56 protein-coding genes (1 of these 56 running past the window's edge) are annotated in these 57,671 nt (G+C 44.9%); 51 read left to right on the top strand and 5 right to left on the bottom strand.

What is annotated here, in order from left to right; all coding sequences use genetic code 11:
• Positions 1-539: the 5' end (the start) of a cardiolipin synthase gene (cls, locus tag CE058_RS17170; RefSeq protein ID WP_048009451.1), read on the bottom strand. Its footprint begins 664 nt before the window's first position; only the first 539 of its 1,203 coding nucleotides appear in the window; the start codon lies at positions 537-539; its stop codon lies beyond the left edge, outside the window.
• Positions 540-796: 257 nt separating this feature from the next.
• On the opposite strand from cls, the gene CE058_RS17165 reads away from it, so the two are divergent.
• The 11 genes from CE058_RS17165 (at position 797) to CE058_RS17120 (ending at position 15,244) form a co-directional block, all read left to right on the top strand.
• On the top strand, positions 797-2,908 hold the full coding sequence (locus tag CE058_RS17165; protein ID WP_048009450.1) for a (Fe-S)-binding protein: 2,112 nt from the start codon (positions 797-799) through the stop codon (positions 2,906-2,908).
• A 320-nt stretch (positions 2,909-3,228) separates the two neighbouring features.
• A complete protein-coding gene (locus CE058_RS17160; RefSeq protein ID WP_048009449.1) occupies positions 3,229-4,416 on the top strand; it encodes an acetyl-CoA C-acetyltransferase in 1,188 nt (395 codons plus the stop codon).
• 6 nt (positions 4,417-4,422) lie between these two features.
• The gene (locus CE058_RS17155) at positions 4,423-4,680 is read left to right on the top strand and encodes a hypothetical protein (protein WP_163144300.1); all 258 of its coding nucleotides are present in this window, start codon (positions 4,423-4,425) and stop codon (positions 4,678-4,680) included.
• A gap of 38 nt (positions 4,681-4,718) precedes the next feature.
• Complete coding sequence (locus CE058_RS17150) at positions 4,719-5,570, top strand: 3-hydroxybutyryl-CoA dehydrogenase (protein ID WP_048009447.1); 852 nt, start codon at positions 4,719-4,721, stop codon at positions 5,568-5,570.
• Between the two features lie 48 nt (positions 5,571-5,618).
• Complete coding sequence (locus CE058_RS17145) at positions 5,619-6,749, top strand: acyl-CoA dehydrogenase (RefSeq protein ID WP_048009446.1); 1,131 nt, start codon at positions 5,619-5,621, stop codon at positions 6,747-6,749.
• 53 nt (positions 6,750-6,802) lie between these two features.
• Positions 6,803-7,942, top strand: coding sequence for an acyl-CoA dehydrogenase (locus CE058_RS17140; protein ID WP_048009445.1), 1,140 nt, complete (start codon positions 6,803-6,805; stop codon positions 7,940-7,942).
• A 322-nt stretch (positions 7,943-8,264) separates the two neighbouring features.
• Positions 8,265-8,909: a TetR/AcrR family transcriptional regulator gene (locus CE058_RS17135; RefSeq protein ID WP_035328010.1), complete on the top strand. Its 645-nt coding sequence runs from the start codon at positions 8,265-8,267 to the stop codon at positions 8,907-8,909.
• A 49-nt stretch (positions 8,910-8,958) separates the two neighbouring features.
• Entirely contained in the window at positions 8,959-12,225 is a 3,267-nt protein-coding gene (gene icmF, locus CE058_RS17130; protein WP_163144298.1) for a fused isobutyryl-CoA mutase/GTPase IcmF, read from the top strand.
• Between the two features lie 136 nt (positions 12,226-12,361).
• On the top strand, positions 12,362-12,538 hold the full coding sequence (locus CE058_RS24825; RefSeq protein WP_197087643.1) for a hypothetical protein: 177 nt from the start codon (positions 12,362-12,364) through the stop codon (positions 12,536-12,538).
• 242 nt (positions 12,539-12,780) lie between these two features.
• Positions 12,781-13,362 carry a DNA-directed RNA polymerase subunit delta gene (rpoE, locus tag CE058_RS17125; RefSeq protein WP_048009443.1) on the top strand — a complete coding sequence of 194 codons (582 nt, stop codon included), beginning with the start codon at positions 12,781-12,783 and terminating at the stop codon, positions 13,360-13,362.
• 274 nt (positions 13,363-13,636) lie between these two features.
• Entirely contained in the window at positions 13,637-15,244 is a 1,608-nt protein-coding gene (locus CE058_RS17120; protein WP_048009442.1) for a CTP synthase, read from the top strand.
• A gap of 125 nt (positions 15,245-15,369) precedes the next feature.
• Here the strand turns inward: CE058_RS17120 and CE058_RS17115 are convergent, their stop codons facing one another.
• Entirely contained in the window at positions 15,370-15,891 is a 522-nt protein-coding gene (locus CE058_RS17115; RefSeq protein ID WP_048009441.1) for a DUF2529 domain-containing protein, read from the bottom strand.
• A 211-nt stretch (positions 15,892-16,102) separates the two neighbouring features.
• Between CE058_RS17115 and CE058_RS17110 the strand changes: the two genes are divergently transcribed.
• The 9 genes from CE058_RS17110 to CE058_RS17070 all read left to right on the top strand — a co-directional run bounded on the left by CE058_RS17110 (position 16,103) and on the right by CE058_RS17070 (position 25,422).
• Positions 16,103-16,477: a response regulator gene (locus tag CE058_RS17110; RefSeq protein WP_172581936.1), complete on the top strand. Its 375-nt coding sequence runs from the start codon at positions 16,103-16,105 to the stop codon at positions 16,475-16,477.
• Between the two features lie 257 nt (positions 16,478-16,734).
• Complete coding sequence (locus CE058_RS17105) at positions 16,735-17,592, top strand: class II fructose-bisphosphate aldolase (protein WP_048009440.1); 858 nt, start codon at positions 16,735-16,737, stop codon at positions 17,590-17,592.
• A 146-nt stretch (positions 17,593-17,738) separates the two neighbouring features.
• Positions 17,739-18,383 carry a fructose-6-phosphate aldolase gene (gene fsa, locus CE058_RS17100; protein WP_048009439.1) on the top strand — a complete coding sequence of 215 codons (645 nt, stop codon included), beginning with the start codon at positions 17,739-17,741 and terminating at the stop codon, positions 18,381-18,383.
• Between the two features lie 463 nt (positions 18,384-18,846).
• On the top strand, positions 18,847-20,133 hold the full coding sequence (locus CE058_RS17095; RefSeq protein ID WP_048009438.1) for a UDP-N-acetylglucosamine 1-carboxyvinyltransferase: 1,287 nt from the start codon (positions 18,847-18,849) through the stop codon (positions 20,131-20,133).
• Positions 20,134-20,300: 167 nt separating this feature from the next.
• A complete protein-coding gene (gene glpX / locus CE058_RS17090; RefSeq protein WP_035327992.1) occupies positions 20,301-21,263 on the top strand; it encodes a class II fructose-bisphosphatase in 963 nt (320 codons plus the stop codon).
• A 562-nt stretch (positions 21,264-21,825) separates the two neighbouring features.
• Positions 21,826-23,091: a transcription termination factor Rho gene (gene rho / locus CE058_RS17085; RefSeq protein WP_009332281.1), complete on the top strand. Its 1,266-nt coding sequence runs from the start codon at positions 21,826-21,828 to the stop codon at positions 23,089-23,091.
• Positions 23,092-23,257: 166 nt separating this feature from the next.
• Complete coding sequence (gene rpmE / locus CE058_RS17080; RefSeq protein ID WP_009332279.1) at positions 23,258-23,470, top strand: 50S ribosomal protein L31; 213 nt, start codon at positions 23,258-23,260, stop codon at positions 23,468-23,470.
• 197 nt (positions 23,471-23,667) lie between these two features.
• Positions 23,668-24,288: a thymidine kinase gene (locus tag CE058_RS17075; RefSeq protein WP_035327985.1), complete on the top strand. Its 621-nt coding sequence runs from the start codon at positions 23,668-23,670 to the stop codon at positions 24,286-24,288.
• Positions 24,289-24,981: 693 nt separating this feature from the next.
• Positions 24,982-25,422: a hypothetical protein gene (locus CE058_RS17070; RefSeq protein WP_048010939.1), complete on the top strand. Its 441-nt coding sequence runs from the start codon at positions 24,982-24,984 to the stop codon at positions 25,420-25,422.
• A gap of 26 nt (positions 25,423-25,448) precedes the next feature.
• Here the strand turns inward: CE058_RS17070 and CE058_RS17065 are convergent, their stop codons facing one another.
• Together CE058_RS17065 and CE058_RS17060 are read right to left on the bottom strand one after the other, a co-directional pair.
• Positions 25,449-26,411 carry a DMT family transporter gene (locus CE058_RS17065; protein ID WP_163144296.1) on the bottom strand — a complete coding sequence of 321 codons (963 nt, stop codon included), beginning with the start codon at positions 26,409-26,411 and terminating at the stop codon, positions 25,449-25,451.
• Positions 26,412-26,421: 10 nt separating this feature from the next.
• A complete protein-coding gene (locus CE058_RS17060; protein ID WP_163144294.1) occupies positions 26,422-27,075 on the bottom strand; it encodes a GntR family transcriptional regulator in 654 nt (217 codons plus the stop codon).
• 205 nt (positions 27,076-27,280) lie between these two features.
• On the opposite strand from CE058_RS17060, the gene prfA reads away from it, so the two are divergent.
• The 6 genes from prfA (at position 27,281) to CE058_RS17030 (ending at position 32,811) form a co-directional block, all read left to right on the top strand.
• Complete coding sequence (gene prfA / locus CE058_RS17055) at positions 27,281-28,354, top strand: peptide chain release factor 1 (protein ID WP_035327978.1); 1,074 nt, start codon at positions 27,281-27,283, stop codon at positions 28,352-28,354.
• Positions 28,347-29,216: a peptide chain release factor N(5)-glutamine methyltransferase gene (gene prmC / locus CE058_RS17050; protein ID WP_286168045.1), complete on the top strand. Its 870-nt coding sequence runs from the start codon at positions 28,347-28,349 to the stop codon at positions 29,214-29,216. The genes prfA and prmC overlap by 8 nt, the downstream gene beginning before the upstream one ends.
• Positions 29,217-29,332: 116 nt before the next feature.
• Positions 29,333-30,007 carry a stage II sporulation protein R gene (gene spoIIR, locus CE058_RS17045; protein WP_286168053.1) on the top strand — a complete coding sequence of 225 codons (675 nt, stop codon included), beginning with the start codon at positions 29,333-29,335 and terminating at the stop codon, positions 30,005-30,007.
• Positions 30,008-30,579: 572 nt separating this feature from the next.
• Complete coding sequence (locus tag CE058_RS17040; RefSeq protein WP_048010934.1) at positions 30,580-30,960, top strand: KGG domain-containing protein; 381 nt, start codon at positions 30,580-30,582, stop codon at positions 30,958-30,960.
• A 183-nt stretch (positions 30,961-31,143) separates the two neighbouring features.
• Positions 31,144-31,590 (top strand): GNAT family N-acetyltransferase, encoded by a 447-nt coding sequence (locus CE058_RS17035; protein WP_163144290.1) that lies wholly within the window; start codon positions 31,144-31,146, stop codon positions 31,588-31,590.
• 177 nt (positions 31,591-31,767) lie between these two features.
• Positions 31,768-32,811, top strand: a complete 1,044-nt coding sequence (locus CE058_RS17030) for an L-threonylcarbamoyladenylate synthase (protein WP_163144288.1) — start codon at positions 31,768-31,770, stop codon at positions 32,809-32,811.
• Positions 32,812-33,138: 327 nt separating this feature from the next.
• Here CE058_RS17030 and CE058_RS17025 read toward each other — a convergent pair whose 3' ends face one another.
• A complete protein-coding gene (locus CE058_RS17025; RefSeq protein WP_048010931.1) occupies positions 33,139-33,549 on the bottom strand; it encodes a hypothetical protein in 411 nt (136 codons plus the stop codon).
• A gap of 339 nt (positions 33,550-33,888) precedes the next feature.
• Here CE058_RS17025 and CE058_RS17020 point away from each other — a divergent pair, with 339 nt between their 5' ends.
• The 25 genes from CE058_RS17020 to ftsZ all read left to right on the top strand — a co-directional run bounded on the left by CE058_RS17020 (position 33,889) and on the right by ftsZ (position 57,602).
• Complete coding sequence (locus CE058_RS17020; RefSeq protein ID WP_048010930.1) at positions 33,889-34,440, top strand: manganese efflux pump MntP; 552 nt, start codon at positions 33,889-33,891, stop codon at positions 34,438-34,440.
• 167 nt (positions 34,441-34,607) lie between these two features.
• Positions 34,608-35,048 (top strand): low molecular weight protein arginine phosphatase, encoded by a 441-nt coding sequence (locus CE058_RS17015; RefSeq protein ID WP_163144286.1) that lies wholly within the window; start codon positions 34,608-34,610, stop codon positions 35,046-35,048.
• Positions 35,049-35,064: 16 nt separating this feature from the next.
• Positions 35,065-36,360 (top strand): methyl-accepting chemotaxis protein, encoded by a 1,296-nt coding sequence (locus tag CE058_RS17010; protein ID WP_163144284.1) that lies wholly within the window; start codon positions 35,065-35,067, stop codon positions 36,358-36,360.
• A gap of 102 nt (positions 36,361-36,462) precedes the next feature.
• Positions 36,463-36,903: a ribose 5-phosphate isomerase B gene (gene rpiB, locus CE058_RS17005; protein WP_048010927.1), complete on the top strand. Its 441-nt coding sequence runs from the start codon at positions 36,463-36,465 to the stop codon at positions 36,901-36,903.
• A 23-nt stretch (positions 36,904-36,926) separates the two neighbouring features.
• Positions 36,927-37,493 (top strand): TIGR01440 family protein, encoded by a 567-nt coding sequence (locus CE058_RS17000; protein WP_163144282.1) that lies wholly within the window; start codon positions 36,927-36,929, stop codon positions 37,491-37,493.
• A 331-nt stretch (positions 37,494-37,824) separates the two neighbouring features.
• Complete coding sequence (locus CE058_RS16995; RefSeq protein WP_048012028.1) at positions 37,825-38,358, top strand: sigma-70 family RNA polymerase sigma factor; 534 nt, start codon at positions 37,825-37,827, stop codon at positions 38,356-38,358.
• A complete protein-coding gene (locus tag CE058_RS16990) occupies positions 38,351-39,346 on the top strand; it encodes an anti-sigma factor (RefSeq protein WP_163144280.1) in 996 nt (331 codons plus the stop codon). The genes CE058_RS16995 and CE058_RS16990 overlap by 8 nt, the downstream gene beginning before the upstream one ends.
• 176 nt (positions 39,347-39,522) lie before the next feature.
• Positions 39,523-40,764, top strand: coding sequence for a serine hydroxymethyltransferase (locus tag CE058_RS16985; protein ID WP_163144278.1), 1,242 nt, complete (start codon positions 39,523-39,525; stop codon positions 40,762-40,764).
• Positions 40,765-41,227: 463 nt separating this feature from the next.
• On the top strand, positions 41,228-41,857 hold the full coding sequence (gene upp, locus CE058_RS16980) for a uracil phosphoribosyltransferase (protein WP_035327952.1): 630 nt from the start codon (positions 41,228-41,230) through the stop codon (positions 41,855-41,857).
• Between the two features lie 63 nt (positions 41,858-41,920).
• On the top strand, positions 41,921-43,072 hold the full coding sequence (wecB, locus tag CE058_RS16975; RefSeq protein ID WP_163144276.1) for a non-hydrolyzing UDP-N-acetylglucosamine 2-epimerase: 1,152 nt from the start codon (positions 41,921-41,923) through the stop codon (positions 43,070-43,072).
• A 478-nt stretch (positions 43,073-43,550) separates the two neighbouring features.
• Positions 43,551-44,147: a hypothetical protein gene (locus CE058_RS16970; RefSeq protein ID WP_048007937.1), complete on the top strand. Its 597-nt coding sequence runs from the start codon at positions 43,551-43,553 to the stop codon at positions 44,145-44,147.
• 88 nt (positions 44,148-44,235) lie between these two features.
• Positions 44,236-44,475, top strand: coding sequence for a hypothetical protein (locus tag CE058_RS16965; protein WP_163144274.1), 240 nt, complete (start codon positions 44,236-44,238; stop codon positions 44,473-44,475).
• Between the two features lie 165 nt (positions 44,476-44,640).
• On the top strand, positions 44,641-45,930 hold the full coding sequence (locus tag CE058_RS16960) for a serine hydrolase (RefSeq protein WP_163144272.1): 1,290 nt from the start codon (positions 44,641-44,643) through the stop codon (positions 45,928-45,930).
• A 77-nt stretch (positions 45,931-46,007) separates the two neighbouring features.
• A complete protein-coding gene (locus CE058_RS16955; RefSeq protein ID WP_163144270.1) occupies positions 46,008-48,275 on the top strand; it encodes a S8 family serine peptidase in 2,268 nt (755 codons plus the stop codon).
• Positions 48,276-48,569: 294 nt separating this feature from the next.
• Positions 48,570-48,791: an AtpZ/AtpI family protein gene (locus CE058_RS16950; RefSeq protein WP_048007940.1), complete on the top strand. Its 222-nt coding sequence runs from the start codon at positions 48,570-48,572 to the stop codon at positions 48,789-48,791.
• Between the two features lie 5 nt (positions 48,792-48,796).
• Entirely contained in the window at positions 48,797-49,171 is a 375-nt protein-coding gene (locus CE058_RS16945) for an ATP synthase subunit I (protein ID WP_163144269.1), read from the top strand.
• A gap of 21 nt (positions 49,172-49,192) precedes the next feature.
• A complete protein-coding gene (gene atpB, locus CE058_RS16940) occupies positions 49,193-49,906 on the top strand; it encodes a F0F1 ATP synthase subunit A (RefSeq protein WP_048007942.1) in 714 nt (237 codons plus the stop codon).
• A 75-nt stretch (positions 49,907-49,981) separates the two neighbouring features.
• A complete protein-coding gene (gene atpE / locus CE058_RS16935) occupies positions 49,982-50,194 on the top strand; it encodes a F0F1 ATP synthase subunit C (RefSeq protein WP_009332220.1) in 213 nt (70 codons plus the stop codon).
• Positions 50,195-50,343: 149 nt separating this feature from the next.
• Entirely contained in the window at positions 50,344-50,865 is a 522-nt protein-coding gene (locus tag CE058_RS16930) for a F0F1 ATP synthase subunit B (protein WP_163144267.1), read from the top strand.
• Positions 50,862-51,398 carry a F0F1 ATP synthase subunit delta gene (locus CE058_RS16925; protein WP_163144265.1) on the top strand — a complete coding sequence of 179 codons (537 nt, stop codon included), beginning with the start codon at positions 50,862-50,864 and terminating at the stop codon, positions 51,396-51,398. Before CE058_RS16930 ends, CE058_RS16925 begins: the two co-directional genes overlap by 4 nt.
• A gap of 24 nt (positions 51,399-51,422) precedes the next feature.
• The gene (atpA, locus tag CE058_RS16920) at positions 51,423-52,931 is read left to right on the top strand and encodes a F0F1 ATP synthase subunit alpha (protein WP_035327926.1); all 1,509 of its coding nucleotides are present in this window, start codon (positions 51,423-51,425) and stop codon (positions 52,929-52,931) included.
• 85 nt (positions 52,932-53,016) lie between these two features.
• Entirely contained in the window at positions 53,017-53,874 is an 858-nt protein-coding gene (locus CE058_RS16915) for a F0F1 ATP synthase subunit gamma (protein WP_048007944.1), read from the top strand.
• A gap of 102 nt (positions 53,875-53,976) precedes the next feature.
• On the top strand, positions 53,977-55,398 hold the full coding sequence (gene atpD, locus CE058_RS16910) for a F0F1 ATP synthase subunit beta (RefSeq protein WP_163144262.1): 1,422 nt from the start codon (positions 53,977-53,979) through the stop codon (positions 55,396-55,398).
• A 22-nt stretch (positions 55,399-55,420) separates the two neighbouring features.
• Positions 55,421-55,828, top strand: a complete 408-nt coding sequence (locus tag CE058_RS16905; protein WP_035327916.1) for a F0F1 ATP synthase subunit epsilon — start codon at positions 55,421-55,423, stop codon at positions 55,826-55,828.
• A 607-nt stretch (positions 55,829-56,435) separates the two neighbouring features.
• Positions 56,436-57,602, top strand: a complete 1,167-nt coding sequence (gene ftsZ, locus CE058_RS16900; protein WP_048007946.1) for a cell division protein FtsZ — start codon at positions 56,436-56,438, stop codon at positions 57,600-57,602.
• Positions 57,603-57,671 lie beyond the last annotated feature (69 nt).

Below are 57,671 nucleotides of genomic sequence, written 5' to 3'. Positions count from 1 at the left end.
TCACGCCACGGATTCAGCTTTTTATCCTGATTGATGTATTCTTTGCCGATATTAAAACCGCCGCTGTAACCGACCTTCCCGTCAATAACAGTAATTTTTCGATGGTTCCTGGCCTGAAATGAATAAAAGAGAAAAGGCAGCTTTGGCACATGGGCAAACGAAAACTTGATGCCGCTGCTCTTCAGTTCCTTGACGGTTTTTCTTTTGACAGGAAAGCTTCCGGCCCAATCCAGGAGAAGACGGACTTCCACTCCTTCTTTTGCTTTACCCATTAATATGGTTAAAAACTCCTTGCTGATTTTATCATCCTTCACAATATAAAATAAAACATGAATGTGCTTTTGAGCTTTTTTAAGCTCGGAAAATAAGTTTTCAAACAAAGCAGGCCCGTCTGCAAACAGCTCCATATCAGACTGCCGGATAGGGCATGCGGTCCGCTCCAGCTTTTTCATATGGCTTTTCCGGCCCCATGTAAAATCGATATAGAGCCACAGGAATATGATGAGTAATACGGCCATAATGATATTCCAGACAGTCATTGCGATCTTCCTCTCGACAGGGTTTTCCCGTTAGTATTTCCTGCCGTGCCATTTCTATCATGGATTCTTGCCAAACAGGGAGGACTTTTCCTCTTTAAAAAAGAAATTAATAAATGGAAATAATAAAATTTTTCGAACAAGTTTTAAGAAAAGTGGTTGACTGAATGCTCATTCATAATATAATGGGAGTAAGAGTAAATTCAGAAAATTATACTGTTTTTTAAATTTTCTAAGATGAAGAAAGGAGCACCATGCCCATGAACGGATTATTATGGATCAACTTAATTGCATTCCTTCTTGTAACCGCTTACTCTATCAGCCTGTTTGTCTATGTTGTAAAGACGCGGATTGAATATATTAAGCTTGGCAAAAAGGTGGAGTTTGACGGCAAGGTGAAAGAGCGCCTTGAAAAGATCTGGGTCAATGTTTTTGGCCAGAAAAAGCTTTTAAAGGATAAGAAAAGCGGCATCATTCACGTGATGTTTTTCTACGGCTTCATTCTTGTCCAATTCGGAGCGATTGATTTTATTATAAAAGGAATTAAGCCAGGTGCACACCTCCCGCTTGGACCTTTATATCCCGGGTTCACCTTTTTCCAGGAAATTGTGACCCTTACGATCCTTGTTGCGGTAATCTGGGCTTTCTACCGCCGTTATGTGGAAAAGCTTGTCCGCTTAAAGCGCGGATTCAAATCAGGTCTCGTCCTTATTTTTATAGGAGGTCTCATGCTTTCCGTCCTGCTTGGCAATGGAATGAGCATGATCTGGCATGGCCATGAAGGAACCTGGACAGAACCGGTTGCTTCCCTGATTGCCGGCGGATTCTCATGGATGGGTGAAACAGCCTCAATTGCTGTCTTTTATATCGCATGGTGGATTCATTTATTATTCCTGCTTGCATTCCTGGTGTATGTCCCTCAATCCAAGCACGCTCACTTAATCGCCGGACCGGCCAACGTATATTTCAACCGTTTGGACAATCCGGGGAAATTAAAGGCAATCGACTTTGAAGATGAATCACAGGAAAGCTTTGGTGTCGGAAAGATTGAAGATTTTACACAGCATCAGATGATTGACTTCTATGCGTGTGTGGAATGCGGACGCTGTACCAATATGTGTCCGGCAACCGGCACTGGAAAGATGCTTTCGCCGATGGATTTAATCCTGAAATTGCGTGATCATTTAACAAATCACGGTGCTGCTGTCACGTCGAAGCAGCCTTGGGTGCCGACATTCGCTTTTTCCAACACGAAAGGCAATCAGCTTGCCCTTGCAGCTGCCGGCCAGGGTGCAGAAGAAGCTGCAGCTGGCCTTGCATACAGCCCAAGCCTGATTGGCGAAGTCATTACAGAAGAAGAAATCTGGGCTTGTACGACTTGCCGAAACTGTGAAGACCAATGTCCGGTAATGAATGAACATGTTGATAAAATTATCGATCTGCGCCGCTACCTTGTGTTAACTGAGGGTAAGATGGACGCTGACGCACAGCGCGCCATGACAAATATCGAGCGCCAGGGCAATCCTTGGGGACTGAACCGCAAGGAGCGTGAAGACTGGAGAGAAGCACGTGAAGATGTTCATGTGCCGACAGTGAAGGAAATGAAAAAGGCGGGCGAAGAGTTCGAATACTTATTCTGGGTTGGTTCCATGGGCTCTTACGACAACCGCAGCCAGAAGATCGCTCTTTCCTTTGCGAAACTGATGAATGAGGCCGGCGTCAAGTTCGCCATCCTTGGCAACAAGGAAAAGAACTCCGGTGACACGCCAAGACGTCTTGGAAACGAGTTCTTGTTCCAGGAGCTTGCCACTAAGAATATTGAAGAGTTTGAGAAGAATGAAGTGAAGAAGATCGTCACGATCGATCCTCATGCCTACAACATCTTTAAAAATGAGTATCCGGATTTCGGATTAGAGGCAGAGGTTTTTCACCATACTGAAGTTCTTGCCCAGCTTGTGGAAGAAGGTAAGCTGAAGCCGCAATATGCTGTGGAAGAAACGATTACCTTCCATGATTCCTGCTATCTGGGACGCTACAACGAGGTGTATGATCCTCCGCGAGAAATCCTTAAGAGCATCCCGGGCGTCAAGCTTGTGGAAATGGAAAGAAACCGCGAAACCGGCATGTGCTGCGGAGCGGGCGGCGGCCTGATGTGGATGGAAGAAGAAACCGGACACCGCATCAACGTATCACGCACAGAGCAGGCATTGGCAGTAAATCCATCCGTGATTAGTTCAGGATGTCCATACTGCTTAACCATGCTGTCTGATGGAACGAAAGCGAAAGAAGTGGAAGAACAGGTTCATACGTACGATGTTGCTGAAATTCTTGAAAAGTCTGTTATAGGTGAAAGCCGAAATGTAGCATCCTAATATATTGAAAGCGGAAATTGAAGCACAGCCAAAATTCCTGTAATGCATTTTGACGAAAAATGTTTTTGCCTGAATTTTGTGTAAAGTGTTTCAATTTCTGCTATTTTTCTAGTAAAATAGAAAATGATAAAGCGCTTACAATTTCGCCGGGTGACTGAAGATCGGGTAAATCCTTTTGTCGCAGTCTTTTCGAGCGAGCGTTCAGTCAGCTAAAGCACCTTCACAAACATAACTTCAGCAAGAACAGCTTCATAGACCCAACTTTTTTCTAATCAATTTTTCGAACATTTTAAATTAATAGTACAAAGGAGCGATTCTTTATGGGGAAAACCGTAATTCTTAGCGGAGTAAGAACACCTTTTGGAAAATTTGCAGGCGGTCTCAGCAGCTTTACAGCTTCTGATCTTGGCGGATTTGCAGTTAAAGAAGCGCTGAACCGTGCCGGCGTTAACCCGGAGGATGTTGACGAAGTGATTCTCGGAACCGTTCTCCAGGGAGGACAGGGGCAAATCCCTTCACGCCAGGCTGCCAGAAAAGCAGGCTTGCCATGGGAAGTGAAAACAGAAACGATCAATAAAGTGTGTGCTTCCGGAATGCGAAGCGTCACATTAGGAGACCAGATCATCCGTGCGGGTGACGAGGAAGTCATCGTTGCCGGCGGCATGGAGTCCATGAGCAACGCGCCATACATTTTGCCAAAAGCACGCTGGGGCCTGCGCATGGGTGATTCATCGGTCAAGGATTTAATGGTTCACGACGGTTTAAGCTGCAGCTTCACAGGCGTCCATATGGGAACGTACGGAAACTCGACAGCGAAAGAATTCGAAATCAGCCGTGAAGAGCAGGACAACTGGGCGATGAGAAGCCATGAACGTGCGCTTGCTGCAATCGAATCCGGCAAACTGGCAGAAGAAATCGTACCTGTGGAAGTTCCGCAGCGAAAAGGGGAACCGGTCGTTGTTTCTCAGGATGAGTCTCCCCGTAAAGATACTTCTTTAGAAAAGCTCGCCAAGCTCGGATCTGTTTTTAACTCCGACGGAACGATCACTGCCGGTAATGCGCCTGGCGTCAACGACGGAGCAGCAGCATTGGTATTGATGAGCGAAGAACGTGCAGAACGCGAAGGCAAAAAACCGGAAGCTTATATTCTCGGCCATACAGCTCTTGCTGTGGAAGCCAAAGACTTCCCGCAGACACCGGGCCTTGTCATTAATGCTCTTTTGAAAAAGACAGGAAAAACCCTTGAAGAGATTGATCTATTTGAAATAAATGAAGCATTTGCAGCCGTGGCACTTACAAGCGGAAAAATTGCCGGCCTTGATGCTGAAAAAGTAAACGTCAACGGCGGGGCCGTGGCTCTTGGCCACCCAATTGGCGCGAGCGGTGCAAGAATTATTCTGACCCTGATGCACGAACTGAAGCGCCGCGGAGGCGGAATCGGCATTGCGGCTATCTGCAGCGGCGGCGGCCAGGGCGATGCGGTGATGATTGAGGTTCCGAAGCAATAATCTGCTTTGGTAAGGCGGCTGCTTCACGGAAAAAGCCGTCTTACCGGACAAAAAATCGGTGCAGCGGCCCATTTATCGGCCCAAATCAGGTATTTACCGGCCATGCGGATAAAACGCCCGGCGGAACGAACATTTACCGGCCTAAATTGGCTATTTACCGGCCGATTTTATAAAAATACCGGCCAAGAAGCAGAATTTACCGGCCATATCAGCAAAAATACCGGCCAAACAGAGAAACGATTTGGGCAATTGATCATCTATTAGTAATTTACCGGTCAAACCCAAGAACGGAGGATACAAAAATGAACGTAAAAAACATTATGGTAATCGGTGCTGGACAAATGGGTTCAGGAATCGCACAGGTTTGTGCTCAGGCAGGCTATAGCGTCATCTTAAATGACTTAAAGCCGGAGTTTGTGGAACGCGGCCTTGCTGTGATTAAAAAGAATCTTTCCCGCCAGGTGGAAAAAGAGCGCATGACAGCGGACGAGATGGAAGCAGTACTGAAAAATGTAACCGCTTCAAGCAATCTTCAGGACGCCAAAAACGTAGAGCTCGTCATCGAAGCAGCGGTTGAAAACATGGAGATTAAAACGAAGATTTTCAGCCAGCTGGATGAAATTGCACCAGAGCATGCGATTCTGGCAAGCAACACGTCATCCCTTCCGATTACAGAAATCGCAGCAGCAACCAAGCGTCCGGAAAAAGTAATCGGCATGCATTTTATGAACCCGGTGCCGGTGATGAAGCTTGTGGAAATCATCCGCGGCCTTGCGACTGCTGACGAAGTGTACCAAACGATCGAAGACATCACGAAGACACTCAAAAAAGTGCCGGTAGAAGTAAATGATTTCCCAGGATTTGTATCCAACCGCATCCTGATGCCGATGATCAATGAAGCAATCTTCACGCTTTACGAAGGGGTCGCGACAAAAGAGGCCATTGATGAAGTGATGAAGCTTGGCATGAACCATCCAATGGGACCGCTGACTTTGGCAGACTTCATTGGCCTGGACACATGCCTGTATATTATGGAAACCCTGCATGAAGGCTTTGGCGATGATAAATACCGCCCATGCCCGCTGTTAAGAAAATATGTAAAAGCCGGCTGGCTTGGCAAGAAGACAGGCAGAGGCTTCTACGTTTACGAATAAACCATTAGCCTTGGCCATCAGACCCAGGCAGCATCGGAGGGTATACAAATGAACCTGAGATTTACTGAAGAGCAGGAAATGATGAGAAAAATGGTGCGCGATTTTGCTCAAGCAGAAATCGCCCCTTTTGTTGAAAAGATGGAGCAGGGCGAGTTTCCAAGGGAGATTCTCCGCAAAATGGGCGAGCTTGGCCTGATGGGGATTCCCATTCCTGAAAAATACGGCGGATCGGAAATGGACTTTACCTCTTATATTATCGCCATCCATGAACTGTCCCGCGTAAGTGCGACGGTTGGAGTTATTTTATCGGTCCACACATCGGTTGGAACAAACCCAATCCTTTATTTCGGTACGGAAGAGCAAAAGCAGAAATATATTCCGAAGCTTGCTTCAGGCGAGTATCTCGGCGCTTTTTGCCTCACAGAACCGAGCGCAGGCTCGGATGCCGGAAGCTTAAAGTCCCGTGCGGTAAAAAACGGAGATCATTATGTCATTAATGGTTCAAAAGTGTTCATCACGAATGCCGGCGAGGCCGACGTCTATATCGTATTTGCTTCCACAAATCCGGAGCTTGGCAGCAAAGGCATCTCCGCTTTCATTGTCGAGAAGGATACGCCAGGCCTTGTGTTTGGAAAAGATGAGCACAAAATGGGTCTGCACGGCTCCAGAACATTGCAGCTGACATTTGAAGATATGCGGGTTCCGGCTGAAAATCTCCTCGGCAATGAAGGAGAGGGCTTCAAGATTGCGATGGCTAATCTGGATGCCGGACGGATCGGGATTGCTTCACAGGCACTTGGAATTGCAGAAGCAGCTTTTGAAGCAGCCGCGGGTTATGCAAAGGAACGTGTACAGTTCGGCAAGCCGATCGCTGCTCAGCAGGGTGTCGGCTTTAAGCTTGCAGACATGGCAACAAGCGTTGAAGCAGCAAAACTATTAATCTATCGCGCAGCAGATATGCGTCAGCGCGGCATCAAGTGCGGACTCGAAGCCTCCATGGCAAAGCTGTTTGCATCCAAAACGGCAGTGGACGTGACAACAGAAGCCATCCAGGTATTCGGCGGCTACGGCTACACAGAGGATTACCCGGTTGAGCGCTACTTCCGCGATGCAAAAATTACCGAAATCTATGAAGGCACAAGCGAAATTCAGCGGATTGTCATCAGCAAACAGCTGTAAAGCAGCCTTTTTATAAAAAAGTTAACGAATCCATATAAAGCGAGGGACCAGCAATGAATTTCCAATTAAGTGAAGAGCATGAAATGATCAGAAAAATGGTGCGCGATTTTGCCAGGAACGAAGTAGCTCCGACTGCTGCTGAACGCGACGAAGAAGAACGCTTTGACAGAGAGATTTTTGACAAAATGGCGGAGCTTGGCTTAACAGGGATTCCGTGGCCTGAAGAGTACGGCGGAATCGGCAGTGATTACCTGGCTTACTGCATCGCAGTTGAAGAGCTTTCAAGAGTGTGTGCATCTACAGGTGTAACTCTTTCTGCCCATACGTCCCTTGCAGGCTGGCCGATCTTCAAGTTCGGCAACGAAGAGCAAAAGCAAAAATACTTAAAGCCAATGGCACAAGGTGAAAAAATCGGGGCATACGGCCTTACTGAGCCGGGCAGCGGATCTGATGCCGGCGGAATGAGAACGACAGCACGTCTTGAGGGCGATCATTACGTCTTAAACGGCAGCAAAATATTCATTACAAACGGCGGAATCGCAGATATCTATGTCGTGTTTGCCCTGACAGATCCATCCTCCAAGCATAAAGGAACAACAGCGTTCATCGTGGAAGCAGGCTTTGAAGGCTTCTCTGTCGGCAAGAAGGAAAAGAAATTGGGAATACGTTCATCACCTACAACTGAGATTATTTTTGAAGAGTGTAAGGTGCCGGTTGAGAACGTGCTTGGCAATGTAGGCGAGGGCTTCAAAGTTGCCATGATGACACTGGATGGCGGCCGCAACGGCATTGCTGCTCAGGCAGTCGGAATCGCTCAGGGTGCACTGGATGCTTCCATCGAATACGCTAAAGAACGCCACCAATTCGGCAAGCCAATCGCTGCCCAGCAGGGAATCGGCTTTAAGCTGGCTGACATGGCAACAAGCATCGAAGCTTCAAGACTATTAACTTACCAGGCAGCATGGCTGGAATCAGAAGGACTTCCATACGGAAAAGAATCTGCCATGTCCAAACTTCTTGCGGGCGACACGGCCATGAAAGTAACAACAGACGCCGTTCAAATCTTTGGCGGCTATGGATATACAAAGGACTACCCGGTAGAACGCTACATGCGCGACGCCAAAATAACACAGATTTACGAGGGTACACAGGAAATCCAGCGTCTTGTAATCTCTCGTATGGTAACGAAATAAGTCTTAAAAGGGCTTTTTTGCTGAAAGTTGTACATTAGAGCTGCTGACTAAGTTTTTAGCAATGAGTTGATTGGAGCGGAAGGTGCGAGATCCTCGAAAATGCTATCGCATTTTCTTCGTGCGATGTTTTTTCAGGGAAGATTACTCAACGTCCATCGGGAGTAGCTGGACAGGTGAGACCCCGCAGACGTGAAGCGTCGAGGAGGCTCACCGCCTGCCCCGCGGAAAGCGAGCAGCCTGGAGCGGAAATCAACGGGCATAATTCATAAGCTAAAACAAATTTATAAACAGGCATATGAATGGCGGGAGGCGGTAGGTAACAATGAAAAAACGGGAAGTGCAGGCTTCTGTTAAAGATGAGCGTCTTGTCAAAAAAAGACGCGATCAGATGATCAAAGGTGCCGTCACCCTTTTTATCCAAAAAGGGTTCCATCGTACAACAACTAGAGAGATCGCAAAGGCATCTGGTTTTAGTATTGGAACGCTTTATGAATACATCCGGACAAAGGAAGACGTCCTGTACCTGGTTTGTGACAGCATTTACGATCAGGTTGCCGAGCGGCTTCAAAAAGGCCTTGATACAAAACAGGGCACACTTGAGAGCCTGAAACAGGGCATCGCCGATTACTTCAAAGTCGTCGACGAAATGCAGGATGAAGTGCTTGTCATGTACCAGGAAGTAAAGGCGCTGACAAAAGACGCCCTTCCATATGTGCTCAAGAAAGAAATTGAAATGGTTGGCATGTTCGAGCATGTCATTACCCTTTGCGTGGAGAACGGAGAACTGGACCTGCCGGAGGAAAAAATCAAAATGATCGCCCATAACATTTTTGTCCAGGGGCAAATGTGGGCATTTCGCCGCTGGTCCCTGCAGAAAATGTACAGCATTGAGGAGTATATCCAGCTGCAGACCAATCTTCTTTTCCAGGGAATAAAGGATTCGGGCAAGGTCTCGGAAAAAGCTTAAGAATAGTGCGCAGGGATTAGCCTTGCGTTTACGGACAAGGGGGAGAACGATGAGCAATCCAGAAGTCTATAAGCCGAAAAATCATATTCGTTTTGTGACGGCTTCCAGTCTATTTGACGGACATGATGCTTCCATCAATATTATGCGCCGCATCATTCAGGCAAGCGGTGCAGAGGTCATCCACCTCGGGCATAACCGTTCTGTGGAGGAAGTCGTAAATGCTGCAATCCAGGAAGATGTGCAGGGAATCGCCATTTCCTCTTATCAGGGAGGACATGTAGAGTACTTCAAATATATGTATGACCTTTTGAAGGAGCGAGGCGCATCCCACATCCGCATTTATGGCGGCGGCGGCGGTGTCATTATCCCGAAGGAAATCAAAGAATTGCATGACTACGGAATCGCGAGAATTTTCTCTCCCGAAGATGGCCGCCATTACGGCCTCCAAGGGATGATTGATCAAATGATCAAGGAATGTGATTTTCCTACATTCACAGCTGAAGCTTCAGAGCAGATTGAAAAGCTTCAGGAAGGGGAAACGAATGCCATCGCGAAGCTGATTACACTGGCTGAGCATCAGGTAACAGTAGGCAAAGAAGCGGCAGCATCGCTTGAGCCGGTCATGGAGAAAGTGAAGTCACTGGAAAAACAGGTTCCTGTAGTGGGAATTACGGGTACAGGCGGTGCCGGAAAAAGCTCGCTGACAGATGAGCTGATCCGCCGTTTCATCAATGAAATTCCAGAGAAAAAGGTCGCGATTCTTTCAGTAGATCCGACAAAGCAAAAAACGGGCGGAGCCCTTCTTGGCGACCGTATCCGCATGAACGCCATTTTTAATCCGCGCGTCTACATGCGAAGCCTGGCAACAAGAAATTCCCGCAGCGAGCTGTCGCTGGCGATTCAGGATGCCATTTCAGTAGTCAAAGCAGCCGGTTTTGATTTGATTATTGTGGAAACAAGCGGAATCGGGCAGGGAGATGCAGGCATTACGGAAATTTGTGATGCTTCGATGTATATCATGACAAGTGAATTCGGTGCGCCTTCCCAGCTTGAAAAAATTGATATGATCGATTATGCAGATTTGATCGTCATTAATAAATTTGAACGCAAAGGCTCAGAGGATGCGATGCGCCAGGTGCAAAAGCAGTACCAGCGCAGCCGGATGCTTTTTGAAAAAGAGCTTGAAGACATGCCTGTCTACGGAACCATTGCGAGCCAGTTCAATGACCCGGGCACAAACGCGGTGTTTGCGGCACTGGTGGAAACGATTAATGAAAAAGCAGGTACAGACTGGAAAACAAGTTTTACAAAGAACGCAAAAGTTGAAAAGCAGAATGTTATTATTCCGAATGAACAGCGCTATTATCTCCGCGAAGTATCTGAAGCAGTCCGCAGCTACCATAAGAAAGCCGAAGAGCAGGCGGATCTTGCCCGAAAACTGTTCCAGCTTGAGGGAGCAATGATTGCTGTAAAAGAACAAGAAGGAAACGAAGAAGTCATTGCTTCGCTTGAAGCCATTAAAACAGCAGCAGAAGAAAAGCTGACGGCTGAAACAAAGAACATTCTGGCAGGCTGGGAAGATTTGAAGGAAAAATACTCAGGCGAGCAATTTGTAACAAAAATCCGCGATAAAGAAATCGTGACGGTTTTAAAAACAAAAAGCTTATCCGGGCTGTCCATTCCAAAAGTGGCACTGCCTAAGTACAAGGATTACGGAGAAATCATCCGCTGGGTATATAGAGAAAACGTGCCGGGTTCTTTCCCGTATACAGCGGGTGTATTCCCGTTCAAACGCGAGGGTGAAGATCCGAAGAGACAGTTTGCCGGAGAAGGGACACCTGAAAGGACAAACCGCCGCTTCCATTATCTGTCCAAAGATGATGCGGCAAAGCGTCTGAGCACAGCGTTTGATTCTGTCACCCTGTACGGGGAGGATCCTGACTACCGCCCGGACATTTACGGAAAAGTCGGGGAGAGCGGAGTCAGCATCTGTACGCTGGATGATATGAAGAAGCTGTATGCCGGTTTTGACCTGTGCCATCCATCTACATCTGTTTCTATGACGATTAATGGGCCGGCGCCGATTATTTTGGCAATGTTCATGAACACAGCGATCGAACAGCAGATTGAGGCAAAAGAGCAGGAACTTGGCCGTGTGCTGACACCTGAAGAGTTCACTGAAGTAAGGGCGCAAACGCTGCAGACAGTCCGCGGAACGGTTCAGGCTGATATTTTAAAAGAGGATCAGGGACAAAATACTTGCATCTTCTCGACGGAGTTCGCATTGAGAATGATGGGCGATATTCAGCAGTATTTCATTGACCACAAGGTCCGCAATTACTACTCTGTATCCATTTCCGGCTACCATATCGCGGAAGCGGGCGCTAACCCGATCTCACAGCTTGCCTTTACACTGGCAAATGGCTTTACGTATGTAGAGTACTATTTGAGCAGAGGCATGAACATCAACGATTTTGCACCAAACCTTTCATTCTTCTTCTCGAATGGACTGGATCCGGAGTATACCGTGCTCGGCCGTGTGGCGCGCCGCATCTGGGCAACGGTTATGAGAGATAAATATGGTGCGAACGAGAGAAGCCAGAAGCTGAAGTACCATATCCAGACTTCAGGACGTTCCCTGCATGCACAGGAGATCGATTTTAACGATATCCGCACAACGCTGCAGGCGTTAATGGCGCTTCAGGATAACTGCAACTCGCTTCATACCAATGCGTATGATGAGGCCATCACGACACCGACGGAAGAGTCTGTCCGCCGGGCAATGGCCATCCAGATGATCATTACAAAAGAGCATGGCTTATCGAAAAATGAAAACCCGCTTCAGGGCGCCTTTATCGTGGATGAGCTGACAGATCTTGTGGAAGAGCAGGTGCTGAGAGAGTTTGAACGCATCAATGACCGCGGCGGCGTTCTTGGTGCCATGGAAACTCAATACCAGCGCGGAAAAATCCAGGATGAGTCCATGTACTATGAAATGAAAAAGCATACCGGCGAGCTTCCGATCATCGGAGTTAACACTTACTTGAACCCAAATCCTCCATCAGAGGACGAAATGAACAATATGGAGCTTGCAAGGGCAACGAAGGAAGAAAAAGAAACACAAATCCGCAATCTGCGCAGCTTCCAGGAGCGCAACAAAGACAAATCGGAAGAGGCACTGAACCAATTGAAAGAAGCAGCAGTCAGCGGCGGCAACATTTTCGCCGAGCTGATGGAAACCGTCAAAGTGGCAAGCCTCGGCCAGATTACCCGTGCATTATACGAAGTGGGCGGGCAGTACCGGCGGAATATGTAAAAAACAGGGCCTGCAGCTGCAGGCCCTTGTTTTCTGCACTATTTTTTAATATAGAATTAATATAAAATACATCCATAACCTATATAATGGAATCAATACATAGCAATGCACTTCGGGAAACCTGGGATGTGAAAATATGAAAAAAATCTTGCTCTACGCAGCCATACTTGCCGCTGCTGCAGGTGTTTACTTTTTATATGGAAAACAGCTGGGAGCTATAGCATTCTTCCTGCTCTCCATCTACTTCACCTGGCTCGCCTATAAAAAATGGGACCGGCCGCTGAGGGGCAGGAGGCGGAGAAGGGCAGATTAGGTAAATCGGACATACATGGATTTCACCTGCTGTCCTTAGATGCTGAACGAAAAATATTCTGCATAAAAATGTCCGGAACAGCAGATATAACTGGCATAAACCGTAAAAATTTGTTTATAATGAAGAATATGCCTTCTTGCAGGCTGTCCGCATGCATTTGCAGGGCCCTGCGGAAATTCAACTTATATGGTTTATTATTTGCGCGTTTATGAGCGTTTACATAGGGAAAGGAAGTGCTGATATTGAGTTTGGAACAGTTCTCAAAAGAAGAATTGCAGGAAATGTCATTAATCGAAGTGGCTTATGAACTTCTGACAAGCAAAAAAGAACCAATGGCCTTTAATGACATCATGAATGAAGTAGCTAAACTTATGAACCTTTCAGAGGAACAAGTCAAGGGAAAAATTGCACAGTTCTATACAGATTTAAATATAGATGGCCATTTCATTGGATTGGGCGATAACCGCTGGGGTCTTCGTTCATGGTATCCGGTTGACCAATATGAAGAAGAAGTCGTAACGGTAATCAAGCCTAAGAAGAAAAAGGCGAAGAAAAAGGGCGACGACGATCTCGATCTTGAAGATTATGATGAACTTGATGAAGAGGATATCGACTACGATGATATCGACGGATTCGATGATGATGACCTGACTGAAGACGATGATGATGATCTTCTGGACGATGACGATGATCTTGAAGATGATGATGATTTCGAAGACGATGATGATATCGTAGAAAAAGATGAAGAATTCGACCTTGGCGATGATGACGAAGAGCTTGAGGAAGATGACCTCGACGCTGACGAAGATGAAGAAGATTTATAACCTTGACTTTTCGTTTCAGGGCTTGTAGAATACTTTTTGGGCTCCTTAAAAAAGGACGATTCGTTTAGACGCTAATAGCGCTCCCTTACTTACTTAAGTAAGAGGAGCGCTTTTTATTTTTTTTTACAGGCCATGTGCCTTTTCAAGAAGAGCTAAACCATCCCTTTGCGATAAGCTTCCGCTGAAAAACCGGAGGCTGAACAATAGAATTTTTATCATCAAGTTTTTAAACCGGCATCATTATGCACAAACTGATATCAAGGGGGAATTTTTCATGACTAAGTATATTTTTGTTACGGGCGGAGTTGTTTCGTCACTGGGAAAAGGAATCACGGCAGCATCGCTTGGCCGCCTGCTGAAAAACAGAGGGTTAACGGTTACGATTCAGAAATTCGATCCTTACATAAATGTGGATCCGGGAACAATGAGCCCGTACCAGCATGGTGAGGTGTTTGTAACAGGTGACGGCGCAGAGACTGACCTGGACTTAGGCCACTATGAGCGTTTTGTTGATATTAACCTGACAAAGTACAGCAGTGTTACGACTGGTAAAATTTACTCCACTGTCCTTAGAAAAGAGCGCCGCGGCGACTATAACGGCGGAACGGTACAGGTTATTCCGCATATCACAAATGAAATCAAGGATAAAGTTTTCCGTGCAGGCCATGAAACGAATTCTGATGTGGTCATCACAGAAATCGGCGGAACAGTAGGGGATATTGAGTCACTTCCATTCCTTGAAGCGATCCGCCAAATTAAGAGTGATATCGGCCGCGATAATGTAATGTATATTCACTGTACACTGGTTCCTTACATCAAGGCAGCAGGGGAAATGAAAACAAAGCCGACACAGCACAGTGTTAAAGAACTAAGAAGCCTTGGCATTCAGCCAAACGTAATTGTTCTGCGTACTGAAATGCCAATTTCCCAGGATATGAAGGACAAAATTGCCCTATTCTGTGATATCGATAAAGAAGCAGTTATTGAAGCAACAGATGCGGATACTTTATATTCTATCCCGCTATCTCTTCAAGATCAGAAGCTTGATGAAATCGTCTGCAAGCATTTGAAGCTGGATTGCGGAGAAGCAGAGATGACCGAGTGGAAGCAGCTGGTTGACAAGGTTCTAAACCTTTCAAGGAAAACCAAGATTGGCCTTGTCGGTAAATATGTTGAATTGCAGGATGCTTACATTTCTGTTGTTGAAGCCCTAAAACATGCCGGTTATGCCTTTGATTCTGATATTGAAATCAAATGGATCAATTCTGAAGAAGTGGACAGCACGAACGTGAATGAACTGCTTCAGGACGTGGACGGAATCCTGGTTCCGGGCGGATTTGGCGACCGCGGCATTGAAGGGAAAATCCTTGCCATTCAATATGCGCGCGAAAACAAAAAGCCATTCCTTGGCATCTGTCTTGGCATGCAGCTGGCTTCCATTGAATTTGCAAGAAACGTACTGGGTCTTGAAGGGGCGCACTCTGCAGAAATTGCTCCTGAAACACCGCATCCAATTATCGACCTTCTGCCTGAGCAAAAGGATATTGAGGATTTAGGCGGAACTCTAAGACTTGGTTTACAAGCTTGTAAATTGAATGAGGATACAAAAGCCTTTGACGCCTACCAGGATGAAGTGGTATATGAGCGTCATCGCCATCGCTATGAGTTCAACAACCATTACCGCCAGGATATGGAAAAAGCAGGCTTCGTCTTCTCCGGTACAAGCCCGGATGGCCGCCTGGTGGAAATCATCGAAGTCAAGGATCACCCTTGGTTCGTCGCTTCCCAGTTCCATCCTGAATTTATCTCAAGGCCAACTCGCCCTCAGCCATTATTCCGTGAATTTGTCGGGGCATCATTGAAGTTTAGCGAGGAACTATAATGTATGAAAGATCCCTCCGGTTTCGGAGGGATCTTTTGTTTGTCCATGCGCACGCAAACCGGCTGTATTTGTGCATAACTAGTGAATGCCTATGCGCAGCCGAGGCACGGTGAAACCCGCAAAATCTATTCAAACTCCGCCAAAATCTCATCAATTGTAAACTTAATTCCATAATACACAAACAAAGCAGCCATGGAGGCCGGATAGCCGAAGCGATTGCCCTCTTCATCAGGCAGAAGGCCTTTCGCAAGCTTTAAATCTATATGAACATCAGCAAAATCAGCCAGGCTGCCGCCATTTTCAGTTCTTAAAGTGCTTACTGCCACAAAAGGGACCCCTTTTTCGGATAAAGATTTTGCCAGAGCGGCTGCATCTTCGTCATCCGAATATCTTGAAAAGATGATGACCCGGTCTGTTTCAGAGACTTCGGAATCTTTCTCCAAAATCGCTGCAACTCTAAGCGGCTCTTGGCTTTGCACGGCTTCATAGCCGATTGCAGCCATTTCCTTAGTTCCATAAATATATATTTTCCCATCACCGGCAGCAGCCTGGGCCAAAAGGCGGGCGCTGTCCTCTATGGAAAACTCTTCTTTTTCCTGAAGTCTTTTAAATAAGCCTGTCAGCTGGGTAGAAAACATCTTCAGCAAATCCGTTCACTCCTTCATCTTTTCCTGCGGTTCTATTATAGAGAATAGGGAAGGAAAGGTAAAATAATCAAAGGTAATTGCTAAAATAAGAAGGAATAATCATCTTTCACAGAGAAATTAGCTGTAGGAGAATGTATAGTTAAGTGACCTGCAGTCATAATTCAGTATGGTTTTAAACCTAAGTGCTTTTAATACGACAGAAAGAGGTGGCTTGATGAAAGGGAAAATTTTAATCGTAGATGATCAGTTCGGAATCCGTATTTTACTTAATGAGGTACTGCAGAAGGAAGGGTACGACACATACCAGGCTGCCAATGGAGTCCAGGCTCTCGACATTGTTTCCAAGCATTCGCCTGATCTTGTTCTTCTTGATATGAAAATACCGGGAATGGACGGGATTGAAATTTTGAAAAGAATGAGAGTAGTGGATAAAGATATCCGCGTTATTATCATGACCGCTTACGGTGAACTCGATATGATTCAGGAAGCAAAGGATCTGGGTGCTCTTACTCACTTTGCGAAGCCATTCGATATCGATGATATCAGGGCGGCAGTAAAAAAATATTTGCTTGTCCCTAACTCGTAATAAGCCAAAAATATCCGTATTTAACCAGAAATTCCAACACGATAAAAATGATAGCGTTTGCTTTATGACATTTCATAAAAACGCGCTGGAATAATGGCTTTTCTAAGTCCTTTTTGGTATGATAACAGATGAATTCCAAAGGGTCGTCTCAGTTTAGCGGACTATTTTAAGGGTACATATTCGATAGTGTTAAGGGGAAAACTTTAACAGTATTTAGTCTGTTGAACTTAAACGATTATCAATAAGGAGGAAGAAAAATGCCTTTAGTTTCTATGACTGAAATGCTTAATAAAGCAAAATCAGAAGGCTATGCAGTAGGTCAATTTAACTTAAACAACCTTGAGTTCACTCAAGCGATCCTGCAGGCGGCAGAAGAAGAAAAATCACCGGTTATCCTTGGTGTTTCCGAAGGTGCTGCACGCTACATGGGCGGTTTTAAAACGGTTGTAAAAATGGTTGAAGGACTGCTTGAAGATTATAAAATTACCGTTCCTGTGGCTATCCACTTAGACCACGGTTCAAGTTTTGATAAATGTAAAGAAGCAATCGATGCCGGATTCACATCTGTTATGATCGATGCTTCCCATGATCCATTCGAACAAAACGTGGAGACTACTTCAAAAGTAGTTGAATATGCACATTCAAAAGGCGTTTCAGTAGAAGCAGAGTTAGGAACTGTCGGCGGACAGGAAGACGATGTTATTGCTGATGGCGTTATTTATGCTGATGCAAAAGAATGTGAAGAGCTGGTTAAGCGCACAGGCATCGACTGCCTAGCTCCGGCACTGGGTTCTGTTCATGGACCATACAAAGGTGAGCCTAACCTTGGCTTTGCTGAAATGGAAGAGATCGGAAACCTTACAGGTGTTCCTCTGGTTCTTCATGGCGGTACTGGAATCCCGACAAAGGATATTCAAAAATCCGTTTCTTTAGGAACTGCTAAAATCAATGTAAACACTGAAAACCAAATTGCTTCCGCGAAACGTGTTCGTGAAGTATTGGCAGCAGATACAGAAGTATACGATCCGCGCAAATACTTAGGACCGGCACGCGAAGCGATTAAAGAAACAGTAATCGGCAAAATGCGCGAATTTGGTTCTTCAAACAAAGCATAATAAAATAACTGCACGAGAAACCGCTTCTAGAATTAGAAGCGGTTTGCCTTATTTATTGAGGCGAATATGCATGTAAGGCTTTACAGAATCGCAGCTTTATTTAATAATACATAGATATCAGAATATTTTATAAGGTGGGATTTTATATGAAGTTTTTCATCGATACAGCGAACATGGACGAAATTAAAGAAGCATATGCCCTTGGGGTAGTTGCCGGAGTAACAACCAACCCATCATTGGTGGCAAAGGAAAAGAATGTATCCTTCCCTGACCGTCTTCGTGAGATCACGGAATTGGTTCCAGGCTCAGTGAGTGCCGAGGTTATCGCTCTTGATGCTGAAGGCATGATTAAAGAAGGAAGAGAGCTTGCAGCGATTGCACCGAACATCACAATCAAGGTGCCAATGACACCGGATGGTTTGAAAGCCGTAAGCGCCTTTTCAAAAGAAGGCATTAAAACAAATGTAACGCTGATCTTCAGTGCAAACCAGGCGCTGCTTGCTGCAAGAGCAGGTGCTACATACGTTTCCCCATTCCTTGGACGCTTGGACGATATTGGCCACAACGGTCTTGATCTAATCTCCACAATTGCAGAGATCTTCGCGATTCATGACATTGATACAGAAATCATTGCGGCTTCCATCAGACATCCTCAGCATGTGACGGATGCAGCATTAAGAGGAGCTCATATCGCGACAATTCCTTATAAAGTCATCCAGCAATTATTCAACCATCCTCTGACAGATAAGGGAATCGAAGCGTTCCTCGCAGACTGGAACTCAAGAGGATAAGCTTTCTTCGGAAAAATAACTCTAGGAAACTGGCTTTGTTTCGGTGCTGAATCGGATCAAAGCCAGCCCCATTACTTGTACCCCTGTTTTTTAGTGCTTCTTTCTTAATTTTAACTTTTTTTGAATACAATACATGAGATTTGATTTTTCGTGTAAACTATAAGATAAAGATAATGTCGGATTCTGTAAAAAACATATGGAAAATTGTTCCTTATTCAACTTGCAATGTTGCAAAATGCGGATACATGATAATATGTAAGTGCATATTTTCCCAAAGACTATATTTTTCCGATATTAAAAAAAGACAAGCCTATTGGGTTTCTTATAGAAGCTATGGCTATTTCCTGCCAAAGTTGGTTAGAAAAGTAGTGTGTAGCTTTTGCTGTAAGGGCTATCAATTTTTTAAATATTGAAGTCAAATTCCAGCATATGTGTTTAACAACGGCTTAGAAGGGAGTTACAAATGGAAAAGCTAATGATTGCAGGTGGATATCCTTTAAAAGGCACTGTCCGGATCAGCGGGGCGAAGAATAGTGCCGTCGCATTGATTCCAGCTACCATTTTAGCGGAATCGCCTGTAACAATTGAAGGTTTGCCGGATATTTCGGATGTACAAATTCTAAAAGATTTGCTTGAAGAAATAGGGGGCACTGTCGAATTCTCTGAAAATGATATGACAGTTGATCCCTCTTCCATGATTTCCATGCCTTTGCCGAACGGAAAAGTAAAAAAACTGCGTGCTTCCTATTATTTAATGGGAGCGATGCTCGGCCGATTTAAAAAAGCGGTTATTGGACTTCCAGGAGGATGCCACCTCGGGCCAAGACCAATCGATCAGCATATAAAAGGGTTTGAAGCACTTGGCGCGCGTGTGACCAATGAACAGGGAGCCATTTACCTTCGTGCCGATGAACTGCGCGGAGCCCGTATTTATCTCGATGTTGTCAGTGTGGGAGCAACCATCAATATCATGCTTGCCGCTGTCAGGGCAAAAGGCAGAACCATTATCGAAAATGCCGCAAAAGAGCCTGAAATCATTGATGTTGCTACGCTTTTGACCAATATGGGCGCGAAAATCAAGGGTGCCGGCACTGATGTAATCCGCATTGATGGCGTGGATCATCTGCATGGCTGCCAGCATACGATCATCCCGGACAGGATTGAAGCGGGAACGTATATGATTGTTGGTGCAGCGGCCGGAGAAGGCGTGCTGATTGACAATGTCATCCCTCATCATCTTGAGTCCTTAATTGCAAAACTGCGCGAAATGGGCGTTCAGATTGAAACGAACGATGACCAGGTATTTGTCGGGCCAGCTGAGAAAATGAAAGCTGTGGACATTAAAACACTTGTCTATCCAGGCTTCCCTACAGACCTGCAGCAGCCGCTGACTTCTCTGTTAACGGGAGCAGAAGGGACAAGCATGGTCACTGATACTATTTATAGTGCCCGTTTTAAGCATATTGATGAGCTGCGCAGAATGAATGCCAATATTAAAGTGGAAGGGCGCTCTGCGATCATCAATGGGCCTGTTCAGCTTCAGGGTGCTAAAGTTAAGGCGAGTGATCTGCGCGCAGGCGCAGCATTGGTAATTGCCGGCTTGATGGCGGAGGGAGTTACCGAAGTCACAGGCTTAGAGCATATTGACAGAGGCTACAGCCACCTGGTTGAAAAGCTGAATGGACTTGGTGCCACAATTTGGCGAGAAGAAATGAGCAAGGAAGAAATGGAACAAATGAAGAACGCGTAAATAGAACACCTTTGAATATTGACAGCTGACTGATTAATACTTGAGGGAAAATCAAAGTAAAATCAGCAGACAAATATAAATTAAGGCGGGCTATTGCGGTGCCGGGGGTAAGAATCCGGTCCGCATTTGCCATGCTGCCAGCCTTAGAATCCGGGGAGGAAAAATCGATGGAAAGAAGTTTGTCAATGGAATTAGTTCGCGTAACGGAAGGTGCCGCTTTAGCATCAGCACGCTGGATGGGCCGCGGATTAAAAGATGAAGCGGATGATGCCGCTACTTCTGCAATGAGAGATGTATTCGATACTGTGCCAATGAAGGGAACAGTCGTTATCGGAGAGGGCGAAATGGATGAAGCGCCAATGCTTTATATCGGGGAAAAGCTTGGAACAGGCTATGGACCGCGTGTAGATGTCGCTGTTGATCCGCTTGAAGGCACTAACATCGTAGCATCCGGCGGCTGGAATGCATTAGCTGTTCTTGCGGTAGCTGACCATGGAAATCTTCTGCATGCTCCGGATATGTACATGGACAAAATTGCAGTCGGTCCTGAAGCGGTTGGACAAATTGATATTAACGCTTCTGTTCTGGATAATTTGAAAGCGGTGGCAAAAGCCAAAAACAAGGATATCCAGGATGTTGTGGCGACAGTGCTTAACCGTGAGCGCCATGAACACATCATCAGCCAGCTTCGCGAAGCAGGTGCCAGAATTAAATTAATCAACGATGGCGACGTGGCTGGAGCCATTAATACTGCCTTTGATGAAACGGGTGTCGATATTCTGTTCGGATCAGGCGGAGCACCAGAAGGCGTGCTGGCAGCTGTTGCCCTAAAGTGCCTTGGCGGGGAAATTCAGGGGAAACTTCTTCCGCAAAATGACGCAGAGGCTGAGCGCTGCTTGAAGATGGGCCTTGATATTAATAAAGTCCTTCTTATGGAAGACCTGGTAAAAGGCGATGACGCAATTTTTGCTGCAACAGGCGTAACAGATGGTGAGCTTTTGAAAGGCGTACAGTTTAAAGGCTCATATGGTTCAACCCATTCAATTGTTATGCGTGCCAAATCAGGAACGGTCCGCTTTGTCGAAGGGCGCCATAGTTTGAAGAAAAAGCCTAATCTTGTTATTAAATAAATATATCGCAGTCTAACGGGCAGTAAGACCCCCCTTCAAGACTCAGAGGAATCAAAGGAGGATAAGTGAGGTCAAACTGCCCGTAAAGGCCCGAAAAGAAGAACAAAGACTAATAACGCCACATCCTGTGGCAACGTCTTTGTGACCCACTTCCTGTGGGCCTCAACTAACAATCAGTGGGGGAAAAGCACTCCCGCTGATTGAAGTTTCACTTTAAATAAACAGATAGAAAATGAGTGCTGGCTGCATTGCGCCAGCCTGCTCATTTTCATTTCCTTCCTGCTATATTTTCCATATCAAATTTTGTTATTGATTAATTTTCATATTAAGGGGTAAAATAGAGATTGTTTTTCATGGAATAGGATACCTCAAAATTTTTAACCGAAAACGGACAGCAAACCGTTCCATTCCTCGAAACCTTTAATTAAGAACATAATGATAGAATCTTCAGCTATTTTCAGTGCCTCAAAGTATCTTTCCCTTTCCTTTCATATAAAGTCCAATAATTTGAACAGCTGCATATGGAGGAAATAATTGAAAATTTCAAAAGTGTGGTGTAAAAATGGGTTTAAACATTTCAAGTTTAGAAAATATGAAGCTTAAAGAGCTTTATGAACTTGCCCGTGAATATAAAGTTTCTTATTACAGCAAGTTATCGAAAAAAGAATTAATTTTTGCCATCCTGAAAGCAAGAGCAGAACAGGAGGGCTACTTCTTCATGGAAGGTGTCCTGGAGATCATTCAGTCAGAAGGATTCGGCTTCCTTCGTCCAATCAACTATTCACCAAGCTCAGAGGATATTTATATTTCCGCTTCCCAGATCCGCCGTTTCGATTTGAGAAACGGAGATAAGGTTTCAGGTAAAGTCCGTCCTCCAAAAGAAAATGAGCGTTATTTCGGCCTGCTGCAGGTTGAAGCCGTGAATGGCGATGATCCCGAATCAGCAAAAGAGCGCGTTCACTTTCCTGGTCTGACACCACTTTATCCAAACCGCCATATGAAATTGGAGACAGGTACAAGACAGCTGTCTACAAGAATTATGGACCTGCTTGCACCGGTTGGATTCGGTCAGCGCGGTCTGATTGTCGCGCCTCCAAAAGCAGGTAAGACCATGCTATTAAAGGAAATAGCCAATAGCATTACAACCAACCACCCGGAAGCGGAATTGATCGTGCTATTGATTGACGAGCGCCCGGAAGAGGTAACAGACATCGAGCGTTCAGTTGCAGGCGATGTAGTCAGCTCCACATTTGATGAAGTGCCGGAAAACCACATTAAAGTGGCCGAGCTCGTTCTTGAACGTGCTATGCGCCTTGTTGAGCATAAGCGTGATGTTGTAATTCTGATGGACAGCATTACAAGACTGGCAAGAGCCTATAACCTGGTTATTCCTCCAAGCGGCAGAACCCTGTCCGGCGGTATTGACCCGGCGGCATTCCACCGTCCAAAGCGATTCTTCGGTGCAGCCCGAAACATTGAAGAGGGCGGAAGTTTAACGATTCTGGCAACTGCACTCGTTGACACGGGTTCACGGATGGATGATGTCATCTATGAAGAATTCAAAGGGACAGGCAATATGGAGCTGCACCTTGACCGTTCACTGGCTGAAAGAAGAATCTTCCCGGCCATCGACATCCGCCGCTCCGGCACGCGAAAAGAGGAACTTCTTATTCAGAAGGATCACCTGGACAAGCTGTGGGCAATCCGCAAGTCCATGTCAGATTCACCGGATTTCGCCGAAAAACTGCTTCGCAAGCTAAGACAGACAAAATCAAACGAAGAATTTTTCGCTAACCTTGCTGAAGAAATGAAGGCTAAGCGTTCGTAATTAAAATCCCATCTGGAAATTACAGGATGCGGAATTCGCTTATTGCAAAAAATGTATGGACTTGTTATAATGATGACAGTGTGTTTTTGAAGTTTACGGCAATTCATGATTGCCCGTAATATATAACTCTGTTTCGAATGATTCAGGGCGGAAGGAGATGAAAAGAATGAAATCAGGAATTCATCCTAACTATAAAAAAGCAATGGTGAAATGTGCTTGCGGTAACGAGTTCGAAACCGGTTCTGTTCAAGAAGAGATCCGCGTTGAAACTTGCTCTGAGTGCCATCCATTCTACACTGGACGTCAGAAATTCGCTGAAGCCGGCGGACGTGTTGACCGTTTCAATAAGAAATACGGCATTAAGTCAGAACAAAAATAATAAACAACAAAAACAGGCAAGTTAACTTTCTTGCCTGTTTTTTATTGCAAAATAAGCCGTTATGAAGAATTGCTTTAGGGACCTTTTTGCTTTTTAAAAGCGCGAGTGCAAGTAAGATTAACAGCTCGACCCTTTTCTTCATAAAATAGTCAAAACAAGCCATTCTATTAGTTAGAACGAGGAAGGAGAGACCGTTCATGTACGTTATGAATCATCACGGATGGGTGGAAGTCATTTGCGGCAGCATGTTCTCCGGCAAATCAGAAGAACTGATTCGCCGTGTGCGCAGAGCTCAGTTCGCCAAACAGCAAATCGCTGTATTTAAACCGCAGATTGATAACCGATATAGTGATGAAGCTGTCGTTTCACATAATGGAACTTCGGTCATAGCTAAACCCCTGACCCAGTCTACCGATATTTTTAAATACATTACACCTGAAACTGATTTGATTGCTATTGATGAAGTGCAATTTTTCGATGATGAAATTGTCAAAGTCATTCAGCACCTGGCTGACAGCGGGCATCGTGTCATTGCTGCCGGACTTGACCAGGACTTCCGCGGGGAGCCTTTTGGCCAAATGCCTGCCATCATGGCGATAGCAGAATTGGTAACAAAGCTTCAAGCTGTCTGTGCTGTCTGCGGATCACCTGCAAGCCGCACACAGCGCCTGATCAATGGAAATCCAGCTTCATATGATGATCCGGTTATTTTAGTTGGCGCCTCAGAAGCCTATGAACCGCGCTGCCGCCATCACCATGAAGTTCCCAAATCACCCAATGTTCTAGAAAAACAGAAGACAACCGAGTTTTTATCATAAATTCATACTTAACGATCTCTCTGCCCTGGCGTGTTCCGGGCAGTTTTTTTATTTTGCCGAGTAGAATTGGTCGCCATGAAGAGTTCATGAAGCCGAAAAGCAGAAGATCCGCAAAAAATCCGTGAGTGAGTCCGAACTTGGGTCAACTTCAGACACAAAAAGCGAAAATCCCGGAGTTTGAGTCTGAACTTGAGTTAACTTCAGACACAAATAGCGAAAACCCGGGAGTTTGAGTCCGAACTTGGGTCAACTTCAGACACAAAAAGCGAAAATCCCTGAGTTTGAGTCCGAACTTGGGTCAACTTCAGACACAAAAAGCAAAAATCCCTGAGTTTGAGTCCGAACTTGGGTCAACTTCAGACACAAAAAGCGAAAATCTCGGAATTTGAGTCCGAACCAGGGTCATCTTCAGACACAAAAAGTGAAAATCCCGGAATTTGAGTCCGAACTTGGGTCAACTTCAGACACAAAAAGCGAAAATCCCTGAGTTTGAGTCCGAACTTGGGTCAACTTCAGACACAAAAAGCGAAAATCCGGGAGTCAGAGTCCGAACCTGAATCAACTTCCAGATACAAATGGCCGCCATGTCTTCAGCCAAATCAAACATCAATGCCTTCACACCCCAGCTCTGCCTTATTTTGGACCGCACAAACATCCCTCTAGCGGACATGCTATAAAAAGGAGGTGTAAGAAATGAAGAAACTGAGTATTTTCCTTTTGATGCTCGCATTTATGGCTGGCTGTGCCAACAATCAGGCAACTGAGAGTGAGTATGACCATGAGAGCCGGGATGGGGTTTCATTTATCAATAATGACCTGGACCGCACGGAGGACAATGATACAATGGACCGGACGATGAGCGGTGACCAGAACCCGAACTTTATCAATTTTGACGGCAAACGCCTGGATAACCAGGATGATATCGACCAGGCCCGCAAGGTGATTGCTGCTCATGAAGGATTCCGTCCTGGAGCTGTCTGGGTTAATGGAGAAGATATGTGGGTGACAGCTTATCGACGAGGCAATATGACCCATCAGGAAAAAATAGATTCTCAAGCCCAACTGCACAAAATGCTGATCAAGGCTCTGCCCCGTTATCATATTGAAGTGAAGGTTCAGGAAGACCGCACGTAAAATGCCCTGCTTACCAGGGCATTTTTTTACGCAGCTTTTCTTTTTAAAATAGCTTTGTTCGAGGTCACAAAACTGTGCAGCGCCATACCAGCAATGACAAGGGCCATCCCTGTTAAAGAAATTCCAGATGGCAGCGGGCTTGACAGCAGCGCCACTTCACCGAGCACAGCGAAAAGAACCTCGAGAGATTGGGTTGCTTCCACAGCCCCCAGCTTTTGCATATTGCCCCGGACTAGGTCTGTTGCTGCAAAGAATAATACTGTAGCAAAAACTCCGGAAAAGAGAGCGACTAAACCGGATTGAGTGACCTGGCTGAAACTGGGCACTCCGCTTGTTGCAAGGGCGGCAAATGAAAGCAGGAACCAAAATGGAAGACTGGCAATTGTCATACCGAGCACACGCTGGTAGGCGTCAAGCCGATTCTCACACACATCCATCATTTTACGGTTGCCTAACGGGTAGGCAAAGGATGCAATAATCAAAGGAATGATGACAAGCAGCGTATCCCGCAAAGAAATGGAGGATGCGTGCTCCACCTGCATAACCGCAACTCCAAGAAGAATAACCACGCTCATCATCATTCCGCGAAAAGGAATTTTCCCTCTTACTTTCACCGTTCCATTTCCGGTTTGAAACGCAACGAAAAAAAACGGTGCAAGCAGGGAACCGGAGATAATCGTAATCTGCCAGGTTCCGGCAATCAGCCAGCCGGGTCCATAGGCTGCCGCAAAACATAAAGGTGCGTAAAATAAGCCAAAGCCTACAAAGCTCCATAGCAGCCACGGCCCTGGGGCCTTTTTCATTTCAGTAAATAATGGCCGCAAATTTCCCCTGAATGCCACAATGGCAACCAACAGAGGAATCATAAAAAAATAGCGGAGCGATGCACTCCATAGCCAGCTCCCGCCATCCATTTCCATTGCCCGGTTCAATATAAAAGTGAAGGCAAAGAAGAAAGCAGAGCAAACGCCTAAAAGAATAGCCTTCATAGGAGTCACCTCATTTCCCTGTTAATAGCCCGCCAAGACTCAGCCAATTTTCCTCCACCAGCCTGGATGCCAGCTGTTCCTGGCCTTTCCTGCTGGCTTCCATAATTTTTTTATGCTGCTCAACAGATTTCAGCCCATTCAAAGATCCGAATTGAGCAATTTCCAGACGCTGAATTTTGGGCATAATCCTCTTTAATGCTGAGATAATTTCGGGATTATCTGCAGCAGAAAGATAAACCTCGTGGAAGGCTTCATCTGCTTTTACTGCACCAAGAATATCCTGTTTTTTCATGGCTGCCTCCAGATTTTTATTGGCTGCCTCAAGCCTTGCCAAATCACTTGGCATTAAGCGGGGAACGCCAAGTCTGGCACCTAAAGCATGCAGGGAAGCTGCCACCGGAAAGGCGTGGCTGGCACCATCTTCATTTAGAGGTGTGACACGAGTAGAGGAACCGGGCGTTGATACAACGAGCCCTTCATCCTCAAGCCTCTTTAAGGCTTCCCGGACAGGAGTGCGGCTGATCCCAAAGTCTTCTGCAAGCTCTTTGTCATGAAGGCGCGAACCCGGTTCAAAATCAAGCTGGATAATATTTTTCTTGAGTGTTTCGTAAACTTCATCTCTAAGGGACAAACGTTTGATAGGTGTAATGTTTTTATTTTTCATAAAACCAATATATCGGATATCGCAATATCCCGCAATGATTTTTCTGAAAATTCCTGGAGAAAAGAAAGCCATGAATCGTTTTGACTGTAACTATCAGCTATACTATAATTAGAATGTTAAGCTGTTACGGCTGTAAAATAAAATTAACTATACCCCGCCGGGAAATCCCCCGCGGTTATTGGATAAAAAATTGAGGTGAATGGCTGTGTTTGATCGTCTTCAATCTGTCGAGGACCGTTATGAAAGATTAAATGAGCTTTTGAGCGATCCGGAAATTGTCAATGATCCAAAAAAGCTTCGGGAATATTCAAAAGAACAGTCCGGTATTCAGGAAACTGTTGACACATACCGCGAATATAAAGAAGTGAAAGAGCAGTATCAGGATGCGCGTGCCATGCTTGAAGAGAAGCTGGATGCAGAAATGCGCGAAATGGTAAAAGAAGAGCTGGCTGAGCTTGAAGATAGAAAAGAGGACCTGGAAGCGCGTCTGAAAATCCTCCTCATTCCAAAAGACCCGAATGATGATAAAAACGTTATTATGGAAATCCGCGGTGCTGCGGGCGGTGATGAAGCTGCCTTGTTTGCAGGTGACCTATATCGCATGTACAGCCGCTTTGCTGAGACGCAGGGCTGGAAGATCGATGTTATTGAAGCCAGTTCTACGGGTGTAGGCGGCTATAAGGAAATCATCTTCATGATCAACGGAAATGGCGCATATTCCAAGCTTAAGTTTGAAAATGGCGCACACCGTGTTCAGCGTGTACCGGAAACTGAATCTGGCGGGCGCATCCACACTTCTACGGCAACGGTTGCGGTTCTTCCGGAAGCAGAAGAAGTGGAAATCGACATTCATGAGAAAGATATCCGTGTGGATACATTTGCTTCAAGCGGACCGGGCGGACAGAGTGTTAACACGACAATGTCGGCTGTTCGTTTGACTCACTTGCCGACAGGTACTGTTGTATCCTGCCAGGATGAAAAGTCACAGATCAAAAATAAAGAAAAAGCGATGAAGGTTCTTCGTGCCCGTGTTTATGATAAGTTCCAGCAGGAAGCACAGGCTGAATATGACCAGCAGCGTAAATCAGCAGTTGGTACCGGAGACCGCTCTGAGCGTATCCGTACGTACAACTTCCCGCAAAACCGTGTAACCGATCACCGCATTGGATTAACGATCCAAAAGCTTGATCAGATCCTTCAAGGCAAGCTTGATGAGGTTATTGATGCGCTGATCGTGGAAGAGCAATCTGCCAAGCTGGACAGTGCATCCAATGAGTAATTCAGCGATTAAAGTATATGAAGCCCTCAATTGGGCTTCTTCTTTTTTAAGGAAGTCAAATCGTGATGAAAATGCCGGTGAGCTGCTATTGCAGCATTTTATGAAGATGAGCAGGGCAAGCTTTCTGGCTAATCTGCGCGAAGAATTGCACCCGGAGGTCCTCGCTGAATTCCAGAGAGCTGTGCAGGCACATGCAGAGGGCAAGCCTGTGCAGTATATCATCGGCTCTGAGGAATTCTACGGGCGCACCTTCCAGGTGAATGAAGATGTGCTTATCCCAAGGCCGGAAACAGAAGAACTGGTTTATAACGCTCTGCAGAAGATAAACAAGCTGTTTGGCACCGCAACTGGGCTTGAGATGGCGGACATTGGCACCGGAAGCGGAGCGATTGCTGTTACGATGAAGCTCGAGAAACCGGAATTAACTGTCACGGCCACAGATATCTATGGACCGACCCTTGAGCTTGCTCAAAAAAATGCAGAACAGAATGGAGCAGAAATCGAATTTTTCCAGGGAGACCTTCTCCGGCCCCTCATCTCAAAAGGAAAGAAATTTGATATCATTCTATCAAATCCTCCGTATATACCGGAAAAGGATATCGAGTGGATGTCAGATATAGTCACCAAGCACGAGCCGCATCGTGCCCTTTTTGCAGGGGAAGAGGGACTGGACCTATACAAACGCTTTATGGCAGAGCTGCCAGCTGTCATCAAAGACCGTGCCCTCATCGGTTTCGAGGTAGGAGCCGGCCAAAGTGCAGCAGTCTCTGCACTCCTTCAAAAAGCCTTTCCACAGGCCAATATCGAAACCAGCTATGACATAAACGGCAAAGATCGGATGGTTTTTGCGGAGATCGGGTGACAGGCACCACCCGAATTTTGTCGAATAATAGAAACTAGAAAAATATTAATTTTAATAGTTTAAGAATTTGCCATCCTGTCCACACTGTGGATAGTGAAGGGATGGTGGCGGAAATGATGAACACAAAAACGATTGTGAAATTATATGTACTGATTTTATCCTTAGGAACTATATTAAGTTTATATATACCGCAAACAGAAGTGACAGCAGATGAACCAATGGTCATACCAAATGAGGCTATCAGGCTGCGCATTCTAGCCAATAGCGATAATGAAGAGGACCAGGCGGTTAAAAGAAAAGTAAGGGACGCAGTAAATGAAGAAATCACAGAGTGGGTGGCAGAGCTGACTTCTATCGAAGATGCCCGCGAACTGATCCAGTCCAGATTGCCTGAGATTCAGAAGATTGCCGAACAAGTAGTAGCTGAAGAAGGATCGAACCAAAGTGTAAATGCCGACTTTGGAAAAGTCAGTTTCCCGACGAAATTATACGGACAATTCTTATATCCTGCAGGCGAGTACGAAGCGATCCTTATCACTCTTGGTGAAGGAAAAGGCGCCAACTGGTGGTGCGTGCTATTCCCTCCTCTATGCTTCCTTGACTTCTCAAACGGTGTAGCGGTAAGCGAAGGATTTGAAGAAGGAGAAAAGAAGGGAGTAGTACAAGCAGAAGAAATCGCGGCTGACACAGACTCCGAAAAAGAAACCCCTCCTGTTTACACGGAGGAAGATGAAGAACCAGTAGAAGTAAAATTCTTTTTAGTAGAAATATGGGAAAAAATCTTTGGTTAAGCCCTGCTGCAGAGCAGGGTTTTTCTTTTTTGTGGTGGGTCCACAGTCAGCTTCGGACAGTGGGAGCGGAAAAAATGGATATAGAGTCCGAACCCGGCTCAACTTTAGATAGAGCAGGCGGGAAACCTGGAATTTGAGTCCGAACCTGGGTCAACTTCAGACACAAAAGGGGGAGAAAGCGCTCGTAGAGTCCGAACCTGGGTCAACTTCAGATCACAAAAGGGGGAGAAAGCGCTCGTAGAGTCCGAACCTGTGTCAACTTCAGACACAGAAGGGGGAAAAAGCAACCGTAGAGTCTGAACCAGGTCTAACTTCAGACAGAAGGAGCAGGAAAAGTGACTCCAGAGTCTGAACCCGAGCCAACTTTACACACATAAGCGAGAAAAAGCACCCGAAGAGTCCGAACCCCGACCCCAAACCCATCTCTTTTTAGAATCATTTTAAAAATTGGAAATCAAATTACAATTAAGACAAGCATATAACATCTTCCTTTCAGGCGTTTGATTCTCCCAAAAACGGATATTTAAAGGAGTGTAACAACAAAACCCAAACAAAAAAGGAGATGAAAGATTATGGCTAAAAACAACAATAATAACAACGATAAAATGTCTCGTGAGGAACGGGGACGCATGGGCGGAGAAGCAACAAGCCGCAACCATGATAAGGAATTCTATCAGGAAATCGGCTCCAAAGGCGGAGAAGCAACAGCTGAAAACCATGACAAGGACTTCTACCAGGAAATAGGCAAAAAAGGCGGAGAAGCGACAGCGGAAAATCATGATAGTGATTTCTATCAGGAGATTGGCCAAAAAGGCGGAGAAGCAACAGCCGAAAATCATGACAAGGAATTCTACCAGGAAATTGGACGTAAAGGCGGAGAAGCAACTAGTGAAAATCATGACCGCGATTTCTATGAAGAAATCGGCCGAAAAGGCGGCAACTCGAACGACTAAACCTGCCGCAGAAAAAAAGCATATGATAGTAATATAAACACGGCAGCCGCATCAGACAGCTGCCGTGTTTTATGTTTAAATCATAGTGTTTCGTCAAGGTGCTTCTGCTTTTCCGAAAATCTAGTTCTACTTTTTCTATTTTTTCATATTCATAGAGTGACAATAAAAAAATGGGGTGAAGAAATGGAAACAGGTGTAGTGAGATGTGCTCATGCTTCAGATGTGGAGAATCTGGCATCATTTCTGGAATCGGCAAACTTAAGTGTGGACGGGATAAAGGAAGCAATTGAATATTTTTTAATTATGGAGAATGATTCCGGGGATATTAAGGCTACCCTGGGAATTGAACCCCATGGAAAGGTCGGTCTTTTGAGATCGCTTGTAATGACATCCACAGCAACTGAAAAAGATTTATTTATTTTGTTTGAGCAAATATTAATGCTGGCCAGGGATCGGGGCATGGAGGCATTGTATCTCGCATCGAATAAACGAAATTCGCTGGCCTTTTTCAGCCTGCTTGGTTTTAAAGAGGAAGAAACAGCACACTTGCCGGAAGTATTATTCAAGTCAGAGCATGTTAAACACATCCTGACTGTGGATAACTCTTTCTTTTTGAAATTATCCATGTGAATTGTGGGTATCTTGCCAAAGTTATACACAAATCCGTCTTATTTATACACAATTTGTGGATAAGACTTGAGTTATCCAGCTTCTTCTACTATACTTTCCAAAGGAATGTTCAAAAAAAATGTCGAAAACATAGGAATTTTGACAGTAAAAAAACATTTTTTATGAAGGTGGATAACAATGATTACAAAAAGATGGCCGGTGGATAACAGTGTGGATAAAGAAGATAGTTATTCACAGTGTTCACAGGCTGCCGATCTGCTGAAAAATAATGAAGTGGTCGCTTTTCCAACAGAAACCGTATATGGATTAGGCGGGAATGCGAAAAGTGATGAAGCGGTCAGTAAAATATTCGAGGCAAAAGGACGTCCGAGTGATAATCCACTGATTATCCACATTGCTAATAAAGCTCAGCTGAACGCTTTTATAACGGAAATTCCGCAAAAGGCGCAGACGCTGATGGAACAATTTTGGCCGGGACCGCTTACGCTCATTTTTACTCATAAGGAGGGCGTTCTTTCCCAGTATGCAACAGCGGGTTTATCCACAGTGGCTGTAAGAATGCCGGATCATCCGGTGGCCCTGGCGCTGCTGAAGAAAACAGGACTTCCCATTGCGGCACCAAGTGCGAACCGGTCCGGAAGGCCAAGTCCGACAACGGCTGACCATGTCTGGGAAGACCTGAATGGAAGAATTGCCGGATTAGTGGATGGAGGTCCGACTGGTGTTGGTGTGGAATCAACCGTTGTGGATTGTACGGGAGAAGTGCCGGTTATCCTAAGGCCGGGCGGCATTACAAGAGAACAGCTGGAAGAGGTTGTAGGAGAGGTCAGTGTTGACCCTGCATTAACGGATGAAAGCCAGGCACCGAAATCTCCGGGCATGAAGTACCGTCACTATGCGCCGGATGCACCTCTCTATTTAGTAGAAGGAACAAGAGAAGATATCCAGCAATTTGTTGAGGATAAGAAGCAGGAAGGTCTTTCAGTAGGCGTTCTGACGACAGAGGAAAACCGGGAATTCTATCATGCTGACTATGTGTATGCCTGCGGGCAGCGGGAAAAGCTTGAAACCGTGGCAAGCTCTCTCTATGAAGCGTTAAGATATTTCAATACAACTGATGCTGATATTATTTTCTGTGAGATGTTTCCGGGTGAAGGCGTAGGGCATGCCATCATGAACCGCCTGATGAAGGCAGCTGGACACAGGATCATTAGCAGATAAATAAAGAAACCGTTTCGTCATGAAGCGGTTTCAGTTACCTGTCATAAAATTTAATTATGTAAGCAAATAGACCATCAAATTGTAATTGAAATTGATGGTCTATTTTTATTGATATACAGGCATTTATACTAATAGATTTTATTTTTTGTTATAGAATTTGTATATCAATTTGCAGACTAACAGACATTTCTGTAAGGGTGCACATTTTAACCAGCAATTTTGCTTACACAAATAATTGGGGGAATGAAAAAAACTGCTTAACAGTAGCGTTAAGCGATTTTAATTTATAATCTAGTCCATTTTTAACTAAAACTCCTGAAAAAGCCATTATTTTTCGAATCTCACTAACGTTTTTTCTGGTATTTCAATCTGGTCAATATCAAAATTATTGATTTGAAGAGTTATCTCACCTTCTCGCTTATCCGTTTCTTCTCCAATCCAACAACTAAACAGTTCAAAATAATCCCCTTTTTCAAGATAGTTGTCCATTCTTTTACAAAGTTCTAATAGCTTTACTTTTGATTCAGCACACGTTTCTTGATCCATATATTCCGAAATCTCAATTCCCCAGTGGCTTGATACCTCGTAAACATAAGGGGTAGTCAACTGATATTTCTTTGCATTTTGGAGTTCTCTTTCTCCAGCAAAACAACTTCCAATGTAAAAAAAATCACCTGAATATTCATCATCGTTAATTGATAATTCTATATTGCAGCCAATGTAGGAAGCTAAACTCATTCTCTCTCAATCCTTTAGTAATCATATTTAAACTATTCTGCCCCGATAGTTTAATAAGCAATTCACCAAAAATGGGCATAAATCCTTCTCTGCAATAATGGTTTATAAATGCCATACAAACAAAAAGACCAAACGCCGGTATAGCAATTTGGTCCACAACACCAATAACATTTTTATATACAACAAACATTCCTTTTTACAATCCAAATTAACGGTTTGTGATAGGTATCCGAAACCGTTTCGTCATGAAGCGGTTTTTTGTTTTGTAAAAAGGCAATAGCATTCTAAATCCGCCTGGACGTGCATATGCTGAATTAGCAAGTCCAAGGGGGCGGAAAAATGTCTGCAATGATTGGCGAAATTTTAACACTGGCTTTAATGGCATTCGCATTGGGAATGGATGCCTTTTCAGTAGGTCTTGGCATGGGGATGTACAAACTCCGCCTCAGACAAATAGCTAAAATCGGCATCACCATTGGACTTTTCCATGTCTGGATGCCTTTATTGGGAATGATAGCAGGCAGATTCCTTTCAAATACATTTGGAGCCATTGCCGGATATGTTGGCGGGGGGCTGCTCCTTTTATTAGGCGTGCAGATGATTTGGTCAAGCTTCAGGGATGAAGAAGACAGCTTAATTACGCCAGTGGGCATAGGGCTGCTGATTTTTGCACTGAGCGTCAGCCTTGATAGTTTTTCAGTCGGCCTAAGCCTTGGAATCTACGGAGCTAAAACATTCCTGGTACTCGTCTTTTTTGGAGCCGGTGCCACTATCCTAACATGGGCAGGCCTCCTCACCGGCAGAAAAGTCCAAAGCTGGATCGGCTCCTACAGCGAAGCTCTCGGTGGTGCCATCCTCCTCGCTTTTGGGGTAAAGCTCTTATTTTTATAAATTGTTTAAATGTTAATATTTTGTGAAAAATGAAAAGGGTGCCGGCTGCCCTTTTTCTTTTTTTGTATGGGGGCTATAGGTGTTATAGGAAAATTGTCTTATAATGTAAGAAAAGTTTGGATAAAGTTTATTGAGTTTAAACCGATATAAAGGGAGGGAGAGTTTCTATGGCAAATGTATTATTTGTTTGTACGGGAAATACGTGCAGAAGCCCAATGGCAGAAGCCATTTTAAAAAGCAGATTGATTTCCGGTGTGGAAGTGAAGTCGGCTGGCGTATTTGCGGCAGATGGCAGTGAGGCGTCCGCGAATACGAAAAGTGTGCTGGAGGAGAACGGAATTTCGCTTCAGCATCAATCATCCAGTATGAGTGAAGATTTAATAGACTGGGCGACCTATATTTTAACGATGACTGCCGGCCACAAAAATACGATTCTGTCCATGTTTCCTGGTGCCGAGGGCAAAACCTTCACATTAAAAGAGTTTGCCGGAGCTGCGGGAGATATTATTGATCCATATGGGGGGCCGGTTGAGATATATAGAAGTACATTTAAAGATCTGAATGAAGCGATTGAACAAATTTTGGATCGCGTCAAGAGAGAAGATTAATCAGGGGGACAACATAATGGGGGAGAAAAAGGACTATAAATTCGGCCTTAGGAAAAAGCTCGTATTATTCATCACATCGCTGGCCATCATTACATACACAACAAGTGCTGTATTTCTTTACTTTTTATTTCCAAGCATTGAAGAGATGCTTCCATTCGGAGAGGCTGTTTTTACTTTTTTAACCTTAGCAATGGGGATTTTCTGGTCAGGTGTTCTAGCCTTTTTTGCTGCAGGCTTTATTATCAAACCATTGCAGAAGCTTGAAAAAACGGCCCTCATGGCCGCCAATGGCGATATAGGCCAGGATGCAGAGCTTTCCAAGTCAGATGATGAGATCCGTTCATTAGGCATTGCATTCAATCATATGCTTTTCAATTTAAGGGATATGGTTCAAAAAATTGACGAGAACTTCAAAGAAACGAATGAAAAAGTCATCGCGATGTCTTCCGAGTCCTCAGCAGCTGCAGAGCAGGCAGACTCGATTGCCAGAACCATCAGCGAGATTTCCCAGGGAGCAGATAGTTCTGCCGTGTCCATTCAGTCAACAGCTGAATCCATGGAAGATGTCCTGCGCATTGCCCAGGAAGTCCAAGATACAGCAAAAGCATCACAAAATGTTTCCGGTGAAATGGTTCAGGACCTGATGGAATCAAAGAAGGTGATCCATTCACTTATTTCCGGCATAGAAAAACTGGCCCAGGATAATGAGGAATCACTTCAGACAGTAAAGCGTCTTGAGCAAAATGCCGTAAAGGTAGAGCAGATTATACAGCTGGTCGGTGACATTGCAGCCCAGACGAATCTTCTTGCTTTAAATGCTTCCATTGAAGCAGCCCGAGCGGGTGACCATGGCAAAGGATTTGCCGTAGTCGCTGAAGAAGTGCGGAAGCTTGCAGATGAGAGTGCTAAAGCGGTCCAGGGCATCTCGGAGCTGATACAGAACATACAGGAAGAGGTCCGCAATGTTGTCACGCAAATCTCTTATCAGGTGGAGACTGCTAATAATGAAGTGAAAAAAGGCACGAAAACAAATGAAGTGATTGAGGAAATGGCGAAAGTGGTCAATGAAATGGCTGCTTCAGTGTCTGCCATTTCAGGACTGGTGGATTCCCAGATGGAAGGCATCCAGCATACATCCACCCAATCTCAGGAAGTAGCAGCCATTGCGGAAGAAACATCAGCAGGCGCACAGGAGGTTTCAGCTGCCACTCAACACCAGACTGCTGTCATCGGCAATGTGGAAAAGCTCGCCATCGAGCTAAAAGAACAGGCAGAAAAATTAAATAGCACCATAACGAAATTTAAATTATAAGGGAGCCCAAAATGCGGCTCCCTTTCTTTATATTTTCAAGGTTTTGTGTCAAAATAAGAGCATAATGTCAAAATAAAGCGGCTTCAAACTGGAGGGTTTTTTATGAAAATTGCAATCGCATCAGATCATGGCGGACTTAATCTCCGCGAAGAAATAAAAAGCTTAATGGATGAAATGGGCATTGAATATGAAGATTTCGGCTGTGAGTGCGAAACTTCAGTAGATTATCCGGATTATGCATTGCCAGTTGCCGAAAAGGTTGCAGGCGGCGAATTCGATAAGGGCATTCTGATCTGTGGAACCGGAATCGGAATGAGCATCTCTGCCAACAAAGTAAAGGGAATCCGCTGTGCGCTGGTGCATGATGTATTCAGTGCAAAAGCAACCCGTGAACATAATGACAGCAATATCCTTGCGATGGGTGAACGAGTAATTGGCCCCGGCCTGGCCCGTGAAATTGCAAAAGTATGGCTTTCAACAGATTTTGAAGGCGGCCGCCATGAAAACCGTGTTGGAAAGATTACTGCTTACGAAACGAAGTAAATCTTTCGAAGGGGGGAGCTTTTTTGATTGAACAATGGAAAACAGAAATTGATACAATCATACGTGAATTCAGCGAACAAGTTCCTTTAAGTGAGAAGCATCTTCTTGTAGTCGGCTGCAGCACGAGTGAAGTCGCCGGGAAACGAATAGGCACAGCCGGAACGGAACAAGTGGCTGAATTGATTTTTGAGCGTCTGGACAAGCTCCGCCAGGACACCGGGGCTGAACTGGCTTTTCAATGCTGCGAGCATTTGAACAGGGCATTAGTCGTGGAGCGGGATGTAGCCGAGGCAAGAAATCTGGATGAAGTGGCCGTCATCCCTCACCGTGCGGCCGGCGGCGCGATGGCGACTTACGCCTATGAACACTTCAAAGATCCCGTCATGGTTGAGTTTATCAAAGCTGATGCCGGTATCGATATCGGCGACACACTGATCGGAATGCACCTGAAGCATGTCGCTGTTCCAATCAGAACCTCCCAAAAATCAGTCGGCGAGGCCCACGTCACCCTGGCTAAAACCAGGCCGAAACTCATTGGTGGGGCCCGGGCGATTTATGAACGGAACTCTGATAACGAATCTTGCAGATGATTTAATAATATTTTGCTGCCCCAATCACCTGGTGATTGGGGCTTTATTCTCCCGATTGGATCCTTGATTAGTTTCCGCCACTGGACGCCTGTTCGGACTGAAAAACCATAAATCATGGATTCAGAGTCCGAAGTCAGGTCAACTTCGGACAGAGAAAGCAGAAATCGCTGATCCTGAGTCCGAATCCATCATGCCATTTGGGTGACAGGCACCTATACCACTTAAGCAAACTGGTATAGGTGCCTGTCACTTTTTTTATATAACGTGTAACATTCAAGAAGGAAGAACGTGTATATAGTGCAGCTTTTAGTGAGAAAGGGGGGAGAAGCCGTTGAAGGAGAGCAGGCGGGATCGGCTGGATGATTTATATCGTCATTATGCCAGACCGCTGTATTACTATTTATATAAGATGTCAGGCTCTAAAGAAACAGCTGAAGATCTAACGCAGGAAACATTTATTAAGGCAACGGTTTCTCTCTCATTCTACAAACAGGAAGATGTAAGGGCATGGCTTTTTAAGGTAGCAAGGAATGCTTATTTGGATGAATGGCGGAAACGGCAAAGGAGAAATAAGATTCCTTTTGCCGGCTATTTATTTTCAAAGGGAGAAATGACCAGCCCTTACGGAATGCCTGAGGATTCAGCACTAAAGAAAGAATCGAATGAAAAAGTCGCAGACCTAATGAGCTGTCTGCCGGAACAATATCGTTCTATTTTATATTTAAGAGAATTTGAGTCTTTTAGCTATAGTGAGATCCGGGAAACATTGGATCTATCAGAAAATCAAGTAAAGGTGACACTGCATCGGGCCCGGAAAAAGCTTGCTCAGCTTGCCGATGAACAATGGAGGGAAGAACATGACTGACTGGAACAAAGACCGCGAAAAGAAAATCATGGCTAAATACCGGTTTACCTTAACATTCAGAGTAGTTAAAGTGCTCTCTGCCTGCTTGTTTCTCTTCTGGGCATATATGATGGCCGTAAATATACTGTCAGACGCTGCCAATAGTGAAAGAAAGCATGCTTTTTACAGTAAGGTGGCACTGGATTGGAAGTACCCAAACATGCATGAGGATTTCGGAGGCATGATGAATAAAGAAGTAACGCCATTTCTGACACAGAAAATATCCTATCCGATCGCACGGAAAATTGGCCGGGAGTATCAGACAATTGGAGAGGTGAAGGTTGAGAAAAGGCTATTAAATTCATATTCCACCTTGAGTATTCAGGAATTTCAGCCGCAAAATGAAAGCATTTACCGTTTTTCCCTGCCTGAAAATCCGAATAGCGGAAAAAGGCTGGCAGCTGAAGGGGAACCTGCGGTCTGGACTTCTCTTGAGAAAATACACGAGGGGACAGTGGCTGAACTGGCATTTTCCACCCAGTCATTCATGAAGCCGGAAGAACTGATGGAGCTTTTAAAGCCATATGACCTGGAAGTCCTTTGGATGTCGCTCTATACAGGAGAACTGAAAGAATTTAAGACGGGTTACGGAAGCGGAGGGAACTCAATCGAATTAACTTCCATTTATGGTTTGGCCGGAGGAAGGAAAGCAGGCGAAGATTATATGTCTGAATCGAAATTAGCCCTTAATGAGGAATTTATGGATGAAAATAAAAAGATGATGCTGAAACAGATGGAGGGTCTCTTAAAAAATGAATCTCAAAGCTATTATGAGAACTTCCTCGGTCTTGACCATCTGAAAGAACGTCATCAATACCTGAAGAAAAATGGATTCATTGTCTATGGAGCAGTGGTTACCGGCCCGGTAAAAGAACTATTAAAGCTTAAAAAAGAAAAACAAATCCGTGCTCCATACCTTGGGGAGAAGGAGTATTGGAACTGGGATTAAAAGGATGGTGGCAGGCACCCATACCAATCTATTAAACTGGCTTAGGAGCCTGTCACTTTTTCGGAAAACATGCTAAAATGAAAAAGAATTTTCACAAAAAGATCGATACATAGAAATGGAAAGCCCATAGAGGCTTGCCATCATTAAAAGTGTGTTGGAGAAAAGGGAGGATTCTTATGAAGCATTTAGCACAGCAGGATGAGCAGATTTTCAAGTCGATTCAAGAAGAATTAGGACGTCAGAGAACAAAGATTGAATTAATCGCTTCTGAAAACTTTGTCAGTGAAGCGGTAATGGAAGCACAGGGTTCTGTTTTAACAAACAAGTATGCAGAAGGCTATCCAGGCCGCCGCTATTATGGCGGATGTGAGCATGTGGATGTAGTCGAAGATTTAGCCCGTGACCGTGCGAAAGAAATTTTCGGTGCAGAGCATGTGAATGTACAGCCGCATTCAGGTGCACAGGCAAACATGGCCGTATACTTCACTGTTCTAGAGCAGGGAGATACTGTTCTCGGTATGAATCTCTCACATGGCGGACATTTAACGCACGGCAGCCCTGTTAACTTCAGCGGCGTGCAGTACAATTTCGTCGAATATGGTGTGGATAAAGAAACACATCGCATCGATTATGAAGATGTTCTTGAAAAAGCCCGCACGTCTAAGCCGAAATTAATTGTAGCGGGCGCAAGTGCCTATCCGCGTGAAATTGACTTCAAGCGTTTCCGTGAAATTGCCGATGAAGTCGGTGCCATGCTGATGGTAGATATGGCTCACATTGCAGGCCTTGTAGCTGCTGGGCTTCATCAGAATCCGGTTCCGTTCGCAGACTTTGTTACAACTACTACTCATAAGACATTGCGCGGACCGCGCGGCGGCATGATTCTCTGCAAAGAAGAATATGCGAAGAAAATTGATAAATCCATTTTCCCTGGAATCCAGGGCGGTCCTTTAATGCACGTCATTGCGGCAAAAGCGGTTGCCTTCGGCGAAGCACTTCAGGATGATTTCAAAACCTATGCAGGCAATATCATTTCGAATGCCAAAAAGCTGGCTGAAGCATTGCAGGCTGAAGGAATTGATCTTGTATCACAGGGTACAGACAACCATTTGCTGCTGGTTGATCTCCGTTCCCTTGGCCTAACAGGGAAAGTAGCAGAGAAAGTCCTTGATGAGGTCGGCATTACAGTCAACAAAAACACGATTCCTTTCGATCCGGAAAGCCCATTTGTCACAAGCGGCATCCGTATCGGTACAGCGGCTGTTACGTCCCGCGGATTTGGCGAAAAAGAAATGCAGGAAATTGCATCCATCATTGCGTTCACACTTAAAAATCACGAAGATGAAGGGAAGCTTCAAGAAGCGGCTCAGCGCGTAGAAGCCCTAACAGGCAGCTTCACTTTATATCCAGAACATTAATCAATCAGCCGGTCTCAGCTTGAGGCCGGTTTTTATGTGGTAACATAAGAAAATTTTGGACTTTGTGAAACTGTCTGGCTCCCGGTTCTAATCAAATCCATCGATGTCGCCAATACACGTTGGCCTTCCGCTATTATTGTTTTCTGGGAAATTATAAAAATCGCGAAATGTTTATGACTTTGTGGTCTAGCTCCAGCGTTTAGGGGATGCATGACTTGTGCTTGAGGCCCGCAGGACAAGGGAAGGCTTCGTCAGCATAATCATCGCACGACCAAAAGCGGCAGCTTGGGAGGACGTGGCGTTTTTAGTCTGCATTCCTTCGTAAGCGGGGCGCTTCCGCTTTTGCTGTAATAATGACTTTTCTTTTACAAATACGAATCATAGTTGCCGATAGAATTGTTTTTCTGTAAAATTAGACGAAGTGTGGTTCGACTAATCTGCATAATGAAAAGGAGAGATACTCATGGCAAAGGTTTACGTTTTTGATCATCCATTAATTCAGCATAAGCTTACATACATTCGTGAAAAGAGTACGGGAACAAAGGAATTCCGCGAGCTTGTCGATGAAGTGGCAACACTGATGGCATTCGAGATTACCCGGGACATGCCTTTAGAAGAAATCACAATTGATACACCAGTCAGCACGATGAAGTCCAATGTACTTGCAGGTAAGAAGATAGGGATCATTCCAATTCTGCGCGCGGGAATTGGAATGGTTGACGGCATCCTGAAGCTGATTCCAGCTGCAAAAGTGGGCCATATCGGTTTGTACCGTGACCCGGAAACCCTGCAGCCGGTTGAATACTATGTGAAGCTTCCAAGTGATGTGGAAGAAAGAGATTTCATCGTAGTTGACCCTATGCTTGCAACGGGCGGCTCTGCGGTTGAAGCCATCCATTCTCTTAAAAAGCGCGGAGGCAAAAACATTAAATTCATGTGCCTTATTGCAGCTCCTGAAGGCGTAGAAGCTGTGAAGGAAGCTCACCCTGACGTTGACATCTACATTGCAGCATTAGACGAAAAATTGAACGAAAAAGGCTATATCGTCCCTGGTTTGGGCGATGCAGGCGACCGTTTATTCGGAACGAAATAATATCAGCAGCAGCGAACAGACAAAAAGATTGAAAATATCTTTTCATAAAGGAAGGTGCTCTGAATGAATCGTCCGATTAAAGTAATGACGATTTTCGGGACAAGGCCTGAAGCCATTAAAATGGCCCCTCTTGTTCTTGAACTTCAAAAACATCCTGGGCATTTTGAATCGATTGTGACCGTGACGGCACAGCATCGCGAAATGCTTGATCAGGTATTAACTATCTTTAAGGTTACACCCGATTATGACCTGAATATCATGAAAGACCGCCAGACACTGGTGGATGTGACTACACGCGGACTTGAGGGCCTTGATAAGATCATGAAGGAAGTAAAGCCGGATATCGTGCTTGTTCACGGTGATACCACTACAACGTTTATTGCTAGCCTTGCCGCTTTCTATAATCAGATTGTCGTCGGCCATGTGGAAGCGGGACTGCGCACATGGAATAAATACTCTCCATTCCCTGAGGAAATGAACCGCCAGCTAACAGGTGTCATGGCTGATCTGCACTTCTCGCCAACATCGAAGTCAGCGGAAAACCTCTTAAATGAGAATAAAAAGAACAACAGTATTTTTATCACTGGTAACACGGCAATCGATGCGCTTAAAACAACGGTTAAAGATACGTATCATCATGAAGTCCTTGAGAAAATCGGCGATGACCGCCTTGTGCTACTGACTGCACACCGCCGTGAAAATCTGGGTGAGCCGATGCGGAACATGTTCAAGGCTATTAAAAGGCTGGTGGAAGAACAGAAAGATATACAAGTCGTATATCCTGTTCATATGAACCCTGCTGTACGGGAGATCGCATCAGAAATCCTTGGCAGCAATAGCCGCATTCATCTGATTGAGCCGCTTGACGTTATTGATTTCCATAACTTTGCTTCAAGAGCTCATCTGATTCTGACCGATTCAGGCGGAGTTCAGGAAGAAGCACCATCACTTGGTGTGCCTGTCCTTGTTCTTCGTGATACAACGGAAAGGCCTGAAGGAATTGAAGCCGGTACCCTTAAGCTTGCCGGCATTGAGGAACAGCCAATTTACGAACTGGCAATGGAGCTTCTGACTGATGGGGCAGCTTATGAAAAAATGGCTAAAGCTGTAAACCCATATGGAGACGGAAATGCTTCCAGGAGAATTTGCGATGCTATCCGCTACCATTTTAAACAGACGAATGATCGGCCGGAAGAATATAAACCGCAAAACTAATAGAAATGCACCTCTCTTAAGTCGAGGTGCATTTTTCTGTTCTATTTTCAAAAAGGGGAGGGGAGAAGCGGGCCTCATTACCTGAAAAACAACATGGTTGATATGTTGGTGGTTGGATGGTTGAAATTGAACAGAGAAATCTATTTTATTTTTATGTTAAAAGTCTCTTTCCCCGTAAAGCTGGAAAAGTTATGATAGAGTATAGAAGAAACAGAAAACAGGTACGAACAGAAATAGTAAGCGGTTAACAGGTTGATGGTTGGATGGTTGTTTCCAAAATGTTGATATATCCACGTTTCCAAAGAGTTCAGAGAGATCAAATGACGTACTCATGGTTAAAGAAATGGCGGCAGTAATGACATCATTAATCGCAGAAAATGACCATGGTGGTTTTGTTGGCGGTTAGGTGGTTAGTCATGGGTAATGCCCGGCAGGAGCTGGGTGATCGGCAAGATACCAAGAAAGGTGCTGAAGGACGTTGGCAAATCAGTATTTGACAATGAAGGAGCTTAAAGAGGCACTTCCGGACATACCTGAGAATAGCTTAAAGCGTTATTTGCAGGAGCATGCAGAATACATAAATTATCGGAAGGAACATAATCGCTATAAAATCCAGGCTTCCGAAATTGAAAAGCTTAAATTTATCCGGAAATTATATTCAGATGGGCTTAAAAAAGAGGAAGTTACAGCAAAGCTTGAGGATGCAGGAATTCCGGTTATCATTACTGTGGAGGATGAGGAAGAAAGCAGCTCCACCTCCCTGATGAATGTGAATTCCGAACTGACAGATATGAAAAAGCTTGTCAGCTTCCTTGTACAGCAAAACGAGCAGTCCCGTCTTACCCAAAATAAAATAAGGGAACAAAACAAACAGCTGATACATGAGGTGCACGAGCTCAAACTCACAATTGAAGATTTAAGAAATGCCCATGCACAAGGCTATGAAAAAGAGAGCGAAAAAGTTACTTCCCTCTATGAAAAACTGATGGCGACACAACAGTCTGTAGAAGAAGTAGCCGGTGCATTAGAGGCTGAAAAAAGCAAAAGCATCTGGCAGAAGATATTTGGAAAGTAAAGGAATGCCCAAATTGCAAGATTAACGTTTAGACTGCTGTCTGCGGGGTATTGGCATAATGATTTTATATACCCGGGAGGTCGAATAAATGAGAGCATTAGCCGTTTTAGAAGGAGCATTGATTGTCTGGATCATCATGCTTGTGGGTTCATTAATGGGAACCTTCATGTCTGAAGGTTTTATCGCCCTGGTATTTAAACTGGCAGAAGGAAAAGGAATCCTGCTTACAGTATTACTGATAGTCGCGACCCTAGCGGATATGTGGAGAGATAAAAAGCGGGACCATTTAATTCAAAAAGGAAAACTGGAACCGAATCAGCTGTTTTAATACATAAAGGGAGAAAGCCATCATTCATTTGATGGTTTTTTTATAATCTAAAAGTACTATTTTCTGAAAATACCAAAAACTATATTGATAATCAACTGGAAGATAGATAGTATTAATTATACAGAATATTGTATATTGGTCAGTTTTTTAAAAGGAGATGAAGATTTGAAAAGGTTAAGGTTATTGTTAATCGTATTCACATTAGTTTTAAGTTCTGCAGCTTTTTCTGGAAATTTCGTGAATGCCAAGGAACGGTCCGGACAAAAATTAAGTCAAGCCCATCCGCAAAAGGCGGGCTTTGATCCGGAGAAATTGAAGGGTATTGATAAAGCCGTTACGGAGGCTATTGCGGATGGTGTTACACCTGGTGCAGTAGTTCTTGTAGCCAAGGATGGAAAGATTGTCAAAGAGGAAGCGTACGGATATGCACAAAAGTATGATATGGGGGAATTACTCGAGAACCCCAGAAAAATGAAAAAGAAAACAATGTTCGACCTTGCTTCCGTTACGAAGGTAATGGGAGCAACCCAGGGCATTATGAAACTTGTCAATGATGGGAAACTCTCAGTAAATGACAGGGTATCTGATTTTATTCCAGAGTTTGCCCAGCATGGGAAACAGGATATTACAGTAGCTGACCTGCTGACACACACCTCTGGTTTAACTCCCTGGAAGCCGACATACCTTTACGCGGATAATTCGGAAGAGGTACTGAATTATATAAACAAGCTGCCCCTTGAATACCCGACTGGCACAGACAGAAGATATAGCGATTTTAGCTTTATGATGCTGGGTTTTTTGATTGAAGAGATCAGTGGACAGAAATTGGATAAGTACTTAGAAGAAAATATTTATAAGCCCTTAAAAATGCATGATACGATGTTTACTCCACCGGACCATTTCAAGAAAAAGATTGCAGCTACCTCATGGGGAAATCCTTATGAGTATAAAATGATTGATGACCCTAATTTCGGGTACTATGTTGAAGAAAGCCCGGACATGTTCAAATACTGGAGAAATTACACCTTAGTCGGAGAAGTTAATGATGGGAATAGCTTTTATGGAAATAAAGGGGTTGCAGGCCATGCCGGTTTATTTTCGACAGCAAGGGACCTTGCTGTATTGGGCCAGACCATGTTAAATGGCGGAACATATGGGAAAACAAAAATGTATGATCAAGAAGTGATTGATACCTTTACCTCTCCTCAGCGCTTTGGCCAGGGATATGGCTGGGAGCTGGATAAAAGCTGGTATATGGGAGATCACTATTCTGACAAAGCTTTTGGCCATACTGGTTTTACTGGAACACAGGTTATTATCGATCCAGAGGAAAACCTTCAGATTATCCTGCTGACAAATAAACAAAACAATGGCCCTTTACCAAGCGGATCATACCGGAGCACAGGCGCTCTTTCCAAAGAAGTAGCCAATATTGTTTATGAATCCTTGAACTAGCCGTAATATTATATAGATATACGCATACAAGGCATCTATTCAGCCCACCCTAAAACAAAAAGAGGGTGGGTTTTCTAATGAAAAAATTCTTACTGTCCATAACAGTCTTATCCTTGTTTTGGAGTCAAACTCCCGTTTCTGCACGGACACTTTCACACCCGCCTATACCGGAAGAGTCACCTGATATAGAAAAAGTGGCCATTGTAGTACTGAAGGATCCAAAAAATGAACAGGAAATAAAACAAATGATAGAACAAAATCCTGATCTGCAAATCAGGCATACATTCAATCAGGCATTAAACGGCTTTTCAGTCAAAGGAAAGCCATCAGCACTGCAAAGCCTGCAAAGAATAGAGTCAGTCTCTGCTGTTTCACCGGTTAATACGTATCATGTTCATTCCCATGACAATATAAAGCTGATTGGCGGCCTGAATGCCAGAGGCTATTATGATGAAAATAATCAGCGCCTTACAGGCAAGGGTGTGAAAGTAGGCGTGATCGACACCGGTATTGATTATAATCATCCTGACCTGCGACGAAGCTATGGCGGCGGTCGCGATTTGGTGGATAATGATAGAGATCCGATGGAAACAAAGGCTGCCGGGGGACAAGGCACACTGCACGGCACTCATGTCGCGGGCATCATTGCGGCAAATGGCAGGATCCAGGGGGTCGCACCTGAAGCAACCATCATCGCCTACAGGGCTCTTGGACCAGGCGGAAGCGGAACAACAGAACAGGTGATTGCGGCCATCGAACAGGCCATAAAGGATAAGGTGGATGTGTTAAACCTTTCATTGGGAAATAACGTAAACGGGCCTGACCTTCCGATAAGCATGGCCCTGAATAAAGCAGTTGAAAAGGGAATAACGGCTGTCACTTCATCAGGCAATTCGGGACCGAATATTTGGACGGTCGGTTCTCCGGGAACAGCGTCGAAGGCTATTTCTGTCGGAGCCTCTACACCAACAATAAAGGTGCCATTTTTAAGCATAAAAGGACGTGAAATCCGCCTTGATCTGCTGCAGGGTTCAAAGGAATGGGAATTTGACCGCTCCTATGAAATGATCGATGGAGGACTTGGATATCCGGATCAATTGAAGAAAGCGGAAGGAAAAATAGTACTAATAGAAAGAGGGGAATTGACGTTTACAGATAAAGCTGTCCATGCCATGGAAGCAGGAGCAGAGGGTATCATTATCTATAACAATACAAAAGGCAGGTTCTTCGGAAATTTGGACAGCGAGGTTCCCATTCCGGCAGCGGCGCTTTCAAAGGAAGAAGGAGAGGAGCTCAAGAAGCTCATGAAGGAAGGAAGGCTCCTTGCCCGGACTAATATAATAGAAGAAAGGGACATACTGGCTGACTTTAGCTCACGCGGACCTGTTACATCCACTTGGGAAATTAAACCGGATGTTGTGGCACCGGGAGTCGCCATTAATAGCACCATTCCCGGCGGCTACCTGCCGCTTCAGGGAACAAGCATGGCCGCTCCGCATGTAGCAGGTGCTTGTGCGATCCTCAAACAAGCTCACCCCGACTGGGGGCCGGAAAAAATCAAGGCGGCACTTATGAATACCGCAAAACTTATTAGGACCGCGGATGGACAAACATATAGAACGTATGAGCAGGGGGCCGGCAGGATACAGCTTGATCAGGCGCTGACAGCAGAAACGCTTGTCTTCCCGGCATCCATGCAATTCGGGAAATTTCAGATCGCAGACAGGCTGCATGACCACAGCAGTTTTATAACGGTTGAAAATATAAGTGAAAAAACGCAGTCTTATTCCTTTTCCGTACCCTATAAGGAGCAGGGCATCAATTGGGAAATGCCTATGACGTTTCAATTGAACCCGGGTGAAAAGAAAAAGGTCGAAATAAAAATGTCAGCTGATCCGACCCTTTTACAGAAAAAGATCCATGACGGGTACCTTCTATTGAAAGCAGGTGCAGAGAGTATTCATATTCCATACCTCTATGTGCTGGAAGAGCCTGATTACCCAAGGGTGATGGGATTCGGAATCGGCAAAGGAGATAAGCCAGGCACGTATCGCTATGAGGTGTATCTGCCTGGCGGGGCGGAAGAATTCGGAATTGCGATGTTTGATTCGGAAAGTCTCCGGTTCATGGGATTTCTGGATTGGAAAAGAAATACCGGCAAGGGGCAGCTGCTGCAGGAAATCCCTGCTGAAAAGCTGCCCGGTCCTGGGCTGTACCTGGCAAAAGTGTTTGCCAAAAAGGCCGGAAGGGAAGACTGGATCGAAACTTATCTATTTGTGAGACCGGATGGCCAGCTGGGGGACCCGGAGCCTTCAGCAGAATCAGAAGAGAGTACAAGCAAGTAGAAATAAAGCGTTTTCAGGGGCGATGCAGAGTCTCGCTCCTTTTTCAATAGAAATCCGAAAATTAAATGTGATAAATATGTGAACATACCATATTTTTACCTTTTTGTTTGTGAACTTTTTCACTCCAAACGCATTGACATTGACAAAGCCCTATTGTATGCTTACAAAGGGTAAAAGATGATAGGGTTTTCAAAATATTTTTGCAGACATATTTCCCACTTCTGCATGATGTTTATATGTTTATTTACGGCCTCAAACCCTCTTACCATTCTCTTTAAGGGAGGATGCGTTTTTATGCGTCAAAAAGACCGCAACCCATTTAAGGCGATGGCCTTAATGTCCGCCATTCTTTCCCAGTTAGTAGGTTCCACGCTCATTGGCATTTTCGCTGGAAGATGGCTCGACAGCAAGGCAGGAACTGAGCCTTTATTCCTTTTAATCGGCTTGTTCATTGGGCTGGGCGCCGGGATTTACGCCATGCTTCGCCTAATCCAACATTTTTTCACAGGAGAATGAACATCATGCCGGAAATCAAAGCAACTTTTCAGAGACAGCGAAAATACATATTCCTTTTGTTGTCCGTATATGTTCTCGGCTGGGGTTTTACACCTTATCAATCTATTTTTCTTGGCTTGATCTTTGGTACAAGCTTAAGTCTGTTCAATTTGTGGCTTATTTCACGGAAGGCGCTGCAATTTGGAGAGGCGGTCGAGAAAGGCGAGAAGGTGCGTTCACTTGGAACGGTATCCAGGATGGCTACAGCAGTATTTGCTGTCATGATCGCTCTGGAATATCCTGAAAAGCTGCATCTGATCAGTGTGGTATTTGGATTAATGACATCCTATATTGTCATTATGATAGATTATTTTCTTCAATCTTTTCATTTACGTAAATAGCGGGAAGAGAGGTGAACACTATTGCATCATGAAGCTCCTATAGTGGACTTTTTAGGATTGAATTTTAACTTATCAAACGTACTGATGATTACAGTGGCAAGTGCTATTGTCTTCATTATTGCTTTGCTTTCAACCCGTCGATTGGCCATGAAACCAACGGGGATGCAAAATTTCTTCGAATGGGTTATGGATTTTGTTAAGAATATCATTAACAGTACGATGGACTGGAAGACAGGCGGAAGATTCCATATCCTTGGATTAACCCTGATCATGTATATTTTTGTTTCAAACATGCTTGGACTTCCGTTCGCGATCACTTATGATCACACTTTATGGTGGAAATCGCCAACAGCCGATCCTGTTATCACCTTAACATTAGCGGCAATGGTAGTCGGGCTTTCGCATTACTATGGCGTAAAGCTTAAAGGAGTAGGAGAATACGGCCGGGATTTTATCAGGCCAATGCCTTTCTTGTTCCCATTGAAAATCATTGAAGAGTTTGCAAACACTCTGACATTGGGACTTCGTCTCTACGGTAACATCTACGCAGGTGAAATCCTGCTGACATTGCTTGTCGGAGGACTTGCACATGCCGGTATAGGCGGAATGCTTGCCGCAGTTATACCAACACTTGTATGGCAGGGATTCTCAATCTTTGTCGGATCTATCCAGGCATTCATTTTCTGTATGTTAACAATGGTTTATATGGCACACAAAGTGAGCCAGGACCATTAATATATACCTGTTCATTTTATGGACAAAACATTTTAAACAAATAAATTTTCATACAATTTAAGGAGGAACTCAATAATGGGTCTTTTAGCAGCAGCAATTGCAATCGGTTTAGCAGCACTAGGTGCCGGTATCGGTAACGGTCTTATCGTATCAAAAACAGTTGAAGGTATGGCTCGCCAGCCAGAAGCTCGCGGTATGCTTCAAACTACAATGTTCATCGGGGTAGCACTAGTTGAGGCCGTTCCGATCATTGGCGTTGTTATCGCGTTCATGGTTATCGGCGGTTAATTAATACTGTACCAATCGTTCAAAAATGGCGAAGATCATTCCATGAACCTTCGCCATTCCTTTATGTCTTTTTACCGTAAACTAATTCGGAATCATGCATATGACTCCGTTTCATAAGTGGAACAACTCTTGAAGGGAGTGAATCGAGGGTGTTAACAAACAGTCTAGTATTAGGCGCTGCAGGCGGCGGTTTTAACGGCGGGGACATTTTGTACCAGCTGGTCATGTTCATTATCTTGTTGGCATTGCTGAAAAAATTCGCGTGGGGTCCGTTAATGGGCATTATGCAGCAGCGTGAAGAGCACATTGCCGGTGAAATTCAAGCGGCTGAAGAAAGCCGTACAGAAGCAAAGAAACTTTTAGAAGAGCAAAGAAACCTTTTAAAAGAAGCGCGTACAGAAGCGCAGGGCCTTATTGAAAATGCGAAGAAACAAGGCGATGTGCAGCGTGAGGAGATCGTTGCGGCTGCCCGCACTGAGTCTGAGCGCATTAAGGAATCTGCAAAGCTTGAAATCGAGCAGCAGAAAGAACAGGCGGTTGCCGCTATCCGCGAGCAGGTCGCTTCATTGTCTGTCCTAATTGCTTCCAAGGTTATTGAGAAGGAACTAAGTGCAGCTGATCAGGAAAAGCTGATCAATGAATACATTCAAGAGGCAGGAGAAAAGCGATGACGGGCTCCACAGTAGCAAAGCGCTACGCGTTGGCTCTTTTCCAGCTTGCGAATGAACACCAGCTTCTTGACCAAATGGAAGAAGAGCTTCGTGCAGTGAAAGAAGTAGTAAACCATAACTCAGATTTAAAGTCTGTTTTGAAATCTCCAAAGCTTTCAATTGAGAAGAAAAAAGAGATTTTAAAAGAAGCATTTGCATCTGTGAACACGTTTGTACTAAACACGTTAATGATATTAATTGAACGCCACCGTGAAGATCATATCTCTGATGTGGCAGATCATTTTATAATCCTTGCGAATGACAAAAAAGGGATCGCGGATGCAAAAGTATACACTGTCCGTCCGCTATCTGAAGCAGAGAAGGAAGCATTATCTGTGTCATTTGCAGCTAAGGTTGGGAAAAAATCACTTCGTATTGACAATATAGTTGATACTAACTTGCTCGGCGGCATCAAGCTTCGAATCGGAAACCGGATTTTCGACGGCAGCTTGCGCGGGAAGCTAGAGCGTCTTGAACGTCAATTGTTAGGCTAAGATTCGTAGATAGGGGTGAAACTCATGAGCATCAATGCTGAAGAAATCAGTGCGCTGATAAAAAAGCAAATCGAAAACTATCAGTCGGAAATTCAAGTGAGTGATGTAGGTACGGTTATCTCTGTTGGTGACGGTATCGCTCGTGCTCATGGCCTCGACAATGTCATGGCTGGAGAACTTGTTGAATTTTCAAACGGCGTTATGGGTATGGCACAAAACCTTGAAGAAAATAACGTCGGTATTATCATTTTAGGACCATTTACAGAAATCCGTGAAGGCGATGAAGTACGCCGTACGGGCCGCATCATGGAGGTACCGGTTGGTGAAGAACTAATCGGCCGCGTCGTAAACCCTCTAGGACAGCCAGTAGATGGCATGGGACCAATTAACACAACAAAATCACGTCCGATTGAAAGCCCGGCACCAGGTGTTATGGATCGTAAATCCGTACACGAGCCGCTTCAAACAGGAATCAAGGCGATTGACGCACTTGTTCCAATCGGCCGCGGACAGCGTGAGTTAATCATCGGTGACCGTCAAACAGGTAAAACATCCGTTGCAATCGATACAATCCTGAACCAAAAAGACCAGGATATGGTATGTATCTATGTGGCAATCGGACAAAAAGAATCTACAGTTCGTAATGCAGTAGAAACACTTCGTAAGCAAGGTGCACTTGATTACACAATCGTTGTAACAGCATCTGCATCACAGCCTGCTCCAATGCTATACCTGGCTCCTTACGCCGGTGTAACAATGGGTGAAGAGTTCATGTACAACGGCAAGCACGTTCTTGTTGTGTATGATGACTTAACAAAGCAAGCTTCTGCTTACCGTGAGCTTTCTTTGCTATTGCGCCGTCCTCCAGGCCGTGAAGCATATCCAGGGGATGTATTCTACTTGCACAGCCGCTTATTAGAGCGCGCTGCGAAGCTAAGCGATGCGAAAGGTGCAGGTTCAATCACTGCTCTTCCATTTATCGAAACACAAGCAGGCGATGTTTCTGCTTACATTCCGACAAACGTTATCTCAATCACTGACGGACAAATTTTCCTTCAGTCTGACCTCTTCTTCTCCGGTGTACGTCCGGCGATCAACGCAGGTCTTTCTGTATCACGTGTAGGTGGATCTGCACAGATCAAAGCAATGAAAAAGGTTGCAGGTACACTGCGTCTTGACCTTGCTTCATACCGTGAACTTGAATCATTTGCCCAGTTCGGTTCTGACCTTGATAAAGCAACACAGGCTAAACTTAACCGTGGTGCCCGTACAGTAGAGGTTCTAAAGCAGGATCTTAACAAGCCGTTAAAAGTTGAGAAGCAGGTTGCAATCCTTTACGCTCTAACTCGCGGCTTCTTAGATGACATTCCTGTACAGGATATTCGTCGTTTCGAATCTGAATTCCTTTCATGGTTAGACCATAACCGCAAAGATTTGTTAGACCATATCGTGACTACAAAAGAACTTCCTTCTGATGACGATATGGCATCTGCGATTAACGACTTTAAGAAAACTTTCGCAGTATCCGAATAATGGAGATTGCCTGGATGGGGAAGTGCTCCCCATCTAAGCAGCTCAATTCGGTTCTGACAAACTTGTATAAGGGTGGTGAGAACCTGTGGCATCATTACGCGATATAAAAAATCGTATTACTTCTACGAAGAAAACGAGTCAAATTACAAAAGCAATGCAGATGGTATCGGCTGCGAAAATGAATAAGGCAGAAATGAACGCAAGATCATTCGTGCCTTATATGGAGAAAATCCAGGAAGTTACGGCAAGCATCGCTTTGGGAAGCAAAGATGTCTCACATCCAATGCTGACCAGCCGCCCAGTCAAGAAAACTGGTTACCTCGTAATCACTTCTGACCGCGGACTTGCGGGAGCTTATAACAGTAACGTTTTGCGAAATGTCTACCAGACAATTCAAAAGCGCCATAAATCACCGGATGAGTATGCAATCATTGCAGTCGGACGTGTGGGCCGTGACTTTTTCAGAAAGCGCAATATGAACGTCATTCTGGATATTGTTGCTGTTGCGGACCAGCCTGCATTTGCTGAAATCAAGGATATTGCCAGCAAAACAGTTGGCATGTTCGCTGATGAGACATTTGACGAATTATATATGTACTACAGCCATTATGTCAGCGCGATTCAACAGGATGTAACAGAGAAGAAGCTTCTTCCGCTTACGGATATCTCCAGCTCGAAAAAGCTTACATCTTATGAGTTTGAACCTTCCGCTGAAGAAATTTTAAAAGTATTGCTGCCTCAATACGCTGAAAGCTTAATCTACGGAGCGCTTTTAGACAGTAAGGCAAGTGAACATGCTGCAAGGATGACAGCGATGCAGAATGCAACGGATAACGCTAAAGAGCTTATCAACTCGTTAAGCCTAAGCTACAACCGTGCACGTCAGGCAGCCATCACGCAGGAAATTACCGAAATCGTCGGCGGAGCAGCCGCGTTAGAATAATAAAAGTCCAGGCCATCAGGGCCGGGGATGAAGTTAAATAGAGATTTATTGCTGGAAGTCTTCCAGCTGTGCCTCTATTGAAATGAAAGAGGAGGGAAAAAGATGAACAAAGGACGCGTTCTTCAAGTTATGGGTCCGGTTGTTGACGTAAAGTTCGAAAGCGGCCAGCTTCCTGAGATCTATAATGCATTGACTGTTACAAACCCAGCGCGTAACGAATCTGAAGTTGACATCAACTTAACCCTTGAAGTTGCCCTTCATTTAGGTGATGATACAGTCCGCACCATTGCAATGTCTTCTACTGACGGCTTACAGCGAGGAAGTGAAGTTGTTGACTCGGGTGCTCCTATCTCTGTACCAGTAGGTGATGTAACACTTGGACGTGTATTTAACGTGCTTGGTGAATCAATCGACTTAGATTCTGCAATCGCTGCAGATGCCCGTCGTGATTCTATCCACAGAGAGGCTCCTAAGTTTGAGCAGCTTTCTACTGAAGTAGAAATCCTTGAAACTGGAATTAAGGTAGTAGACCTTCTTGCTCCATACATTAAAGGTGGTAAGATCGGTCTATTCGGTGGTGCCGGTGTAGGTAAAACCGTTTTAATCCAGGAATTGATCAATAACATTGCTCAGGAGCACGGCGGTATTTCCGTATTCGCCGGTGTTGGTGAGCGTACGCGTGAAGGTAATGACCTTTATCATGAAATGACGGATTCAGGCGTTATCAAGAAAACAGCGATGGTATTCGGCCAGATGAACGAGCCGCCGGGAGCGCGTATGCGTGTTGCCCTGACTGGTTTGACTATGGCAGAATTCTTCCGTGATGACCAGGGACAGGACGTTCTTTTCTTCATGGATAACATCTTCCGTTTCACACAGGCAGGTTCAGAGGTTTCAGCCCTATTAGGCCGTATGCCATCTGCCGTTGGTTACCAGCCGACACTTGCTACTGAAATGGGTAAATTACAGGAACGTATCACATCTACTAACGTAGGTTCTGTTACGTCCATCCAGGCGATTTACGTACCAGCCGATGACTATACGGATCCGGCTCCGGCTACAACTTTCGCCCACTTAGATGCAACAACTAACCTTGAGCGTAAGCTTTCTGAGATGGGTATCTACCCTGCGGTGGATCCACTTGCTTCCACTTCCCGTGCATTGTCACCGGAAATCGTTGGCGAAGAGCACTACTCAGTTGCACGCCAAGTACAGCAGACATTACAGCGTTACAGAGAACTTCAGGATATCATTGCGATCCTTGGTATGGATGAGCTTTCTGATGAAGACAAGCTAATCGTAGCACGTGCGCGCCGTATCCAGTTCTTCTTATCTCAAAACTTCCACGTTGCTGAGCAGTTTACTGGCCAGCCAGGTTCATACGTACCTGTTAAAGAAACAGTTAAAGGCTTCAAAGATATTCTTGAAGGCAAGTACGACCACCTGCCAGAAGATGCATTCCGACTTGTCGGCCGAATCGAAGAAGTAATCGAGAGTGCAAAGAAAATGGGCGTAGAGGTCTAATTCTGGACCAGGAGGGTAAAAAATGAAGACGATTAAAGTCAGTGTTGTTACTCCCGATGGCCCGGTGTATGAATCAGATGTGGAAATGGTAAGCACAAAAGCTCAAAGCGGTGAGCTTGGAATTTTACCTGGACACATTCCAATGGTTGCACCGTTACAAATTGGAGCCGTTCGTTTAAAAAACGGCGGAAAAACTGATTTCGTCGCAGTAAGCGGCGGATTCCTTGAAGTCCGTCCGGAGCAGGTAACGATTTTAGCGCAATCTGCTGAACAGGCAGATGAAATTGATGTAGAGCGTGCCGTTCGTGCCAAGCAGCGTGCTGAACAGCGCCTGAATGAGCAGAAGCGTGAAAACATTGATTTCCGCCGTGCAGAGCTTGCACTACAGCGTGCGATCAACCGTATCGAAGTTTCGGAAAGAAAGTTCTAATAACAATTCACAACACCTCCTGGCCTGGCTGGGGGGTGCTTTTGTTGTTGTATAGAAATTTGCAAAAATGAACTATGTGAATAACTTTGTGGAAGAGTGTCTGTTTCTAGCTCCAGCGCCTGCCCCCTCGAGGTTACAAGCATGTCTAGTTACGGCTCTTAGGGACTCGGGGTCATAGTCGATTCCTTTCAGAAGGAAAAATGCCTTCTTACAGAAGCCGTCTTATGCCTTTCGTCCCTGGGCAGTCGCCTCCACATTTCGGGCAATCCGCCCAGAAGGGTAAAGAACACCTTTCCGAGCGGCTCGTCTTGTGCTTGAGGCCCCCAGGACAAGGAAGGCTTCGTCAGCATAAATATCGCACGACCAAAAGCGACAGCTTTTGGGAGGAAGTGGCGTTCTTAGTCTGCGTTCATTCGTGAGCAAGGCGCTTCCGCTTTTGTTTCAGAAATATTTACCACCCAAATTTTAAGAAAATTTCCCCAAAAAAGAGATAAATCACTCGAATTCTTTTATATAGGCCTTTACAATAGAAGAGAGTAAACCTTTAAGGTTACTCTCTTTTTTAAAGCTATCATGCAAGTCTATTTGAATAAAAGGAGGAGCCGCAATGCTGGAGTTTGATACAAATATAGACCAATACGCTACGATCAAAGTCATCGGAGTCGGCGGCGGGGGGAATAACGCTGTAAATCGGATGATCGAACATGGAGTTGAGGGAGTAGAGTTTATCGCTGTCAATACAGATGGACAAGCTCTAAATCAATCAAAGGCAGAAGTAACCATGCAAATCGGTGCAGCCTTAACAAGGGGCCTGGGTGCTGGGGCTAATCCTGAAGTGGGCAGAAAAGCAGCTGAGGAAAGTGAAAGCCAGCTTCGTGAAGTGCTGAAGGGTGCTGACATGGTATTCGTTACTGCCGGAATGGGCGGCGGAACCGGAACAGGTGCTGCTCCTGCTATTGCACGCATTGCACGTGAAGTGGGTGCACTGACCATTGGTGTCGTAACCCGCCCTTTCAAATTTGAAGGACGCAAGCGTGCAGCCAATGCTGATGCAGGCATCGAAGCTATGAAAAAAGCTGTGGATACGCTAATTATAATTCCAAATGATCGCTTATTGGAGATTATTGATAAGAAAACACCTATGCTTGAAGCGTTTATGGAAGCTGATAATGTTCTTCGCCAGGGCGTTCAAGGCATTTCAGACCTGATTGCCGTTCCGGGTTTAATCAATCTTGATTTTGCCGATGTCAAAACAGTAATGTCCCATAAAGGAACAGCACTGATGGGGATTGGAATTGCCACTGGGGAGGACCGTGCGGCAGAAGCAGCCCGTAAAGCCATTTCAAGCCCGCTGCTTGAAACGTCCATTAACGGAGCCCGCGGCGTTATCATGAACATTACAGGCGGAGCAAATATCAGCTTATATGAAGTGCAGGAGGCTGCAGATATTGTTGCTTCTGCTTCAGATGAAGAAGTGAATATGATTTTTGGTTCAGTCATTAATGATTCCTTAAAGGAAGAAATTCTTGTTACGGTTATCGCTACCGGCTTCAATGAACAAGAGGAGTTAAGGGCGAAACCGAGTACAAGACCATCTGTAGAAAAAGAATATGAACATACATATCATTATGCAGAAGAACCAAGCAATCGCCGGCCGGTCAGAGAGCCCCGGGAATATCGGGAACCGGTGCAGGATAACTATCGTGTGCAGGCTGACCCGCAGGAAGAGTCACTTGATACACCGGCGTTCCTTAGAAACCGCAGAAGACGCTAATGATAGAAACAGGCTGCCACAAAGAGGGCAGCCTGTTTTTTTAGGTGAATTTTATCGCAGTCTAACGGG

The sequence above is a fragment of the Bacillus sp. 22-7 genome, from assembly GCF_010628845.1.
In the GTDB taxonomy this organism is placed as follows: domain Bacteria; phylum Bacillota; class Bacilli; order Bacillales; family Cytobacillaceae; genus Cytobacillus; species Cytobacillus firmus_B.
Note: the sequence above shows the minus strand (reverse complement) of the source record. Positions and strands in the feature narration are given on the sequence as shown.

Excerpts from the sequence above, each read along its gene's own strand:
- CE058_RS16950 (WP_048007940.1), top strand. The coding sequence starts at position 48,570 with ATGCGTCAAAAAGACCGCAACCCATTTAAGGCGATGGCCTTAATGTCC.
- spoIIR (WP_286168053.1), top strand. The coding sequence starts at position 29,333 with ATGAACACAAAAACGATTGTGAAATTATATGTACTGATTTTATCCTTA.
- rpmE (WP_009332279.1), top strand. The coding sequence starts at position 23,258 with ATGAAATCAGGAATTCATCCTAACTATAAAAAAGCAATGGTGAAATGT.
- rho (WP_009332281.1), top strand. The coding sequence starts at position 21,826 with ATGGGTTTAAACATTTCAAGTTTAGAAAATATGAAGCTTAAAGAGCTT.
- CE058_RS17105 (WP_048009440.1), top strand. The coding sequence starts at position 16,735 with ATGCCTTTAGTTTCTATGACTGAAATGCTTAATAAAGCAAAATCAGAA.
- CE058_RS16985 (WP_163144278.1), top strand. The coding sequence starts at position 39,523 with ATGAAGCATTTAGCACAGCAGGATGAGCAGATTTTCAAGTCGATTCAA.
- CE058_RS17145 (WP_048009446.1), top strand. The coding sequence starts at position 5,619 with ATGAACCTGAGATTTACTGAAGAGCAGGAAATGATGAGAAAAATGGTG.
- CE058_RS17075 (WP_035327985.1), top strand. The coding sequence starts at position 23,668 with ATGTACGTTATGAATCATCACGGATGGGTGGAAGTCATTTGCGGCAGC.
- CE058_RS17070 (WP_048010939.1), top strand. The coding sequence starts at position 24,982 with ATGAAGAAACTGAGTATTTTCCTTTTGATGCTCGCATTTATGGCTGGC.
- CE058_RS16955 (WP_163144270.1), top strand. The coding sequence starts at position 46,008 with ATGAAAAAATTCTTACTGTCCATAACAGTCTTATCCTTGTTTTGGAGT.
- CE058_RS17095 (WP_048009438.1), top strand. The coding sequence starts at position 18,847 with ATGGAAAAGCTAATGATTGCAGGTGGATATCCTTTAAAAGGCACTGTC.
- CE058_RS24825 (WP_197087643.1), top strand. The coding sequence starts at position 12,362 with ATGAAAAAAATCTTGCTCTACGCAGCCATACTTGCCGCTGCTGCAGGT.
- CE058_RS17135 (WP_035328010.1), top strand. The coding sequence starts at position 8,265 with ATGAAAAAACGGGAAGTGCAGGCTTCTGTTAAAGATGAGCGTCTTGTC.
- CE058_RS17140 (WP_048009445.1), top strand. The coding sequence starts at position 6,803 with ATGAATTTCCAATTAAGTGAAGAGCATGAAATGATCAGAAAAATGGTG.
- upp (WP_035327952.1), top strand. The coding sequence starts at position 41,228 with ATGGCAAAGGTTTACGTTTTTGATCATCCATTAATTCAGCATAAGCTT.
- atpA (WP_035327926.1), top strand. The coding sequence starts at position 51,423 with ATGAGCATCAATGCTGAAGAAATCAGTGCGCTGATAAAAAAGCAAATC.
- CE058_RS17015 (WP_163144286.1), top strand. The coding sequence starts at position 34,608 with ATGGCAAATGTATTATTTGTTTGTACGGGAAATACGTGCAGAAGCCCA.
- CE058_RS16990 (WP_163144280.1), top strand. The coding sequence starts at position 38,351 with ATGACTGACTGGAACAAAGACCGCGAAAAGAAAATCATGGCTAAATAC.
- atpD (WP_163144262.1), top strand. The coding sequence starts at position 53,977 with ATGAACAAAGGACGCGTTCTTCAAGTTATGGGTCCGGTTGTTGACGTA.
- fsa (WP_048009439.1), top strand. The coding sequence starts at position 17,739 with ATGAAGTTTTTCATCGATACAGCGAACATGGACGAAATTAAAGAAGCA.
- CE058_RS16945 (WP_163144269.1), top strand. The coding sequence starts at position 48,797 with ATGCCGGAAATCAAAGCAACTTTTCAGAGACAGCGAAAATACATATTC.
- CE058_RS17165 (WP_048009450.1), top strand. The coding sequence starts at position 797 with ATGAACGGATTATTATGGATCAACTTAATTGCATTCCTTCTTGTAACC.
- CE058_RS17160 (WP_048009449.1), top strand. The coding sequence starts at position 3,229 with ATGGGGAAAACCGTAATTCTTAGCGGAGTAAGAACACCTTTTGGAAAA.
- CE058_RS17060 (WP_163144294.1), bottom strand. The coding sequence starts at position 27,075 with ATGAAAAATAAAAACATTACACCTATCAAACGTTTGTCCCTTAGAGAT.
- CE058_RS16925 (WP_163144265.1), top strand. The coding sequence starts at position 50,862 with ATGACGGGCTCCACAGTAGCAAAGCGCTACGCGTTGGCTCTTTTCCAG.
- CE058_RS17065 (WP_163144296.1), bottom strand. The coding sequence starts at position 26,411 with ATGAAGGCTATTCTTTTAGGCGTTTGCTCTGCTTTCTTCTTTGCCTTC.
- CE058_RS17150 (WP_048009447.1), top strand. The coding sequence starts at position 4,719 with ATGAACGTAAAAAACATTATGGTAATCGGTGCTGGACAAATGGGTTCA.
- wecB (WP_163144276.1), top strand. The coding sequence starts at position 41,921 with ATGAATCGTCCGATTAAAGTAATGACGATTTTCGGGACAAGGCCTGAA.
- icmF (WP_163144298.1), top strand. The coding sequence starts at position 8,959 with ATGAGCAATCCAGAAGTCTATAAGCCGAAAAATCATATTCGTTTTGTG.
- CE058_RS16905 (WP_035327916.1), top strand. The coding sequence starts at position 55,421 with ATGAAGACGATTAAAGTCAGTGTTGTTACTCCCGATGGCCCGGTGTAT.
- CE058_RS17030 (WP_163144288.1), top strand. The coding sequence starts at position 31,768 with ATGATTACAAAAAGATGGCCGGTGGATAACAGTGTGGATAAAGAAGAT.
- CE058_RS16965 (WP_163144274.1), top strand. The coding sequence starts at position 44,236 with ATGAGAGCATTAGCCGTTTTAGAAGGAGCATTGATTGTCTGGATCATC.
- CE058_RS17040 (WP_048010934.1), top strand. The coding sequence starts at position 30,580 with ATGGCTAAAAACAACAATAATAACAACGATAAAATGTCTCGTGAGGAA.
- CE058_RS17010 (WP_163144284.1), top strand. The coding sequence starts at position 35,065 with ATGGGGGAGAAAAAGGACTATAAATTCGGCCTTAGGAAAAAGCTCGTA.
- glpX (WP_035327992.1), top strand. The coding sequence starts at position 20,301 with ATGGAAAGAAGTTTGTCAATGGAATTAGTTCGCGTAACGGAAGGTGCC.
- prmC (WP_286168045.1), top strand. The coding sequence starts at position 28,347 with ATGAGTAATTCAGCGATTAAAGTATATGAAGCCCTCAATTGGGCTTCT.
- ftsZ (WP_048007946.1), top strand. The coding sequence starts at position 56,436 with ATGCTGGAGTTTGATACAAATATAGACCAATACGCTACGATCAAAGTC.
- atpE (WP_009332220.1), top strand. The coding sequence starts at position 49,982 with ATGGGTCTTTTAGCAGCAGCAATTGCAATCGGTTTAGCAGCACTAGGT.
- CE058_RS17025 (WP_048010931.1), bottom strand. The coding sequence starts at position 33,549 with ATGAGTTTAGCTTCCTACATTGGCTGCAATATAGAATTATCAATTAAC.
- CE058_RS17035 (WP_163144290.1), top strand. The coding sequence starts at position 31,144 with ATGGAAACAGGTGTAGTGAGATGTGCTCATGCTTCAGATGTGGAGAAT.
- CE058_RS17020 (WP_048010930.1), top strand. The coding sequence starts at position 33,889 with ATGTCTGCAATGATTGGCGAAATTTTAACACTGGCTTTAATGGCATTC.
- CE058_RS17120 (WP_048009442.1), top strand. The coding sequence starts at position 13,637 with ATGACTAAGTATATTTTTGTTACGGGCGGAGTTGTTTCGTCACTGGGA.
- rpiB (WP_048010927.1), top strand. The coding sequence starts at position 36,463 with ATGAAAATTGCAATCGCATCAGATCATGGCGGACTTAATCTCCGCGAA.